Genomic DNA, 55776 nt, shown 5'->3' on the forward strand with positions numbered 1-55776 from the left:
GCCAGGTTCGAGAAGTCGCGCGTGCGCGTCTTCCAAAGAAAGCCCGCAAGGCCAATGCCGGAGATCAGCTCAAGCGGAATCTCGGTCCAAAGGATCGACATCCAATATGTCTGGAACTCCGGCGCAAACGAGTCCAGGCCAGCGCGCCAGCCATAAATCTGCTCGTAAATGCGAACGACCAGATAGAACCCGTTCAGAACGGCCAAGCCGATCCACATGCCCTTCAGGTCTACTACAGCTTCCGTGCCAGCAGCAGCGCGGGCTGCTGTGTCAGTCGTTGAGCTCATACCCTTCTCCTCCAATGTGCTCCCAGGGAATTGCGCGTGACCGGTATCGCTCCGCCTCCCACAACGGAGCCGCTTCGTCCTCGTTTCGTAAAGCAAAGCGAAAGCGCGTCTTCTTCAAAAACACGCAAAACCGCCCTTGTCTGCCGCAGCCTTCCCGATCATTCGGAAAAAATCCCCGCCCAAAGGCGAGCACATCATCCAAAACCCCGGAACCCGGCTGCTTGTTGTTATCGGACGAAAACCGACGTCGCCGCCTAAGCCAAAATCCCCAATCCGCCCCCTTGAAAGAGCAGACCGTAGACCCAGCTCAGCGTGCCGCAACATTCCAATAACCCCCAATAATCACAATACCCGTTAGTATAGAGGAAAACAATCTATCGAATAGCTAATGCAACCCTAGTGGATAGCGTCATAACCACTCTTATAGGTTGGGTAGGACTACGAACGCGCCTGTGGTCCGATGAGTAATATCGCTTTTTATCAGCTGCTTAAGCAGCATGGCGCCATCAGCAGCAATTTTTTGGCATTACCGTGGCTGTTTGTGGCGGCCTCCTCGCCAGTTGGACAGACTCTCTGGCGGAAATCGACCGGAACTCATGGCGCGACCAGGGCATTGCGCAGATCCGTCGCCCTCGCGTCGCGCTCCGAAAGCGGCGCAACGCCGAAACGGAGCTCGATCGTGCGCAACACCGAGAGCGTGTCATAAACCGTCTTGTCGACGAAGCCCTTCTTGGCGAAGGGTGAGATGATGAGCGTCGGCACGCGGGCTCCCGGGCCGAACCGATCGCGGCGCGGCGGGGCGACGTGATCCCAGAACCCGCCATTTTCGTCGGCCGTGACGACGATCAGCATGTCGGCCCAGTTCGGGCTCTTGCGCAGCCGCGCGACGACGTCTCCGACATGGGCGTCGCCGGCCGCGAGATCGGAATAGTCCGGGTGCCCGTTGAAGACGCCCAGCGGCTTGTAGAAGCTGACCTGCGGCAGTTCGCCCTTGTCGATCGCCCGGAAGAACTCGTCGGCGTCCTTGAGATGGGCGCGGCCTTCTCGACCTTCGGCGTAATTGGCGAAATAAGCGAATGGCTGATGGTGGGTTTGAAAGGCGTCCGGCTTGTCCTCGTACGGCTTGAGGCGCCCTTCGCTGACATCGCGCCACCCGCCAGCGTACCAAACCCAAGTGACGTTCTTCTCCGTCAGCCGGTCGCCAATCGTCGGCGCGTGCGCCGGCGGAAGCCGCTCCTGCGCGTCCGTCTTGTCATGCTTGGAAATGGCGTTCCCTGGCTGCAGCGTGCCGATCGCCTCCAAGTCCATCGTCAGTCGGCCAAACCGTTTATGCCGCGGCGGACCATCAAGCACGCTTGGCGGAGAATCCTCTTCACGCTCGCGAATCGTGAGGTCGGCGCCGCGCGAATCCTTGATCGTCGCGAGCTTTGGCAGAAATTTCTTTCTGGTCGCCTCCACCGGATTGTCGAAGACCGGCGCGCAACCGCAGATCAGGAAGAAATGATTGAGCATCGAGCCGCCGAACGCCGCATGGAAGAAATGGTCGGCGAGGGTGAATTCCTTGGCGAGCGCCCACTGCTTGAGCTCTGAACCGTCGTAATAGCCCATGACGAGCGCGCCAGCGTTCGACGCTTCGACGAAGCGGTCCATTTTGCCGCCGTCGATCTGCTCCTGCTCGAGATAGAAATCATGGACCGGGTCCATGGTGCGTCCATCGATGTCGACGAAGGGCTCGAGGCGAAACGGCGCATTCGGCAAGCGCCGCGGAAAGCGATCGTCGGCGCGCGGACGCGGCAGCGCGGTCGGCCGTCCATCAAAATCCACTTGTGGCGGGTGCTGCGCCGAGTTGACGCCCTCGGCGCCGGGAAACAGCCCGAACACATGATCGAAGCTGCGATTCTCGGTGAAAATGACGACGATATGGCCGATTCGCGCGAAAGGATTTTCTTGTTCCTGCGCCCCGGCGTGCGCGCAGGTCGCGGTCGCACAAATGGCGAGCGAAATTACGAATCGTCCGAGGGCTTTCATTGACAGGCGACCTCCGCGCGGCGCGGCGCCGCGCGGAGACTCTAACTGGCGACACATCACAATTTGTGACGGCGCCGTCCTCTATTTTAAGAGTTTGAGCGGCCCAATCGCTCAAACCCGATCACTGCGGAAGCGGCGTGTCCTTGGTGCGTGGCGGCAGCACCGGATAGACCGCCCTAGGCTGGTCGCCATTCAGAGTCCCGAGGAATGCGACGATCGCCTTGACGTCCGGATCGGAGAGAGTCTCGCCGAGCTGGTCTTTGGCCATCAGGTCGACCGCCTCTTCCAGCGTCCAGACCGAGCCGGTGTGGAAGTAAGGCGCGCGCAACGCGACGTTGCGCAGCGGCGCAGAGCGGAAGACGAAGTCGTCCGCTACGTCATGGGTGACCTTGGAGCGGCCCTTGTCGGCGACGGGCATGATCTCGACGCCCGGCTTTTGAGCGACCCCAAATGGGAAATAACCGTTGCCGCCGATGTTGACGCCGCCGTGACAAGCGGCGCAGCCCTTGTCGATGAAAAGACGCAGGCCTTTTTTCTCAACATCATTGAGCGCGTTGACGTCGCCCTTCAGGAACTTGTCGAATGGCGCATTCGGCGTCGTCAGCGTCGCCTCAAAAGCCTCGATGGCTTTCGCCATGTTGTCGAAGCTCACCGGTTTCGGGTCGGCCGGAAAGGCGGCCTTGAACTCCGCGACATAGGCCGGAATGCTGTTCAGCATCTTTTCGACCTGCGCCGGCGTGTTGTTCATTTCGACGTCGGCCTGGACCGGGCCTTTCGCTTGCGCCTTAAGGTCGACGGCGCGCCCGTCCCAAAATTGCGCAACGTTGAACACGGCGTTAAGAACTGTCGGCGCGCGGCGCGGTCCTTTCGCCCATCCGTGGCCGATCGACGTCGGGCCGGCGTCAACGCCGCCGGTTCCGAGATTGTGACAGCTGTTGCAGCTGATGATCTGACTCTTCGAAAGTCGCGGATCGAAAAAGAGCTTGCCGCCGAGGTCGATCTTGGCGGGCGTGATCTCGTTATTCTTGACGACGCTCGCGACGCTCGCGGCGTCGATCGGCTTGAAGACCGCATTGGCGTCGGCGCGCAAATCGCCCGCGACGGCCATGGCCGGCGCCAGCAGAGTCGCTGCGAGCGCGGCGAACCTGGTCAAATACATCCCTTACTCCTGCAGTTGATTTGCGGAGGCGCTGTTTCGCGCCGCGAGGAAGGCCTCTCTGCGGACGTCAGCTACCACAGCCACGCTGGCGGCGGAAGGGCGCCTGGGGAGTGAGCTGTTTAAAAACAATCCAGTGTAGCATGAACACAACATGAAGACCGTAGCACTGGAACGGAACGGCAAGCACAGGCCAAGCAGGAGATCGTGCGGTTTATTGCGCCACTCTAATGCAATGCACAATAATTACTCGCCATGACGGAATATTTGTCCGGCGAGTTCTTTGACGGCTGCGCCGAGCGTCACAGCCATGACTTGCCCTGCCGCTAAAAGCAGAGCAAACTTAACGTGAAAACAAAAGCCGGCGAGAAGCCGAGCGGTCGCGGAGGGGCTCATGGCGCGCGTTGCTAAGTTTCGCAAATCCGTTGAGACGGCGCTTATGGCGCTTCCGCTTGCGGCGCTGCTCGCCGCCGGCGGCTGGGCGATGGCTGAGCCGCTCGGCCTGCCAAAAGTCCCCGTCCCGGCGGATAATCCGCAGTCGCCGGAAAAGGTCGCGCTCGGCGACAAGCTGTTCCATGACGCCCGCTTCTCGATCGACGGCACGGTGAGCTGCTCGACCTGTCACAACGACAAAAAAGCTTTCACAGACAGTCCGTTGCGGGTTTCCGAGGGTCACCACAAGCTGACCGGCACGCGCAACGCACCGTCGGTCATCAACGCGGCCTATTACACCTCGCAGTTCTGGGACGGGCGCTCGATCTCGCTGGAGGATCAGTCGCAGCACCCGATGGTCAACCCCGTCGAAATGGGGCTGCCCGATCACGAGCCGGTGCTCAAGATCGTTCGTGAAGACCCGGCCTATGTCGAGGGCTTCAAGAAGGCGTTCGGCAAGAGCGGCCGAGACGTGACGATGGATGACGTCAAGAAGGCGATCGCGAGCTTCGAGCGCACGGTCATCTCGGGCGATTCGCCTTTCGACAAATGGTATTTCGGCGGCGACCGCAACGCCATCAGCGATCAGGCCAAGCGCGGCTTCGACCTTTATGTCGGCCAGGGACGCTGCGTCTCCTGCCATGTGATCGAACAGACGCAGGCGCTCTTCACCGACAATCGATTCCACAATATCGGCGTCGGCATCAACCGCATCCAAAACGACGTGCCGCGCCTCGCCGCCGAATTCCTCAAGGCCAAAGCAGCTGGCGCCTCCGTCGACAAGACGGTGCTCGCCGATCCGAAGGTCTCCGAACTCGGCCGCTTCGCCGTCACAAATTCCTTCGACGAAATCGGCGCCTTCAAGACCACGACGCTGCGCAATATCGCAATGACCGCACCTTATATGCATGACGGCTCGCTCAAAACGCTCAAAGACGTGGTCAAGCATTACAACGAGGGCGGGAAGAGCCCCGGCGATCCGGCGCCGGTCAACCCCTATCTCTCCGGCGGCATTCGGCCGCTGGATTTGAAGGATCAGCAGATCGACGATCTCGTCGCCTTCCTGGAGACGCTGACGAGTCCTGCCTATGTGACGGCGCAGACAAAATAACAGCGAGAAAAGCGCAGGCGAAAACAAGCGGCGTCGTCACGAAAGCGCGAAGCCGCGAGGGAGGATAGAAATGACCAGACTCATCACCCGCCGCAGCGTGATCGCCGCCGGCGCCGCCGCCGGAACGCTCACGACCCTGCCGATCTCCATGGTGCGCCTCGCCTTCGGCGGAACGCGCGAGGATTTCAGTTTCACTTATATTTCCGATTCGCACATTCAGCAGATCAAAGGCGCGAGCTTCGTGCGCAACTGGGACATGGGCCTGAAGCGCGCCGTCGCCGAGGCCAATCTCATCCTCCCTGAAGCCGATTTCGTCATGTTCGGCGGCGATCTCGCGCAGCTCGGCAAGAAGGAGGAGCTCGACCACGGCGGCGAGATGCTTTCGCATGTGAAGGGCAAGCTCCACTGCGTCATGGGCGAGCACGACTATTATCTCGACCTCGGCGAATATTGGTCGAAGCTCTATGGTCCGCAGTGGTACAGCTTCGATCACAAGGGCGTGCATTTCGTCGTGTTGAATTCGATTCTCACGACAGATGAATGGACTTTTCATCGGTGGCCGACGGCCGAGCAGCGCATGCTCGAGATGGCCGGCCTCGACAATCCGAACGGTTCGCCGTTCATGGTCGGCGAAAAGCAGCGCGCCTGGCTCAAGGATGATCTCAGCAAAGTGTCCAAGGACACGCCGCTCATCGTCTTCTCGCATTCGCCGCTGCAGAAGATCTACAAGGGCTGGAATTTCTGGACCGACGACGCCGAGCAGGTGCAGGAGCTGTTGCAGCCGTTCAAGACCGTCAATGTGATCTACGGCCATGTGCACCAGATCCAGTACAATCAGATCGGCAACATCGCCTTCAATGCGGTGATGGCGACGTCCTGGCCCTGGCCATATCCCGACACCTATGCGCAAGCCGGCGCGCATGTTCCCGTGCTGACGGTTCCGATGAACCGCGCTGACCCCTTCTTCGAACGCGACGCCACAGGCTGGCAGATGATCGACGTCAACTCCGGCCGCGTCACCGCGCGCTATCAGCTGTGGGACAACCAGGAGCGCGTCGTCGGCTACGATCCGCGGCTCGGGAAGCCCGTCGACAAGAAATATCAAGAGGCGATCGTCCGTAAGGCGCCGCAGCTGCATTACTAGAGCGCTTCCCGATCACATCGAATCATGATCGATAAGGAATCGCTCAAAATCGAAATGTTGGCGCAGGTTCCGAAAAAGTCTGTCAACTTTTTCGGAACCTGCTCTAGGCCGAGGAGAATGACGATGCGCCGCTACACGATTGCGCTTGTTTTGAGCGCTGTGCTGCTTTCGCCGGCAACGCTCGCCGACGAATTTACGACGACGGACGTCGACCGCTGGCAGGGCGAATTTGATTCCGTCGCGAAGAAAGGCCGCGAGCTTTGGACCAGCGGAGCCGTCGGCACGAACGGCGTCGCCTGCGCGCAGTGCCATCCCAACGCCGCCAACACCCATCCGGAGACTTACCCGAAATTCCAAAAGCAGCTCGGCAAGGTCGCGCAGCTGTTCGAAATGGTGAACTGGTGCATCAGAAATCCGCTGCAGGGGGCCGCGCTTCCGGCCGACGATCCGAAGATGACGGCGCTCGTCGCTTATATTCATAAGGAGCGCAAGGGAGTCGCGATCGACGCCGGCAAGCACTGACCCAAATTCGCGGCCAAGTGGGGGAACCATCTCGCCGGCCGCACGTTTGCATACGGTTTATTTCAAAGCGCACGCGCCTTTAGCGCGACCGCCAACTAGAGATATTGAATATGGTTCAGGAACTCATCGATCGTATTTACGAATGCTCCTTCGCGCCGGACATGTGGCCCGACGTGCTCGACGAACTGTCGCATCTTGCCGAAGCGCAGGGCGGCGTGCTGTTCGCGGCGCGCGAAAAAGTCTCCCGCTGGACGGCGTCTCCGGCGATTTGCGAACATGTCGAGAACTTCATGCGCGGCGACTGGCTGAGCAACTGCACGCGCGGCGGCAGGCTGTTCAGTCGCCGCCATCCCGGATTCCTCACCGACGACGACGTCTATACGGCGGAGGAGCTTGAGCGCGACACCAACTATAGCGACTTCCTGCGGCCACGCGGGCTGGGGTTCAGCGCGGCGACGGCGATCTCGCTGCCCACCGGCGACACCGGCATCATTTGCCTCGAACGCTCGCATAACCGCGGACCGGTCGAGCCGTCCGTCATCCGCAAGCTCGACGAATTGCGGCCGCACCTTGCGCGCGCCGCCTTCCTCGCCACGCGTCTGCAACTCGAGCGCGCTCGCGTCGCCGGCAAAACCTTCGCGCTCATCGGCCTTCCGGCGCTCGTGCTTGACGAGGACGGACGCGTCATTTCCGCCAATGATCCGAGCAATGCGCTGAACAAATACGTCCGCTGGCGCGCCCACGACCGCGTGTCGCTCGTCGACGCCTCCGCCGACGGGCTGCTGCGTCAGGCGATGGACTCGCTCGACGACGATCTCGTCGGCGCGCCGAAATCCTTCGCCGCCCGGGCTGGCGAAGACGAAAGCCCGATGATCGCCAATCTGGTGCCCATCCGCGGCGCGGCGCGCGACATTTTCGTGCGTTGCGCTGCGGTTCTGGTGATGACCCCGGTGGGTTCGCCGCAGGCGCCGGCGATCGAATTGGTTCAGTCCCTCTACAACCTCACGCCGGCCGAGGCGCGCGTCGCGCGCGGCCTCGTGGCGGGCAAAACGCTCGAGGAAATCGCCACCGAGCAGTCCGTGTCGCGCAACACCGTGCGCACGCATCTGCGCGGCGTGATGGAGAAAACCGGATGCAACCGCCAGGCGGAAGTGGTCGCGCTCCTGGGCGGACTCGCCCCGCTCAACCCGCCAAAGGGCGAATAAGCGTATACATTTGATTGCAAGGAATTGAGGGCCGGCCTCATCCGTTTGGATGATGCCGGCCCTTTTCTTTCGTCTTAACGTTTTCTCGAACGTCGGGGGGGCGGACGAAATTGCCGCGGACGCTTCAGTAACTCGAGGTTCGATACTACGCGCTCAATTTTCAGCCTGCCTTTTGAGCCCGACTCTTTCAGCAGCCCTTTTGAGCTTAAATTTTGGGGGCCTTCGCGAGGCCCTCTGTTCACCCACGTCAGCTTAAGGGCGCGCCATCAGAGCGCTTCCTTCCCGATCACATGGACTCATGTGATCGGGAAGGAAGCGGAAATCAAAATATTGGAGCAGGTTCTCATCGAAAAAGTCTGTCAACTTTTTCGGAACCTGCTCTCGGCGAATGCTTGAGCCACGCTTCAAAAAAACTGCCGTCATCATCAATTCGCATGACGCGGAGAAGCGATTTTGGTCGTAGTTTTTTTATGAACAGTGAGAGGCACAAGGAGTTAGACGAGCGCAAATGCTCTCATTGTTCGCTTATCTGGCGCTCACTTCTCAGGTGATACTTTTACCCCGATGTTTCCTCCTCGACTTTTCTTCCATCTCTTAGGGGCCGTTGCGCGGCCCCATTTTTTTGCCCAGCGTATTAGACGCCCGTCGGATAGTTCGGGCTCTCGCGGGTGATCGCGACGTCATGCACATGGCTCTCGCGCAATCCGGCGTTGGTGATGCGCACGAATTGCGCGCGCTCCTGGAACTCCTTGACCGTCGGCGCGCCCACATAGCCCATCGCCGCGCGCAGGCCGCCCGCGAGCTGGTATAGAATCGGCGCGATCGGGCCACGATAGGGCACCTGTCCTTCGATGCCCTCTGGAACAAGTTTGAGCTGTTCCTTCACGTCGCCCTGGAAATAGCGCGTCGCCGACCCTGCGGTCATCGCGCCCACTGAACCCATGCCGCGATAGGCCTTGAACGAGCGGCCCTGATACAAAAACACCTCGCCGGGCGACTCCTCGGTTCCAGCGAACAGCGAGCCGATCATGACAACGTCGGCGCCCGCCGCGATCGCCTTGGCGAGGTCGCCGGAATATTTGACGCCGCCGTCGCCGATCACCGGCACGTCGGCTTTGCGCGCTTCGTCCGCAGCCTCCATGATCGCGGTGAGCTGCGGCACGCCGACGCCCGCAACGATGCGCGTCGTGCAGATCGAGCCGGGGCCGATGCCGACCTTGATCGCGTCGGCGCCGGCGCCGATCAGCGCCTTGGCCGCTTCGGCGGTGGCGATGTTGCCGGCGATGATCGAGACCTTGTTCGACGCCTTCTTGACCCGCATCACTTGGTCGATCACTGACTGCGAATGACCATGCGCGGTGTCGATCACCACGCAGTCGACGCCGGCGTCGATGAGCTGAAGCGCGCGCTCGAAGCCGTGGTCGCCGACGGTCGAGGCGGCGGCGACGCGCAGCCGCCCCTCGTGATCCTTACAGGCATAGGGATGCTGCGTCGCCTTCTCGATGTCCTTGACGGTGACCAGACCGACGCAGCGGTAATCCTCGTCGACGACGAGCAGTTTCTCGATGCGATGTTCGTGAAGCAGCCTCTGCGCCTCCGCCTGCCCCACGCCTTCTTGGACAGTGATGAGCTTTTTCGTCATCAGTTCGGCCACCGATTGGCTGCGATCCTGGGCGAAGCGCACGTCGCGATTGGTGAGAATGCCCACGAGCTTGCCCCTACCGCCATCGCTGGCGCGCTCGACGACCGGAATTCCCGAAATGCCGTGGCCCGCCATCAGAGCGAGCGCGTCGGCGAGGGTTTCGTCGGGGAAAATGGTGATCGGGTCGATCACCATGCCGCTTTCGTAGCGCTTGACCTTGCGCACCTCGGCGGCTTGCGCGGCGGGCGACAGGTTCTGGTGGATGACGCCGATGCCGCCCGCCTGCGCCATGGCGATCGCGAGACGCGCCTCGGTGACGGTGTCCATCGCGGCCGAAACGATCGGCAGATTGAGCGTGATCTCGCGCGTCAGCCGGGTCGTGACATCGACGGCGGAAGGCATTACCCGCGAATGGCCGGGCCGCAGCAACACGTCGTCGAAGGTCAATGCTTCGGTCAACGTGACGGGCGATATGGCCATTGGCGCCAACTCCTCTGAGCGGCGAAGCAAACGCGTCAGCCGCGGGATGGAAATTTGACGGCCTGCGCCGTCTGGGGTTGGCGCGTGCTCATAGCATTATTCAGGACGAAGGCAAATGACAGGAAAACTCGCCTTGAACAGCCGACGGACAGAGCCTTCGAGAATCGCTCCGTTTGGAGAGTCCCCAGGCTGCACACCGCTTCCTTGGGCGCGTTGGGCGTATACGCGGCCGGCAGCCGAGAAAATTTGCTATGCTTTCAAGGAATGATCCGAACGCGAGCAGATTATGCGCCTTATTCAACTTAGCTTTGCTTCGCGCCTGGTTGCATTGGTCGCTGCGCTAAGCGTCGGCGCGACGCTGATGTCCTCGATACTGCTCTCCTGGTCCAACTACCGCGCCATGCTCGCCGAAGCCGAAGTTGAAGGCGAAAGCGTCGCGCGGCTTCTGGCGCGAAGCGCAAGCCTCGCGCGTGAACTTCCGCTCGAAGTCGAGCAGATGCTTTCGCAGCACATGATCGTCTCGGCCGAGCTTCTGGCGCAGTTTGTCGACGCCGCGGAAAAGGCTGGCATGACGTCGGCCGAGATCAAGAACCGGCTCAGCGCAATCACCGAGAAAACCGTTCTCGACGAGTTCTGGGTGACCGACGAAAAGGGCTACGCCTACATTCACCGCGACAACAACGCGGATTTCCAATTCAGCGCGTCCGCCGAGGCGCAGCCCCAGGCGCATGAATTTTGGAACCTATTGAGCGGCAAGACGGACAAGGTCGTCCAGGACGCCAGGAAGCGGGAGATCGACAATGAGCGATACAAATATGTCGGCGTGCGCGGCATAGACAAGCCGCGGATCGTGCAGGTCGGCTACGATGCGCGCATTCTTGAGAAAGTTGACGAGCAGATCGGCCTTCCGCGCGCCATCGACAACCTTCTGGGCAGCGGCGAAATCGACGCGATCTTCGTTTTCAATAAGGATTCGAAGCTGATCGCCAGTCCCAAGGCTGCACGGCTCAACAATGGCCGCGATCGGCTGACGGACGAGGAGCTGGCGCCTGTCCGGTCCGTTATCGCAAGCGGCAAGCCACGGTCGGTGAATAGCGCCGGCAAGCTCAGCGTCATCTCCCCGATCGATGCGGAAGACGGCGGCGGCGCGATCGGCGCCGCTTTGATCAGAATGCCGACGGCGCGACTGAACAGCGTGCTCGCCTCGCAGATCGAAACGGCGCTCGGGATCGCTTTGGCCGCAACCTTGCTCGGCGGCGGCATGGCGGTCTGGATCGCGCGAAAACAGACAGCCCCTGTCGTGGCGATCACTAAGGCCGCGCATAATGTCGAGCGCAGAGCGTTTTCGGCCGGCGAATTGTCGGATGTCGAGGAGCGCACCGATGAAGTGGGACAATTGGCGCGCGTCTTCAAGAAAATGGCGCTCGACTTTCTCGATCGCGAACGGACGCTCGACGCGCTCGTGACGCAACGAACCCAGGCGCTCCAAGAGAGAAATACGGAACTCGAGAGACTGTCGGCGCGCCTCTCAAAATATCTTTCGCCCCAGCTCTACGGCACGCTTTTCAAGAACAAAACCGTCGCGTCCATTTCAGCGAAGCGGAAGAAACTGACCATCTTTTTTTCCGATGTCGTCGGCTTCAGCGAAATGGCCGAGCGGCTGGAATCCGAAGACATCACGCGCATGCTCAACGATTTCCTCAATGAGATGGCGAACTTCGCGCTGGCCTATGGCGCCACCATCGACAAGTATATCGGCGACGCGGTCATGATTTTTTTTGGCGACCCGGAGACGCGCGGCGTCAAGGAAGACGCCGTGGCGTGCATTCTCATGGCCCTCGACATGCAGGCGATGACTCGACAATTGGAGCGCCGATGGCGCGAACAAGGCTTGGACCAGAGGTTCCAGATCCGCATCGGCGTCAACACGGGCTATTGCACCGTCGGCGATTTCGGCAGCCAGGAGCGGATGGATTACACCATCGTCGGTCATCAGGTGAATGTGGCGGCGCGACTTGAGCAGTCGGCCGCGCCGGGCGCGATCCTCATCTCTCATGAGACGATGACGCTTGTGAGCGACGCGATCGAAGTCGAAGAACTATCTCCGCTGCATGTGAAGGGCGTCAGCGGCCCGATCCGCACATATAAGGCGATTAGCAAAAAGGCGCCGTCCATGACCGAGGTCATTCACGAGGAGCGTGAGGGTCTACGCGTCGACGTCGACCTCCTGAAAGCCAATAAGGACGAGGCGATCCGTCTGCTGAAAGCCACGATCGAGCGCATCCGTTCAAGCGAATAAGCGACATCCGCGCTCTCAGGCGGCGGCGCCGGCGCGGTCCGTGTCGAACTGCAGTTTCGCAAGCCGCGCATAAAGGCCGCCGGCGGCGGTCAGGCTCGAGTGGGTGCCCTGCTCGACGATGCGGCCTTCGTCGATCACAATGATTCGATCGGCTTCCAACACCGTCGCCAGACGATGGGCGATGACCAGGCTCGTGCGCCCCTGCATGACGTCATGCAGCGCCGCCTGCACCAAAGCCTCGTTCTCGGCGTCGAGCGCCGAGGTGGCTTCGTCCAGGAGCAGCACCGGCGCGTCGGCGAGGATTGCGCGCGCGATGGCGAGGCGCTGGCGCTGCCCGCCCGAGAGCGTGACGCCGCGCTCGCCGAGCAGCGTGTCGTAGCCCATCGGCAGCGCCATGATGAAGTCGTGCGCCTGGGCGCGCTTCGCCGCGGCGACGATCTTCCCGCTCGACGCGTCGTCACGGCCGTAGGCGATATTTTCAGCCACGGAGAGTCCGAAGATCACCGGATCCTGCGGAGCGAGCGCGATCGCCCTACGCAGCGCCACAGGATCAAGATCGCGCAGGTCGACCCCGTCCAGAGTAATGGAGCCGGAGTCGACGTCATAGAAGCGAAGGAGCAACGCAAAGGTTGTCGATTTGCCCGCGCCGGACGGGCCGACCAGCGCGACGCGCTCGCCGGGCGCAACGACGAGCGAGAAATCCTGCAAGGCAGGCTTCTCCGGCGCCGTCGCATAGGCGAAGCGCACATGATCGAAGGCGATGCGTCCCTGCCAGCGCGCGGGCGGCGGCATCGGCCGCGCCGGGGCCACGATGCGCGGTTGAATGGCAAGAATTTCGGCGATGCGGCCCGCCGCGCCGGCGGCCGCGGAGAGTTCGCTCCAGGTCTGAGTGAGTTCGCCGAGCGAGCTTGCGCCAAGCACCGCGTAGAGAACGAACTGGGACAGAACGCCCGACGTCATGTGTCCAGCGAGCACGTCCTGCGCTCCCAACCAAAGCACGCCGACAACGCTCGTGAAGACGACGAGAATGGCTCCGGCGGTCACGAAGGCGCGAAGCAGCGTCGCGGCCTGCGCCGCGTCATAAGCGGCCACCACCGCGCGCGTGAATCGCGCCGTCGTCGACGCCTGCGCGCCGTTCGCCTGCATGGCGCGCACGGCCGAGAGATTTTCCCCGGCATAGGCGGAAGCCTGCGCGAGCGTGTCCTGAGCGGAGCGGGAGCGCTGGCGCACCGCCCGGCCTGACGCGATGAGCGGCAGAACGATGATCGGGATGGCCGCGAGCGTCATACCGGCAAGCTTGGGGCTGGTCGCCACCATCATGACGATTGCGCCGAAGAACATGAAGAGATTGCGCAGCGCGACCGACGCCGATGAGCCAAAGGCGGATTTCAGCTGCGTCGTGTCGGCGGTCAGCCGGGAGAGAAGCTCGCCTGTCTTCGCCGTGTCGTAGAAGGCGGCGTCGAGAACTGTGAGATGTTTGAAGAGATCGGCGCGCAGGTCGGCGACCACATGCTCGCCGAGCGTCATGACGAAATAGTAGCGTGTGCCGGACGCGATCGCGAGCGTCGCGGCGACCGCGATCATCGCGCCGAAATAGGCGTTCACCGCGCCGGCGCTGTCGGCCGAAAAGCCGTGGTCGATCATCCCGCGCACGGCGAGCGGCAAGGTGAGTGTCGCGCCCGCCGCCATGAGGAGCGCGACGAAGGCGAAAACGATCGTTCGCTTGTAGCGCAGCGCATAGGGCAGCAAGGGCCGAAGCGGAGAGAGAGTGGCTTTCAAACCGCGATCCGGTTTGCGCGCCACGGGATCGACGGAATCGACGTCAGCGTTCTTTTTTGTCATCGGCAGGGGGTATAACGTCCGTGTTCGACGAAAACGAATTGAAGCGGGCGCTCCGCGACCGAATCCGACGCAGAAGCGGGTCGAAATCGAATTTTCTTTTCCCTATTGAGCGACGAAAATCGTATCAAACACCGAACCATTATATCTATCATTCGGTTACATGCGCGACATCCTGTCGCACGGGCAATTGACTCAGCGCCAACTTGTGCTAACCTCCCGCCTGCGTCGAAATGACGCGCCCATGGGATGAGAATGCGCCGGCGGACAAGGCGCAACTCAGGGAACGAAAATAAGAGGAGTGAAGAACGATGGCTCAGAAAGAACTCGAAATCACCACGAACACCTACATCTTCGCTGGCATCGGCGCCGTGATCCTCGGCGGTCTCGCCTCTGTCGCGCTTGGCGGCATTCCGAACACGATCGCGGCGGCTGTCGTCGGCGCTCTGGCTGGCGGCTGCCTCGGACTCTTCTTCTAGATTCAAGCGACATAGCGGGGCGCGGAAAGTTTCGGCCTTCCGCCCCCGACGCGAAGCCGGCAGTCGTAAAGACTGCTGGCTTCTCTTTTTGGGCCGTTCCTTCGGCATCTTTTAAAGTGACGCCGTCGTCGCGCTCGCCGGCCAGATTTCTCGAGCGCGTTCGCGCAGAACATATTTGCGAATCTTCCCTGTCGAGGTCTTCGGCAACTCGCAAAAGACGACGTGGCGCGGGCATTTGAAATGGGCCAGGTGCTGGCGCGTCCAGTCGATCAGCTCCTCCGCGCTCGCCTGTTCGCCATCCTTCAACTCGACGAAGGCGCAAGGCGTTTCGCCCCATTTGTCGTCAGGGGCGGCGACCACCGCGGCGGCGCGAACCTTGGGATGGCGAAACAGCGCGTCCTCGACCTCGATCGAGGAAATATTTTCGCCGCCCGAAATGATGATGTCCTTCGAACGGTCTTTCAGCTGGATGTATCCGTCGGGATGGCGCACGCCCAGATCGCCTGAATGAAACCAGCCGCCGTGGAAGGCTTTCTCCGAGGCGCTCTTGTTCTTCAGATAGCCCTTCATGACGACGTTGCCGCGGAACATGACCTCGCCCATCGTCGCGCCGTCGCGCGGCACCGGCTGCATCGTGTCCGGGTCGATCACATCGAGATTTTCGAGAACCAGATAGCGCACGCCTTGACGCGCCTTCATCTGCGCCTGCGCGGCGCCGTCCAGCAAATCCCAGTCGTCGTGCCATTCATTGACGGCGGCAGGGCCGTAGGTTTCGGTCAGTCCGTAAAGATGCGTGACTTCGAATCCGGCGGCCTTCATGCCGGCGAGCACCGCCTGCGGCGGCGGCGCGGCGGCGGTAAAGAATCGCGCGGCCCGCTTCAGCGGCTTCTTTTCCGATTCGGTCGCATTGAGAAGCGTCGACATGACGATGGGCGCGCCGCACAGATGCGTGACGCCGTGCTCCGCCATCAGCTCATAGATATGGCCGGCGCGCACTTGCCTTAGACAGACATGGGTTCCGGCGTTGACCGAAATCGACCAGGGGAAGCACCAGCCGTTGCAATGGAACATCGGCAGCGTCCACAGATAGACCGGATGGCGGCCCATGTCGCCGGTGAGCACATTGCCGAGCGCGGTCAGATAGGCGCCGCGATGATGGTAGACGACGCCTTTCGGATCGCCGGTCGTTCCGGAGGTGTAGTTGAGCGAGATCGCGTCCCATTCGTCGCCGGGCGGCGACCATTGATAATCGGCGTCGCCCGAGCTTAGGAACCCCTCATATTCGACGGAGCCCAACCGCTCCCCGGGTCCGTCATATTCCGGATCGCTGTAGTCGATGATCACGGGCCTCGCCTTCGCGAGCGAAAGCGCCTCGCGAATGACGGCTGAGAACTCCTGATCGACGATCAGCGCCTTCGTTTCGGCATGGTCGAGCGTGAAGGCGAGGATCGAAGCGTCAAGCCGCGTATTCAGCGTGTTGAGCACCGCGCCCATCATCGGAACGGCGTAGTGGCATTCAAGCATCGCCGGCGTGTTCGCGAGCATGACGGAGACGGTGTCGCCGCGACCAAGCCCCGCCTTCTCAAGCGCGCTCGCGAGCCGCAGGCTGCGGGCGTAAAAATCGCGATAATTGCGCCGCAGCTGGCCGTGCGCGATCGCGATGCGTTCGGGAAAGACGGCTGCGGCGCGCTCCAGAAAGGTGATTGGAGTCAGCGGCTGGAAATTGGCGGGATTTCGTTCGAGGTCGCGATCATAAGGCGAGTTGGTCATCCGGAGAGTCCAAAGGTTCGCCAGCGAGAATGCGATCACGGCGAAAGCGACCTCGCCAGCGCGATATGCGTAACGTCCGCGCGGCTAAGCTCTATGTGAAAGATACGCGCGAGCTACCGGTTGATCAATCGGCGCTCGCGCGAAGACCAGCGTCGTTACTCGCCGAAATCGACGTCCTTGAGCCGTCCGAACACGCGATCGGCGTCGAAATTATCTTCGTCGTCCGGCGGCGCCGCTGGCTTGGCCTTGCCGAAGACGTCCTCGGTCGTGGACGGCTCGGGCCGCGGACTGGTGGTGACGCTTGCAGGCACCAGCGTCTGGCCATGATCCTCCACGGTCGCCGGCTTGTCCTTCGCCGCGCGATTGACCTCAAAGTCGAGATCAATCTGCGAGCAAAGCCCGAGCGTCACCGGGTCCATCGGCGTCAGCGCCGCGGAATTCCAGTGGGTGCGCTCGCGGATCGCCTTCAGCGTCGTCTTTGTGGTGCCGACGAGACGCATGACCTGGGCGTCCTTCAGCTCCGGATGATTGCGCACGAGCCACAGAATCGCGTTCGGACGGTCCTGACGGCGCGAGAGGGGCGTATAGCGCGGACCGCGCGCCTTCTTGACCTCCGGCACGACGACCTTGGAGACGGAGAGATGGAGGCGATGGGCCGAGTTTTTCTCGGCCTTTTCGATCTCCTCGCGCGTCAGCTGCCCGGAGGTGATCGGATCATGGCCACGAATTCCAGCCGCGACCTCGCCGTCGGCGATGCCCTTCACCTCGAGCGGATGCAGTTTGCAGAAATCGGCGATCTGATCGAACGTCAGTGATGTATTTTCGACGAGCCAAACGGCCGTGGCCTTCGGCATCAGCGGGGCGTTGCCCATCTGCAAACTCCTTGATCAGGCATGGGGGCGACGTCTGGCGCCGCGCCGCCCGGCGCCAGCGACCCACAGAACGACCGTCCATGTTGGGATTTTGCCTATATAATCCGCCGCCGCCTAAAGCGCAATCAACGGAAACTCCCGCTAAAGCGCCGCCAACTGGCAGGCGCTCATGCGGAGTCCTGCTCGCGGGCGTGCGCCGGGCGCAATCCGCGCAAATGCGCCGGCAACAATTCGCCGATCGTTTCGCCGATGGCGGCGCCGTAGCGGTGAAACAAGAGGCCGAAGACGATGAGCAGAACGCCGATGCCCGACAGCGCGAAGGGGAAAAGGATCGAATCCTTGAAAACGCTGCCGGCGAGATAGCTCAGATAAGTCGTAACGCCGACGGCGCCGAATACCGCATAGACGCGGCGCATCAGGAAGAGCGACAGAAAAATCAGCCCCACGTTGACGCCGCAGTAGAGCGCCTTACCCAATTCGTTGCCGCTGTGCTGGGCCGTCAGCCCACCCCAAAAGGCCAGCAGCCCGAAGAGATGCAGCCAGAAAGCGAAATCGCCGTTCCGCCACCGCTTGAGATCGACGAGCCAGGCCACGGCGAGAACGACGAGTCCAAAATACATGCTCACCGTCGCCCGCTGATCCCATGAAAATTCTGCGACGCCCATCAGCCAGGGCGTCAGATCCATCGACATGAACCAAAGCGCGAAGGCGATGATCATGACGAGGAACGGAAAGGGAAAGGCGAGCAGCGCGACAGACGCCGCGCCGATCGTTCCAAGCTCCATGGGAAGCCAGCTGGATTGAATCCAAATGTAGAAGTCCCGGTAGGGGCGCGCCTCCCCCGCCGGACTGACGTCGTACATCGACTGCAGCGCGAAGATCGCGAGCGGCGCCATGCCGACCGCGCAAGCGATGAGCAGCCCGCCGGGCGTATGCAGGTCGCGCTTACGCCAGAGATAAGCGCCGGCGAAGGCGAACATGGCGGCGTAGACGATCGCGGTGACCAGCAGCGCCTTATCGCCCCAAAGGCCAAAGGCCGTCGTCGAAAACATGCCCATGGCGCCGAGCACGATCAGCGCGCCGGCGTACCAAAGCAGGTTGACGACGTCATAGCGCGGCGCTTGGGACGTCGCCTCCGCGAGGGCCGCGCGCCGCGACGCAAGAAACTGTGACAGCCGCTCGAAGGACGCGGCGTCAATCGCGCCGGCGTCGCGGGCGGCCGCGATATCGTCAATGGTGAACCGAATCTTCATGGCGCTGCTCCTTTGCGGCGACATTCATATGCCGCGCTACGGAAAAAACTTTGTGCAAACGCACAAGAGCGTAGCCGTTCCGAGCGGATTTGACAGCCGCCGCCGCTTGCGCCCATCTAACGCCGGCGCCCACGACGCGAAGGATGAAATGCAACAGAGAAATTCGGGCCTTACCTACGCTGGCGCCGGCGTCGACATCGACGCAGGCAATCGGTTCGTCGACATGATCCGTCCCGCCGTGCGTTCGACGCGGCGCTCCGGCGCCGACGGCGAGATCGGCGGCTTTGGCGGCGTGTTCGATCTCAAGGCGGCCGGATTTTCCGATCCTGTCCTCGTCGCGGCGAACGACGGCGTCGGCACCAAGGTGAAGATCGCAATCGAATCCGGCCTGCATGAGACGATCGGAATCGATCTCGTCGCCATGTGCGTCAACGACTTGATCGTTCAGGGCGCCGAGCCGCTTTTCTTTCTGGACTATTACGCGGCGGCCAAACTCGACCCGAACGTCGCGACGTCGGTGGTGAAGGGCATCGCCGCCGGTTGCGTCGAGGCGGGCTGCGCCCTGCTTGGCGGCGAAACCGCCGAAATGCCCGGCCTCTATGCGCGCGGCGACTATGACCTCGCCGGCTTCGCGGTCGGGGCCGCGGAGCGCAATCGCCTTCTACCCCGCGATGTCCATGCCGGCGACGTCCTTTTCGGACTCCCCTCCTCCGGCGTCCATTCCAATGGCTATTCGCTCGTACGCAGCGTTGTGAAGCGCGCCGGACTTGCGTGGAGCGCCACCGCGCCTTTCGCGCGAGACCTCAATCTGGCGAAGGCGCTGTTGACGCCGACCCGCATCTACGTGAAGCCCCTGCTCGCGGCCTTGAAGGCGACGCCGCATATCGTCGCCCTCGCCCATATCACCGGCGGCGGCTTTCCCGACAATCTCCCGCGCGTACTGCCAGGCGGGCTAGGCGTCGCGCTCGATCTGTCGACGTTCGCGCCTCCGCCGGTTTTCCGTTGGCTCGCCGAGACGGGAGGCATCGCGGCAAACGAGATGCTGCGCACGTTCAACTGCGGAATCGGCATGGTGGTGGTGGCCTCCGAGCCCGCCGCCGGCGAGGTGGAATCGGCATTGCGCGCTGTCGGCGAGAAGCCCGTGCGCATTGGCAAAGTCATCGAGACCGACGGCGAGCGGGTCGTTACGCACGGGACTCTGACGTTGTGACGCGGCTGCGCACCGCGATTCTCATCTCGGGTCGCGGCTCAAACATGGACGCTCTGATCGCTGCGGCCAGGGACCCCAGCTTTCCGGCCGAGATCGCCCTTGTGCTTTCCAATCGCCCCGATGCGCCGGGCCTCGCCAAGGCGAAGGCCGCTGGCGTCGCGACGGCGGCGGTCGACCACAAGATTTATGCGGGGCGCGAGGAATTCGAGCGTTCGCTGCAATTGGTGTTGGAAACCTATCGCATCGAATTCATTTGCCTCGCAGGCTTTCTACGCATGTTCACGCCCTGGTTCGTCGGCCTCTGGCGCGGGCGCATGCTCAACATTCACCCTGCCCTGTTGCCCTCCTATCGCGGACTCGACACGCATGAGCGCGCGCTGGCCGACGGCGTGAAGATTCACGGCGCCACCGTGCATTTCGTCGTGCCGGAAATGGACGAAGGTCCGATCGTCGCGCAGGCCGCCGTGCCCGTGTTCGACGATGACACGCCGCAGACGCTCGCCGCCCGTGTGCTTGCGCAGGAACATGTCATCTATCCGATGGCGCTGCGGCTGGTCGCGTCGGGCGCCGTACGGATCGAAGGCAATCGCGTGCTCGCGGCGCCGGCGCCCCGCGAGGCAGCGCTTATCGTTCCCGACGCCCTCACGCCAAGCAAGGGAATTTCATGACGATCACGCTTTACTGCTTCCGCCCTGTCGCCGGACTGCCGGACGCATCGCCTTTTGTGACGAAAGCGATGGTGCTTTTGAAGATGGCGGGCCTCGACTATGTCGAAGACCGCAGCGGCTTTTCGAAAGCGCCGAAAGGCAAGCAGCCCTACATCAACGACGACGGCGAAATCGTCGCCGATTCAACCTTCATCCGTTTCCATATCGAAAAGAAATACGGCAAGGACTTCGACGCGCAGTTGAGCGACGCGCAAAAGGCCATCGGCTGGTGCGTCGAGAAGATGTGCGAAGAACATCTCTATTGGATCATCGTCCATACGCGCTGGATGGATGACGCTAATTTCAACCGCGGTCCGGCGCGTTTCTTCGAAAGCGTGCCCGCCGTGGCGCGCCCGCTGGCCAAATGGTTCATTCGTCGCAAGATCGCCAAATCGCTTTGGGCGCAGGGCATGGGCCGTCACAGCCCATCGGAAATCGATGCGCTCGGCGTGCGCGACTTCGAAGCGCTCGCGACGCTGATCGGCGACAAGCCCTATCTGTTCGGCGATGCGCCCTGCGGCGCCGACGCTACGGTCTTCGCTTTCGTCGCGTCCGTCCTATCGCCGATGTCGGAGAGCGCCATTCGAGACGCAGCGCTCGCGAACGCCAACCTTGTCGCCTATCGCGACAGGATGATGCAGGCGTATTTCCCTGAGAACGCGGCGGCCTAATTTCCGCGCCGCGAGCCGTGATGGCCGGGCTTGGCCCGGCGATCACGGCGTCACATCTCATGCCCGTAATAAGCGCGGGCATGACGCCTTGATTAGCCGACGATCTCGTTGCCGGAAAAGAACTGCGCGATTTCCACCGCCGCCGTCTCTGGCGCGTCTGAGCCGTGCACCGAATTCTCGCCGACGCTCAGCGCATGTTCCTTGCGAATTGTGCCCGGCGCGGCGTTCGCGGGATTGGTCGCGCCCATGACTTCGCGGTAGCGCGCAATGGCGTTCTCGCCTTCAAGCACCTGCACGACGACGGGCTCGGAAATCATGAAGTCGACGAGCTCGCCGAAAAACGGCCGCTCCTTATGCACAGCGTAAAAAGCTTCCGCCTGTTCACGCGACATGCGGATGCGCTTCTGAGCGACGATGCGCAGGCCCGCATCTTCGATCAGCGCGTTGATCTTACCTGTGAGATTGCGCTTCGTCGCGTCGGGCTTGAGAATGGAAAAAGTGCGTTCGATCGCCATAGGAGCGCGTCGCCTCGTCGTTGGAGCATGGTGTAGGCGTCGCGCTTATATCGGTCGCATGGCGAGGCGGCAAGCCTACATCGCCTCGGCCTTTTCGGCTTCGCCGCCCGTCGGCGAGGGCCGGAACCTGGTCGCCGGATCGTTGCGATCGATGCGCCAGTTCGGATGGTGGAAATGCAAGACGTGATCGCCGTTGTAGGAAACGACGGCGTTGTCGAACGTCAGCGCGCCGATCCGCCGCCAATTGCGAAACGTTCCCTTCTTAAATCCGGTGCGGCCGGTCACTTCGCCATCCTCAGTGACCTCGATGGTGAAAACGATCTCGCGCCTCGGCGTCGGATCGCCCTTGTCGAACATCATCGCCAGCAATTCGTCGCGTGAATCGAGGTCATCTCCTTCAATTCGCGGATGGCCCGGCGCAAGCTTTAAGCGCATGAAGCGCGGCGCTCGGGTAGGAATGTCGCGAGGCTTGCCGAGCTCGGCGACTTCGTGGAGCTGCCGCTCGGTCGGATCCTTATCGGTGATCGCGAACACGACACCCGCCGTCATGACGATGGGCGACGTCGCCCAATCGTTTGAGAGCGTGACGTTCGGCGCATTGACGAAATCAACATCGTTGATGTTGCGCGTCGATGCGCCGACGATATCGTCGATCGTGAAGAAGTTCGCCGTCTGCAACGGCTCTTTATGGTCTGGGTCTGTCGTCGGAAAGAGCTTGCCGGCGATGCCCTGCCCGCGCGGTTTGCCGCGTTTCACCGCCCCGCCGTTGGAATAGCGCGCGACGACAAGCGCCTTGCTGCCCTTCTGGAAATAACCGGTGTAGCCGCTGTCCTCGGTAATTTCCCAGACCCCCGTCAGAACGACGCCCCAGGGATGCACGATGCGTCTGAAACCTTTTTTGTCAGGTCCCCACCTGAGGTCGCTGCGCGCGTCGACCGATCGCTCGGCGGCCTGCGTCAGGAAGTGCCTGCCCCGCCAAAACGCGCGCAACATGTCGAAAAAGGTCGGCATCACGAAGGGGAGCGGCTCTTCTCCTGGCGCGCCCCAGACCTTTTGATAGGGATTGGCGAACACCGCGTCGCGCACTTCGCTGAATCGCGAACCGGGATAGACACGGTCTTCATCGACCAATTCAATGACGCCGAAATCGTTCGGGCTCATGGCATGCCCCTCTTTCAATCGATTGATGAAAACAAACCCTTCTGAACGGATGACTTTATTCGAGCCCATCCGATTGTCCAGCTTCGCCTGATCAGCGATAGGCGCTCGCGACGCCGATAAAATCCTTGGCCGTCAAACTCGCGCCGCCAACCAGCGCGCCGTCGACATTGGCGACATACATCAATTCGCGGGCGTTCGACGGCTTGACCGAGCCGCCGTAAAGAATGCGCACTTCGCCGCTCTTGCCGCCGCCGAGCCTGGCTTCGATCCGCTCGCGCGCGAAGGCATGCATTTCGGCGACGTCATCGACGGTCGGCGTCAAGCCTGTGCCGATCGCCCAGACCGGCTCATAGGCGACGACGATATGCGCAGGCGCATCAGCGGGGAGAGAGCCCTCGATCTGCGCGCCGACGATGCTCAACGCATCGCCTGCCTCTCGCTCGGCGCGCGTTTCGCCGACGCAAATGATCGGCGTGAGTCCGGCGCGCAGGGCGGCGGCGGCTTTTGCCTGCACGTCGGCGTCGGTCTCGCCATGGTCCGAACGACGTTCACTGTGACCGACGATGACGTAGGACGCGCCGGCGTCCTTGAGCATTTCGGCGGAAATGTCGCCCGTGTGAGCTCCGCTGGCCTCGGCATGGCAATCCTGCCCGCCAAGGCCCAAGCCGCCCCGCGTCGCAATCTCGCGCGCGAGGGCGATCAGCGTGGCCGGCGGGCAGACGATCAGTTCGGCGCGCGCGCGCAGCGCATCGTCATAGACGGCGCTCATCGCCTCGATCTCGGCCAGCGAGGCGCGCAGCCCGTTCATTTTCCAATTTCCGGCGACGAGCGGACGACGGATCATGCGAAATGCTCCTGACAATACGCTTCGGTAACAGAGCTAAGGGCACGCAACAATGCGGGCGCGCGCCCCATAGGAATGTCATTGCGCCGTCATTTATTTCGATATATCTGGATTTATGGAAATAGAAGCGGCTCTCGCCTGTCTTTCCGCGCTTTCGCAGCCGACGCGGCTCGAGACCTTCCGTTTGCTCGTCCGGCACGAGCCCGAGGGTCTGCCGGCCGGCGACGTCGCGCGGGCGCTCTGCGTTCCGCAAAACACGCTCTCCGCCCATCTCAACGTCCTTTCGCAGGCGAAGCTGGTCATCAGCGCCCGCACTGGCCGCAGCATCGTCTATCGGGCGGATCTTTCGCGGCTGAATGCGCTGGCGCGCTTCCTCGCCGAAGATTGTTGCGGCGGCGCGCCATGCGCGCCCGCCGACTCTCTTGCACGCATCAAATGTGAGTCTCGCCAATGACAGACAGGATCTACAACGTGCTGTTCCTCTGCACCGGCAATAGCGCGCGTTCGATCATGGCCGAAGCGCTGCTGCGCGAGCGTGGCGCCGGCCGGTTCAACGTTTTTTCCGCCGGCAGCCATCCCAAGGGCGAGGTGAACCCTTACGCGCTCAAAACGCTGGAGACGATGGGCCTTCCTTCCGAAGGCTATCGTTCCAAAAGCTGGGACGAGTTCGCCCGCCCTGACGCGCCCCGCATGGATTTCGTCTTCACCGTCTGTGACAGCGCAGCGGGCGAAGCTTGCCCGGCATGGCCCGGTCAGCCGATGACCGCGCATTGGGGCATTGAAGACCCTGCGGCGGTCGAAGGAAGCGACATAGAAAAGCAGCGCGCCTTCGCCACCGCCTTCCGCTATCTGCGCAACCGCGTCGATCAGTTCTGCGCGATACCGCTGCATCGCCTCGACAAACTCGCGCTCAGCCAGCGCCTGCGCGAGATCGGCGAGATGGAAGGCGCAACATCGCCGAACGCGACCGCGGAGTAAGTCATGACCATTTTCGAACGCTATCTCTCGCTCTGGGTGGCGCTCTGCATCGTCGCCGGCGTCGCGCTGGGCCATTTTCTGCCGGGCGTCTTTCACGCCATTGGCGCGATGGAGGTCGCGAAGGTCAATTTGCCCGTCGCGGCGCTCATCTGGCTCATGATCACGCCGATGCTGATGAAGATCGACTTCGCCGCGCTCGCCGAAGTCGGGCGTCACTGGCGCGGGATTGGCGTCACACTCGCCGTCAACTGGGCGGTAAAGCCCTTTTCAATGGCGCTGCTCGGATGGATTTTCATTGGCTATCTGTTTCGACCCTATTTGCCGGCGGACCAGATCGACTCCTACATCGCCGGCCTGATCCTGCTTGCGGCGGCCCCTTGCACCGCCATGGTGTTCGTCTGGTCGAATCTCACCAAGGGCGAGCCGCATTTCACGCTGAGCCAGGTCGCGCTCAACGACGCAATCATGATCGTCGCTTTCGCGCCCATCGTCGGGTTGCTGCTTGGATTGTCCTCGATCGTCGTGCCCTGGGACACGCTGTTTCTCTCGGTGGTCCTCTACATCCTCGTTCCGGTGATCATCGCCCAGCTCGCCCGCAAACGGCTGCTCGCGGCAAGCGGCGAAAAGGGTCTCGCCAGGACGCTCGCGCATATCGGCCCGGCGTCGCTCATCGCGCTGCTCGCGACGCTCGTTCTGCTCTTTGGTTTTCAGGGGGAACAGATCATCCGGCAACCCGCGATCATCGCCATGCTTGCGGCGCCGATACTGATCCAGGTCTATTTCAACGCCGGGCTCGCCTATCTGCTCAATCGCGCGGCGGGAGAAGCGCATTGCGTCGCCGGCCCTTCGGCGCTGATCGGGGCGAGCAATTTCTTCGAACTGGCGGTCGCGGCGGCCATAAGCCTGTTCGGCTTTGACTCTGGCGCTGCGCTCGCCACCGTTGTTGGCGTCTTGATCGAAGTTCCAGTGATGCTGAGCGTCGTCTGGATCGTCAATCGCAGCAAGGGTTGGTATGAGCGCGGAGCGCTTCGATCGGCTGATCGAATCTCCGCGCCCATCGATCTACCCTAAAGATCAGCAGAGGCGATAGCCATACGCCACAAGCTGGCGGCCGGTAATACGCAGCATGGGCGCCGGAGCTTGATTGCCGTGGCGTCGCACGTGAGCCATGAAGGCCTGGCGCAACCGGGGCTTATAATGCGCGGCGAAGACCGCGGTCATGCGCGGATCGACGACGCCCCCCTCGGGCCCGCCAAACCAGGGCGCATGGAAGCCGAAAACCGCGCCCTCGGAAACGCAGGACTGTGGATTCGCCAGATAAAGCGTGCATGAGGAATCGCATTCAGTCGGGCCAATCCGGATCGGCTCGCCCCGAGCTCGCGCCCTCGCAAGCCTAGCTTCATATTGCTCCACGCGTCCGCCATAATCCGGGGACATGACATCGAAAGCATTCGCGGGCGCAGTCAAAAGTACAAGCGTCATCGTTCCTGCAAGACCAAGAGATCGCAGCATAGGATTTCCTTTTGGGGCGCTCGTAAGGGGCGGCCGCGCCGCCCACAGCTGTCAGGGCTCAGTCGACCGAGCGCATGTCTCGGGCCCTTCGGGAAGGGGAAGGGCAGCAACTCGCGCCTCTTCCAGCTTCAGCGTTCCTTTTCTAAACAAGCGATATCTGCAGTGCAAGCAGGGCCTTAACTTTATGGTTAAATTTTTTTGAAGATAGCGCTTGGCGAGACGGCAATGCGCCCTAGCGCCTTCAGCCCAACGATACGTCGAAGATGCAGGGCGCGCGGGACGTTCGGCGCCTAACAGACACAGCGGATCCATCTCCAGATCTGCTAAATTTATTTTCCCGCATTTGCAAAGGAGCGAAGGTTGAAACTCCCTCCATTTCGCGTCGCGCTCATCGTTCTTCTTGGAGTCGCTTTCGCGTGGCTGCAGTTTGCGGAGCCGGCCAGCCCGCCGCCCGCGCAGATCGACTGGCGCGAGGACGGCCAGCTGCATGTATTTTTCTCGCCCGACTGTCCGCATTGCCATGAAGCCATCGAGTTTCTCAAACAGCGGCGCAAAATCGCTTACGTGCTACATGACATTTCAAAGCCGTCGAGCGAGGCGCTCTTTCGTAGAGTGGTGAAGCACTACGGCATAGAAGACCCAGCCGTTCCCCTCTTCGTGCGCGGCTCGCGCTATGTCATCGGCTTTGACTCAGCGCAAACCACTGGGCGCGAAATTCTCGCGCTGCTTTCCGGCCAGGAAACTGGCGCGCGACGCGCCGCCGAATCGAAAATCATCATTCCTCTCATCGGCGAAGTCGATCCGACGCATCATTCCCTTCTCGCGCTGACAGCGCTCATGGGTTTGTCCGACGGGTTCAATCCGTGCGCGATGTGGGTGCTGATCTACCTGATATCTCTCATCGTGAATATTCAGGATCGACGAAAAATCTGGTGGTTGGTAGGCACGTTCGTGCTCGCTTCAGGAGTCCTGTACTTCCTGTTCATGACCGCATGGCTCAACACTTTTCTTTTCATTGGATATATTCGTCCGCTCACGCAACTCATCGCGCTGACGGCCATCGGTTTCGGCCTCGACCATCTCATCGGCGTCGCAAGGGCGCGCGGAGAGGTCGTCTGCGAAGTGGGCGACCTGGAGCAGCGCCAGCGCACGATGCAATGGGGACACAAGATCGTCGCCGCGCCCGTAGGGATCGCCAGCCTCGTCATGGTGATTGCGCTGGCCTTCGCGGTGAACGCGATCGAATTCATCTGCTCTGCAGCATTGCCGGCGATCTACACGCACCTGCTTGCGTTGACCGATCTGCCGATCGCCCTGCACTATGCCTACATCGGGCTCTATGTCGCCTTTTTCATGCTGGACGATCTCATCATCTTCGGATTAGCGGCCTTCGCCGTGCAGAAAATTGTCAATACCCGCTACGCCGCCATCAGCCGCCTGATCGGCGGAGTCGTTCTCATTGGCCTCGGCGGTTGGATGCTGGCGCGTTGACGAGGGACCGCTGTCGCTCTCAACGATCATGTTCAACGCGAGCCAATGATCCAGGCGAGGCCGTGGCGATAGCGGCAAGACCCCGTGCAACCGCACTGCAAGGAAGAGAGCGCTCATACACCGGATCGACGCTCCGCACAGCGACGGAACGCCGGGAGGTGGCGCTGTTGCGAAGCCTGTTGAAGCCGCGTCAAGACGTCGCGAACTCTCGCGTCGCTCACTTGCGCCAAAAGCCGCGCATACATCGCGGCGTTCTCGATCTCCGCCTCGACTCCCGCTTTGCACGCTTCGGCAAGACTCGAGGGCGCCGGGACCTGACCCGCCCATCTGTCCTTCGGCGGCTCGATGCCGAAGCGTTCAAAAAGACGGAGAAGCGCGTTCGCGTGGCGCTCTTCGGCTTCGATGATATTCACAAAAGGTCTGACCGGCCCGAATCTGTCAATCACGCCTTGATAGGTCGCGCGAGCCTTGTACTCGTCGTCGAGCGCCTCACGCAGCGCTCCGATCGTCTTTTCGTCAACGGACATGCTGTCTTCTCCAACTTAGTGGTTTCAATTCAAATGGCGGCCATGAGTTTCAAATGGCGGCCATGAGCTCAAGACCAAGAAGGCGTGACAACAAGTAGCGACGACCGCACCAGCAGTGAGGCGTCGATTCGCCACGGCGGCGTTCGCCGTATTCGGCCAGCCGCGCGCTTGAAGTTCCGCGATCCGGGCCCTTATCCATCAGATACGGCGCGGTTTGCGCTCGCCGGACAGCCCTTTTTCAAGGAGACGCATTAATGACAATCGAAGAAGAACTGAGTCAGACGCGCGAGGTCGTTGGCGTCTTCAACGACGCTGGCGCGCTCCAAGAGGCCATCGACGATCTGATGTCGTCGGGGTTCGATCGCGCTGAGATCAGTCTGCTCGCAAGCGAGGAGGCCGTCGATGAGAAGCTCGGTCATAAATACAAGAAGGTCACCGAGCTTGAAGACGTGGAGGCCGCGCCGCGGACGCATTACGTGTCGGTGGAATCGATCGGCGATGCGCAAGGCGGCGTGATCGGCGGGCTGGTGTATGTCGGCGCCGGCGCGGCGATCAGCGCCATATTCGCGTCGGGCGGCGCCCTGGCCACCGTGATCGCGGGCGCGCTGCTCGCGGGAGGAAGCGCCGGCGTGCTCGGCGCGGCCTTGGCCAGGCTGATCGGCGAACATCACGCGAAACACCTCGAAGAACAGCTGCGCCACGGCGGCTTGCTCCTCTGGGTGCGGACCTGGGACGCCGAGCGCGAACGTAAGGCAAAGGAGATTTTGGCGCGCCATTCCGGGCGCGATGTCCACGCCCATACCGTGAAGCCCTAGCGCGAACGCTTGCGCTTCTTCTCGATATCCATCGCAAGCGACTTGCCCAGAATGTGCTCGTCGCGGCCGATGACGTGTGCGCTGGCGCCGACGATGAGCGGATCGGGTCCGTGCACGACGCTATGATCTTTATTCGGATAATCGAGACTCGATAAAAAGTGCTGCATGCAATTAAGGCGCGCGCGCTTCTTGTCGTCCGATTTGATGACGATCCACGGCGCGTCGGCCGTGTCGGAGAAGAAGAACATCGCCTCCTTCGCCTCGGTGTAATCGTCCCATTTGTCCATCGACGCGCGATCGATCGGCGAGAGTTTCCACTGCTTCAAGGGATCGTTCATGCGCGAGCGGAAGCGGCGCTGCTGTTCCTCGCGCGTCACCGAGAACCAATATTTGTAGAGGCGAACGCCGGAATTGACGAACATGCGCTCAAGATCGGGACATTGGCGCATGAAGTCGAGATATTCGTTCGGCGTGCAGAAATTCATCACGCGCTCGACGCCGGCGCGATTGTACCAAGAGCGGTCGAAAAAAACGATCTCGCCGGCCGCCGGCAGGTGCTGGATGTAGCGCTGGAAATACCACTGGCTGCGCTCGCGCTCGGATGGCTTTTCCAAGGCGACGACCCGCGCGCCGCGCGGATTGAGATGTTCCATAAAGCGCTTGATGGTGCCGCCCTTGCCGGCGGCGTCGCGCCCCTCGAACAGCAAGACGATGCGTTGACCGGTCTCCTTCACCCAGTTTTGCGCTTTGAGGAGTTCCACCTGCAGGAGCTCCATGTGCCGCAGGTAGACCTTCTCGCTCAGGCGCGTCTTGTAGGGAAATTCTCCTGACTCAAACGCCTTCCGGACCGCCTCGGCATCAGCCCGCAGGCGGCGCACGTCCTGATATGGCGCGTGGGGATGCGCCGCGCGCTCGGCCGCTTGAACGTCCCCGGGCTCAGCCTCGACTTTGCGACCTGGAGCCTCCACGCCGGTCTCGGCGGCGGCGTTGACGGTTTCATCCATTATCGGCTCCGGTTTTCGGCGCGCGCTCCGATCTGGAACTGCTCAGGCGGGAATTCTGATCGGGGGGAGACTGCAGGCATTCGAAACACAGGGCAATAGCGCATTTCGACGCTTCGGCAGTTCCGTGCGGAGCGCATTGCCACGCGCCCGCCCCCTCCCTATAGTCCGCCGCCAAAACCGGGAAGCCGGATCCAACGCACCCAAGGAAGCAATACCCATGCTAGAAGGCCTGCGCGTCGCCTCGCAGAACTGGATCGGCCGCACCATCATGGCGCTTGTCATGGGCGTCATCGTCATCAGTTTCTCGATCTGGGGCGTCGGAGACGTGTTTCGCGGCATGACGGCCCAGCGGCTCGCCCGCGTCGGCAGCGGCGAAGTCACGGTCGAAACCTATCGCAGCGCCTATCAAAACGAGCTCCGCCGCATTCAGCAGCGGATGCGGCGCGCGATCACCAATGAGGAAGCCCATCAGTCAGGACTGGATCTGCAGATCCTGGAGCGCCTGATCACCGAGATCGCGCTCGACCAAAAGGCGCAGCAGCTCGGACTGGCCGCAAGCGACGAGACCACCCAGCGACTGCTCGCGTCTGAAAAGGTGTTTCAGGGCCCCGACGGCAAATTCGACGCCGTGCGGTTCAAGCAGATCGCCAATGACTCCGGCTTCACCGAGCGCGGCTTCGTCGCGGATCAGAAGAACGTTTACCTGCGCAAGATGATTACCGACATCGCCGTCGCCGGAGTGGAGCCGCCGAAGTTGATGGTCGAGGCGATTTATCGCTTCCGCAATGAATCGCGAACGATCGACTACATCATTCTGCCGCCGTCGCTGGTCGGCGCCGCGGCGACGCCATCCGACGAAGAGCTGAAAAAATACTTCGACGAGCGCGAGCAGACCTTCCGCGCCAAAGAGTACCGCAAGCTGACGGCGCTGGTCGTCAGCCCTTCCACGGTCGGGAAGCCGGAGAGCGTGCCTGCCGAGCAGGTGCGCAAGCTTTACGACGAGGTCAAATCTAAGCGCTACGGAACGCCGGAAAAGCGTGATGTGCGGCAGATCGTGTTCAAGACCGACACCGAAGCTGAAGCCGCGCTCGCCAAGCTCAAAGCCGGCGCGGATATCGACGCAATGGCGGCCGAACTCAAACTCAATCCCAAGGACGTCAACCTCGGCCTCGTCGAGCAGCGCGACTTCGGCGACCCCAAGGTCGGAGCGGCCGTTTTTGCGCTTCCCGAGCCGGGGCTGACCGAACCGGTTCATACCGCCTTCGGCGCCGTCGTGTCCCAGGTCAGGAGCATTGCCCCGGCAGTCTACAACAAGACTTTCGAGCAGGCCGAGCCGGAACTGCGCGCGGAAATCGCCGCCCAGGGCGCCATGCCTGAAGTGCGCCGGCTCCATGAGGCCATCGAGGATCAGCGCGCCTCCGGCAAGACGCTCGCCGAATCCGCAAATGCGGTCGGGCTGGAGACGCAGGTCTATGACGGCGTCGACGATGCAGGCAATGATCGCAGCGGCAAGCCGATCGCTGGCCTTCCTGCCGGTCCAGACCTCGTGAAGGCCGCCTTCGCATCGGACATCGGCGTCGACAACGATACTGTGGCGACGCGTGACGGCGGCTACGTTTGGTACGAGGTTAACGGCATCGAGCCCGCGCGGCAGAAGACATTTGAAGAGGTGAAGCAGGCGGTCGCCGACGCCATGCGCAGCGACGCGGCGCAAAAGGCGCTCTCTGCTAAAGCCGACGAAATCGTCGCCAAGCTGAACGCGGGCCGGCCGATCGAAGACGTCGCCAAGGAAGTGGGCGTTCAGACTCAGCGCGCCAATGACGTGAAGCGCGAGGCGCGTCCCGACTTCAACACCAACGTCATCGTTCGATTCTTCGATGTGGCGCCGCGCAACGCCGGCTCCGCCGTCGTCGACAATGGGCGGCTGGTGTTTTTCGTGCGCGACTCGACGACTCCCGTATTCGACCCGAACTCGATCGAAGCGAAGACGATCGCCGAACAACTGAAGCCTGCATTTCACAATGACCTGCTGGAGCAATATGTCGGCGGCCTCGAGAAGGCGCTCGGCGTCGATATCAACCAGAAGGCCTTGGAAGCCGCGACCGGAGCGGAACCCGACAAGTGAGCGGCGCGCTGTTTGAGCCCGACTTCGACGCCTTCCGCGCCGAATACGACGCTGATCGGCCACAGCTGGTCGTGACGCGGCTGGTCGCCGATCTCGAAACGCCGGTCTCCGCCTATCTCAAGCTCACGCGCGATCGGCGCGGCGCTGCTTTTCTGCTCGAATCCGTCGAAGGCGGCGCCGCTCGCGGCCGCTACTCGATGATCGGCCTCGACCCAGACGTGATCTTTCGCGTTGTCGGCGAGAGGGCGGACATCAATCGCGCCGCGCTCGACGACGCGAGCGTCTTTACGCCTTGCGAGGCGGCGCCGCTCGTCGCCTTGCGTCAGCTCATCGCCGAATCCGCCGTGCCGCAGGCCGTGCGGCTGCCGCCGATGGCGGCGGGTGTCTTCGGCTATCTCGGCTATGACATGGTGCGCCAGATGGAGCGCCTCGCGCCGGCCAAGGAAGACAGGATCGGCGCGCCTGACGCGCTTTTCGTGCGTCCGACGGTCATGATCGTCTTTGACACGGTTCGCGACGAAATCTCCATTGTCACGCCCGCTCGGCCAAAAGCCGGCGTTGCGGCGAAGGCGGCCTATGAAGCGGCGCTCGCGCGCCTCGACAAGGTCGTCGCGACGCTGGAGGCGCCGCTGGAGCATCGCGACGGCGGGGCCGACGTACAGCTTCTCGCTCAGGAGCCGGTTTCCAATACGCCGCCATCGCGTTTTCTGGAGATGGTCGAGCGCGCGAAAGAATACATTCGCGCCGGCGACATCTTCCAGGTCGTGCTGTCGCAGCGGTTCACCGCGCCTTTCGCTTTGCCCGCCTTTGCGCTCTATCGCGCGTTGCGCCGCGTGAACCCGGCGCCCTTTTTATGCTTTCTCGATTTCGGCGAATTCCAGATCGTCTGTTCGAGTCCCGAGATCCTCGTGCGCGTCGCCGAAGCCAAGGTGACGATTCGCCCGATCGCCGGCACGCGCTGGCGCAGCGAGGTGACGGCGGAGGACGAGCGTCTGGCGGCGGATCTCCTCGCCGACGAAAAGGAGCGCGCCGAACATCTGATGCTGCTCGATCTCGGCCGCAACGACGTTGGCCGCGTCGCAAAGACGGGCACGGTGCGCGTCACCGACAGTTTCACCATCGAGCGCTACAGTCACGTGATGCACATCGTCTCCAATGTTGAAGGCGAGCTCGATTCGCGCCACGATTGCATCGATGCGCTCGCCGCGGGGTTTCCTGCCGGCACTGTGTCCGGCGCGCCGAAAGTGCGCGCCATGGAGATTATCGACGAGCTCGAGACCGACAAGCGCGGAATCTACGGCGGCTGCATCGGCTATTTCGGCGCCGGCGGTCAAATGGACACCTGCATCGTGCTGCGCACGGCGATCGTGAAGGACGGCAAGATGCATGTGCAGGCAGGCGCTGGCGTCGTCTACGACAGCGAACCGGAATATGAACACCGCGAATGCGTCAACAAGGCGAAGGCGCTTTTCCGCGCCGCCGAGGAAGCAGTTCGCTTCGCAACGCGCGCGCGGCGGGGGCAGTAGCCATTTCCGCCAAAGCGCACGGACAGCGAAACAAACGGCGGCGCATCTGATGGACGGCCCAACGATCTACGACGACGGCGACGATCCCTACCGCGCAATTCGCGTCGGCGAACCGAATGGCGGCGACGCCGCCAAATGGGGCGTGCTGCTCTCGCGCTTCATGCGCATCGTCGCGTTATTTTGGCTTGTGCAAGGCTTGATGCAGTGGCGGATCATTCTCGCTGCGGAGCGCTCGATCTTTGAAACCATGCCGCAGAGCGCAGCCTCCGCCGTTATTTTCTTCGCGGTGCTCGATCTCATCGCCGGCGTCGGCCTGTGGCTGGCGACGCCCTGGGGCGGCGTGTTGTGGCTGCTCGTTGCAAGCGCGCAGATTTTTCTTACGCTCAGCATGCCCGGATTCTTCACCGGCGGCTATTGGCTGATCGGCGTCAACGCCGTGCTGATCGCCATGTATTTCGGGCTGACCTTCGAGGCCGGACGCGACGTCGAGGCGCAGCACATGCGCGAACGCCGCCGTCGCCGCAGATTTGACAGGAAAACGCCAAAAAATTCCTGATCCGCAAGGTTTGTTTGAAGAATCATTAGCGTAAATCGAACCTTTAAATTCATCCATCATTCACCGCAAACAGCCCTATCGCGGTAAACGCGGGATTCAGGCTGTTGTTTAAACCGCCTTTCATCTGCGTCGATCTAATTTGGTTTCATCGAAGGCCGATCAAGAGATGCGCGACGCATCCGCTGTGATGGAGAAGACGATGAGCGCCATGATGAAGACCGCCCCGCAGGCTCGCGAGGATCGCGCCAGCGAGATCCGACCGGTTTATCTCGAAGCGCTCACGCTCGTCGAACGCCTTCACCGCCGTCTGCTAGACGTCATCAAGGACGAATTCGACCGCCGGGATCTTGGCGACGTCAATTCCGTGCAGGCGCTGCTCCTTTACAACATCGGCGACAAGGAGTTGACCGCGAGCGAATTGCGCACGCGCGGCTATTACCTCGGCTCCAATGTTTCATACAACGTCAAGAAGCTCGTCGACATGGGCTATATGCATCATGCGCGCTCGCGCCTTGATCGGCGTTCGGTGCGCATCAGCCTGACTCCGAAGGGCAAGCAAATTCACGATATCGTTGCGCAGCTTTATGAGAAGCACGCGCTGACGGTCGAGCAGATCGGCGGCGTCACCTGCGACGAGTTTCGCACCCTCAATACGTCGCTTTCACGGCTGGAGCGCTTCTGGACCGACCAGGTCCGCTATCGTCTCTGACGCGATCTCGCTTTCTTCTCGTCTCTCAACTGTTGTCTCTATCGCCGGCAAGCGCCCCAGGGCCGCTTCGCCGGCGTTTTTCGTTTGCGTCCCCGCGCTTAGAGCAGGTTGCGAAAAAGTTGACAGACTTTTTCGATGAGAACCTGCTCCAACATTTTGATTTTGAGCGCTGCCTTATCGATCACATGATCCATGTGAGCATCCATGTGAGCGGGAAGCGCTCTAGCGCAAACCGTCGCTCAGTCCTATCTTACCGGCTGTTAACCACGACGGCAGGAGCTCAAATGCGATGGTCCCTCACGATCGGCTCCTTCATGGGAACCGCCGTGCGCATTCACGTCACGTTCCTGCTGCTGTTGGGCTGGATCGGCTTTGCGGCCTACCAGCGCGGCGGCGCCGTCGCAGCGCGCGACAGCGTCCTGTTCATCGTCGCGATCTTTGTCTGCGTCGTGTTGCACGAGTTCGGCCACATTTTGACCGCGCGGCGCTATGGCATCGTCTCGCCGGTGATCACGCTGTTGCCGATCGGCGGCGTCGCCGACATGGAAAAGATGCCCGATAAGCCCCGCCAGGAGCTGCTGATCGCGCTGGCGGGTCCGGCGGTCAATCTCGTCATTGCAGCTTTGCTGATCCTGTTTCTTGGGGCCGTCGATTTGTCCGAGGGGATCCAGATCAGCGACCCATCCGTCAATCTTCTGAAACGTCTGGCGGCCGTGAACGTCTTTCTTGCGGCGTTCAACTTGATCCCGGCCTTTCCGATGGACGGCGGCCGCGTGCTGCGGGCGGCGCTGTCGATCTGGATTGGCAAGGGCCGTGCGACGCGCATCGCCGCGCAGATCGGTCAAGGCTTCGCTTTCCTCCTCGGCTTTCTCGGGCTGTTCGGAAATCCGCTGCTGCTGTTCATCGCGATTTTCGTCTATATCGCGGCCGCGGGCGAAGCGCAGATGACGACGATGGCCGAGGCGGCGCGGGGTCTAAAGGCCGCCGACGCCATGGAGACGCGCATCGCCGTGATCGAGCGCAGCGCAAGCGTGCGCGAAGCGGTGGATATTCTTCTGGCCACGTCTCAGGACGAATTCCCGGTCGTGGACGCCTCGCGCCGGCTCAGCGGCTTCCTGTCCCGCGCCAACATCATCGAGGCCTTGCGGGGTTCCGAACCCGGCGCGCCGATCGCGCCTTTCGTTCGCCAGGAGCCGGAGACGATCGATGGCCGCGAGAGCATCGACGCCGTCCTGCCCAGGCTCACGGGCGGAGAGGCGGTCGGCGTGACCGACGAGGAGGGGCGGTTCTTGGGTCTCCTGACCCGTCAGTCGCTGGCCGAGATCATGATGATCAAAGATGTTCGGCCGGACTGGCGCTTCTCGCCGCGGGACGACAGCCGTCCGACGGTTGCTTAAGCCCGCCGCCCGGCCTATTGCACTGTCAAACCCGCGCCAGGAGGCTGGACAGCAGCCCAATGTCCAACGTCACGCTTATCGACAACTACGACAGCTTCACCTTCAACCTGGTTCACTATTTTGGCCAGTTGGGCGCGAACGTCACCGTGCACCGAAACGACGCCGTTTCGGTCGCTCAAGTGCTGGCCGGCGGACCCGACGCGATCGTGCTGTCGCCCGGCCCCTGCACGCCGCATGAAGCAGGCATCTGCATGGAGCTGATCTCAGCCGCCGCCGAGACCGTGCCGATTTTCGGCGTCTGCCTCGGCCATCAGTCGATCGGCGAGGTGTTTGGCGGCGACGTTATTCGGGCGCCGCTGCCGATCCACGGCAAGATGGCCACCATTCTCCACCACGGCGACGCCGTGTTTCGCGGCATCGAAGGGCCATTCCAGGCGACGCGCTACCACTCGCTGATCGTCAGCCGCGACACCCTTCCCGACTGCCTGCGGGTGACCGCCGAGACGCCTGACGGCCTCATCATGGCGCTGTCGCATAAGACGCTCCCAACCCATGGCGTGCAGTTCCATCCCGAGAGCATCACCTCGCAGCACGGCCACAAAATTTTACAAAATTTCCTCGATCTCGCGCGGGAATGGAACGAAGGCCCGCGGCGGCGTGAGAAGGCGGCGTGAGGGCCGCTTCGAAGGTCGCCTGCAGCGGTCGGCCGGCGGCCCTGGCCTTGCGCAACGGCGCTGAACGACAGTGAGCGAAGATTTCAAATCCTACATCGCCGCGCTGGTCTCCGGCGCGCCCCTTGCCCGCGACGAGGCGAGAGCGGCGTTTTCTCTGATTTTTCGTGGCGACGCCACCCCGGCGCAGCTTGGGGCCTTTCTCATGGGTCTGCGGCTGCGCGGCGAAACGATTGACGAGATCATCGGGGCCGCGGAGGCGATGCGCGCCGCGATGACGCCGGTCGAAGCGCCGGCCGGCGCAATCGACATCGTCGGGACCGGCGGCGACGGCGCCGGCACTTACAATATTTCCACTCTTGCCGCGATCATCGCCGCAGCCGCCGGCGCGATCGTCGCCAAACATGGCGGCAAGGCGGCGACGTCGCTGTCGGGGGCGTCCGACGTGCTCGGCGAACTCGGCGTCAAGGTCGGCATTTCGCCAGCCGCCGCCGCCGCATCGCTCCAAGAGGCCGGAATCTGCTTCATGGCCGCGACGACGCACCATCCGGCCATGCGCCACGCCGCGCCGGTGAGAAGCGAGCTGGGCGTGCGCACGATATTCAATTTGCTCGGGCCCTTGTGCAACCCGGCGCGTGTCGAGCGGCAGACGATCGGAGTTTTCTCCCGCGACTGGCTCGAACCTTTGGCCCGCGCGCTTCGAGAACTCGGCGCAAAGCGCGTCTGGTTGCTGCATGGCGGCGACGGCCTCGATGAAGCGACGACGACGGACGTGACCCATGTGGTTGCGCTCGAAGACGGCGAAATCCGCAGCTTTGACCTCTCGCCGGAGGAGGCCGGATTGCCCCGCACGACGACGCAGGCGCTTGTCGGCGGCGACGCGGCGCATAACGCAAGAGCCCTGCGCGCCGTTCTGGAGGGCGCGAAGAACCCCTACCGCGACGTCGCCGTCCTCAACGCCGGCGTGGCGCTGGTCGTCGCCGGACGCGCCGCTAATGTGCGCGAAGGCGCGGCGCTCGCTGAGGCGGCGATCGATTCCGGCGCGGCGCGGGATAAGCTCGACGCTCTGATCCGCTGCTCCAATCGAGACGCCTGATCGGCCTTCTCTCTTCGATCGGGATAGGATTGCGCCCGTTTATCGGCTATTCATGAGCAGCCGGCAGTCGGCGGAACGAATTCGAGCGAGGGCGGTCGCGGCCCGTCTTCGCCGCAGGCGAGAAGATGACCGACATCCTAAGAAAGATCGAAGCTTATAAGCGCACCGAGATTTCCGAGGCCAAGGTGCGCATGCCCTTCGCGACGCTCGAGCGCAGCGTGCGCGATCATGATCCGCCGCGCGGCTTTGTCCATGCGATCGAGCAGAAACTGAACGAGCGTCGCATCGCGCTCATCGCCGAGATCAAGAAGGCGAGCCCGTCCAAGGGAATCATTCGCCCAGACTTCGATCCGCCGAAATTGGCGCGCGCCTATGAAGCCGGCGGCGCGGCCTGTCTTTCAGTGCTGACCGACACGCCCTCGTTCAAGGGCAGGCTCGAAGATCTCGAAGCCGCGCGAAAGGCGACGCATCTGCCGGCGCTCCGCAAGGATTTCATGTTTGATCCCTATCAGGTCTATGAGGCGCGGGCTTACGGCGCCGATTGCATCCTCATCATCATGGCCGCCGTCGACGACGACGAAGCGAAGGCGCTGAACACGGCCGCGCATGATCTGCGCATGGATGTGCTCGTCGAAGTGCATGACGAGCAGGAGCTCGATCGCGCCCTGGCGCTGGAGACGCGTCTGATCGGCGTAAACAATCGCGATCTCCGCGACTTCAAAGTGTCGCTCGAAGTCAGCGAGAGGCTCGCCGAGAAGATTCCGCGCGACAAGATTATCGTCGCCGAAAGCGGCATCACGACGCATGACGACTGCGTGCGCCTGGAAAAATCGCACATCTTCACCTTCCTCGTCGGCGAAAGCCTGATGCGCAAACATGACGTCGAAGCAGCCGCGCGCGAACTCCTGCAAGGCGCAACGGCCAATCACAACTCGGGCGCGCACAAGTCCCCCGCCGGCGCATGACATGAGCGCGCTGACTCACATCGGCGCGACGGGCGAAGCGCATATGGTTGACGTGTCGGCGAAGGCCGAGACGTCTCGCGTGGCGCTCGCCCGTGGCCATGTGGTGATGGCGCGTGAAACTCTGCGGCTCGCCATCGAAGGTCAGGCCAAGAAAGGCGATGTGTTCGGCGTCGCCCGCGTTGCGGGCATCATGGCGGCCAAGAAGACGAGCGAACTCATCCCGCTGTGCCATCCTCTGCCCCTGTCGAGCATCTCGGTCGAGATCACGCCCGATGACGCGCTGCCCGGCCTGCGCGTTCTTGCCGAAGCATCGGTCACCGGCAAGACCGGCGTCGAGATGGAGGCGCTGACGGCCGTCTCGGTCGCCTGTCTGACGATTTATGACATGCTGAAGGCCGCCGATCGCGGCATGCGCGTCGAAGGCGTCGAACTCGTCGAAAAACGCGGCGGCAAGTCCGGCGACTGGCGACGCGGCGAATAGTTCGATTGCGGCCGCAAGCCTCGCTATCGTAGCAGCCGACATATTTCATGATTGGTGGAGGCGCCCGCCGAAATGAAATTGTCCCTCTCTCGGATCGTCGCCTTTTTTTGCTGGCGATCGCTCTTGGCGTAACGTTCTCCTTCGCTTATCCCGGCGTCGATATTGACGTGGCCCTCGCGACAGTCATCGTGCTCGTCGCGCTCTCAGTCGAAAGCCTCGCGGCGTTCATCTTTCGCCGCGTCGCGAACCGGGGATAAGTTTCGCGTGGATAAGCTTCTTTCCGTTCCCGACGCCCTAGCGCGGGTGCTCGCTGGGGCTTCACGGCTTGGCGAAGAATTGACGCCGCTGGCGCGGGCGCGCGGCCGCACGCTGGCCGCCGACCTTGTCGCCCGCCGCAGCCAGCCGCCCCTCGCCGTCTCGGCCATGGACGGCTTTGCGCTGCGCGCCGCTGACCTCGCCGCCGGGCCGCTGCGCATCGTCGGCGAAAGCGCCGCAGGCCGCGGCTATGGAGCGGCGCTCCGGGCGGGTGAAGCCGTGCGCATCTTCACCGGCGCGCCAGTTCCCGAGGGCGCGGATGCGATATTGCTTCAAGAAGACGCTGTCGTGGCCGACGGCGCGTTGACGGCAGGCGCGCCGCCCGGCCCGCATATTCGCGGAGCTGGCCTCGACTTTCGCGAAGGCGCGATCGCGCTCTTCGCCGGCGTGCGCCTTGGCCCCGCCGAACTCGCGCTCGCCGCGGCGATGAACCACGCTGCAATTCCTGTCGCGCGGCGCCCGCGCGTGGCGATCATCGCTTCGGGCGACGAACTTGTCCCGCCGGGCGCCGAGCCCGGCCCGTCGCAGATCATCTCCTGCAACAATCTGGCGGTCGCCGCCATCGCCGAAGACGCCGGCGCCGAAGTCATCGACCTCGGCATCTTCCGCGACGATCTCGCGGAACTCGAACGCGGCATTGGCCTTGCCCGCGAGGCGCGCGCCGACGTTCTGGTGACGCTCGGCGGCGCGTCGGTCGGCGACCGCGATCTGCTGCGTCCGGCGCTGGCGCGCCAGGGCATGTCGCTCGACTTCTGGAAGATCGCGATGCGGCCGGGCAAGCCCTTGATCCATGGCGCTCTGGGCGACTCCCGCATCCTCGGCCTTCCCGGCAATCCGGTCGCGTCCTTCATCTGCGCGCTGGTCTTTCTCGCGCCGCTCCTGCGCGCACTGCAGGGCGATCCGGCGGCCGGCGCCGACCGAACCGAGACGGCGATCGCTGGCGCCGATCTTCCCGCCAACAAGGGGCGGCGCGACTATATGCGCGCGCGGCTCGCCGTAGACGAAAATGGCCGCCTCGTCGCGACGCCGCAGCCGCTGCAGGATTCGTCGCTGCTCACCGAGCTGGCGCAATCGCAAGCGCTGCTGATCCGCGAGCCAGGCGCGCCGCCCCTGACGAACGGCGACCCGTGCCGCATCCTTCGGCTGCCATGAACCATGCCGCGCGTCCGTGACTTTGGCGCCGCAACATGGCAAAGGAAACGCGCGCGCTGATCAGCGCGCCACGAAAGCAGGCCCGCATGTCGATCATCGATTCCGTCCGTAAGTCGCTCGTCCCGATCCATCCGGAAGGCTACGTCTTCATCGCTGGTTTCGCCGCCGTCTCCTTCCTGCTTGACTGGCTGTCGCCGACGCTCGGCTGGATGGGCTTCATCGCCACCGCCTGGTGCGCGTATTTCTTCCGCAATCCGCCGCGGGTGACGCCGCTGCGCGAAGGGCTCGTCATCTCGCCCGCGGACGGCGTGGTCAGCGCAGTTGGCTTCTTTCTCCCGCCGGCCGAACTCGGTCTGGGAGCTGAGCCGATGCAGCGCATCTCCGTGTTCATGAGTGTCTTTGACGTGCATGTGAACCGTGCGCCGATCACCGGCCGCATTTCGAGAATTGCTTATAAGCCGGGCCTGTTCCTCAACGCCGACCTCGACAAGGCCAGCGACGACAATGAACGCAGCGGCATGGTCATCGAAGCGCCGTCGGGGCGCTTTGGGGTGGTGCAGATCGCAGGTCTCGTCGCGCGGCGCATCGTCGGATTCGTCAAGGAAGGCGAGCAAATCGGCGTCGGCGACCGTTTTGGTCTGATTCGCTTTGGGTCGCGCGTCGACGTCTATATGCCGTCATCGGCACGGCCCATGGTGGCTATCGGGTCCCGGGCCATCGCCGGCGAGACCATACTCGCCGACATGACCGCCGGCGCCCCTACGCTGTCATTCAAGGCGGGTTGAATAAGCCATGGCCGATCCGTTCTTCTCCGGCCGTGATTCGCAAGAGGGCGTGCTGACGCCCTCCGAACAGCGTCGGCTGCGATTTCGCAACATTCCGTTGCGCATCGTTCTTCCCAATCTCGTGACGCTGCTCGCCCTGTGTATGGGGCTGACGGCGATCCGCTATGGAATCGAAGGACGATTTGAAACGGCCGTGACGGCGGTGATGGCCGCGGCGGTGCTCGACGGGCTGGACGGCCGCTTGGCGCGCGCCATCAAGGGCACGTCGCGCTTCGGGGCGGAGCTCGACTCGCTTTCGGATTTCGTCGATTTCGGCGTCGCGCCCGGCCTGCTGCTGTATCTGTGGACGCTGCACGAGATCAAAGGCCTCGGCTGGTTCGCCGTGCTCGTCTTCGCCATCGCCGGCGCACTACGGCTCGCCCGCTTCAATGTGACGATGGACGATCCGACGAAGCCCGCCTGGCACGCCGAATTCTTTGTCGGCATGCCGGCGCCCGCCGGCGCCGTGACGGTGTTGCTGCCGCTCTATCTGCATTTCTCCGTCTTGGAGCTGCCGGCATCGAAGGCGATGACGCCGTTTTACATCGTCTACGTGCTCGGCATCGCCTTCCTGATGGCGAGCCGCATTCCGCATTTCTCAGGAAAACGCATCGGGCGCATACCGCGCGACCTCGTCATTCCGGTGCTTTTCGGCGTGGGCGTGACGGCGCTGCTGCTTGCGATCTACCCGATGGAGCTGCTCGCCGTGCTCAGCGTCGCGTTCCTCGCCGCTATTCCGTTCAGCGTGAGGCGATACAACCGTCTCGCGAAGGCCGAGGCGGAAAAAGCGGCGGCGCCGAAAGAGGCGTGACAGTAAGCAGTAAGCGCTGACGTCAAAAGCGATCTGCACGGTCGCGGTAGTTTTCCCGCCCAGCTCCTTGCGCGATTCCTGCCAGTTGATCGCGCTCAGGCACGGGAACGAGCAGCACGCCAGATCCTTTGGGGATGAAGGCGAACTCCTAGCCGGGCTGCCATTTGTTCGCCTCGCAAACCGCTTTTGGGATCGAGATCTGAAATTTTGCGGAGAGAGTGACGGCGTCGGAGTTTTTCATAAGCAACCATCGTCGATAGTCATCAAGTCAGAAATTGACATAGGCCGTTCGAAATCAAGCTCACCGAGCGGCGGCGAGCGGCGCCAGCGGCTGGCTCTCGACCTTTTGATTGACGGGCGGCAAGGCGCGTTCCGGCTCCGCGTCGCTCCCACGCGCGTCAATCACCGCCTGCGTCTCGGCCTCGCCGGGACGCGGCGCCGTCAGTTGCGCGCCGATCTTTCGCACCACGTCGGGCGCTTCGGCGAAGGCGCCGTGGCCGACGAAGTCCGTCGAGAACGACGAGATGTCGTGCACGGCGACGCCCAATCGATCGAGCTCAGACTTGTCTTCAGGATTGGTGGGATTCATCGCGCCGAGACGGGGACGGTCGCCGGCGATGCGCGACGCGAGAGACAGCGCGCGATCATTGTTGGCGACGAAGATCGACACATGCCGAGGATCGACGCGCGCGACCTGTTGGCGGAAAACATTGAGATCGATGTCGGGCGCGGCCAGCATGACCTCGCCAAGTTTGCCGTCGAGATCCGGATGACCGGACTGCGCGACGCCGCGCAGCGTCTCCATCGTCAACCACGCGCCCATCGAATGGGCGAGCACATGAATCCGTCCGACGCCCGGCGTGCGCGACAGTTCGACGACGAACTTCTCAAGCGCATCGCGCGAGACTGTCGCCGCCTCCTTGTCGGACTCATAATTGAACAGCCCGCCTCGGGAATTCCAGGTAAAGAGCGCGGGAACGCCGGAGAAGCGTCCATCGGCGACAATCTGCGCCAGACGATATCGCGCCTCCTCGACTCCCGTGTTGAAGCCGTGCACGTAAAGCAACACGTCACGCGAATTGCCGATGCGCCCCGAGACATGCGAGGCGACTTCGCCGTAGAACTCCTGCTCATCCATGTTGCGCTTCGACAGCACCGTGAAATGCCGGCGCCGATCGGCGCCGCCGAAGCTTGGACGTTCGAGGCTTCCAGCACGATGGTTGAGCGGGACGCCAATCGAGGTCAGTGAAAAATGCGCGCGGCCGTCGTCTGTCGCGCCCTCGGAACGCCGCGTCGAAGCGATGAAAATGGCGACATTTGACGGCTCCCCCTGGGCTCCAGAGACAAGAGAAACGGCGTTGCCGACGTGGCCGTCGACCATGCGCATGCCGTCCGACACGCAGCCGCCAAGCGACGCCGCGATCAAGAGCGCGCATAGGCGCGTCAGCGTTTCTTTTCCATGAGTGCGCAAATTGGTTGGCTCGATCCAGCGCCTGCTCGGAAGTGAATCCTGAGCGGCGCGCTTCGACTGAGGCGCTTCGCCTCTCCCCCATCGTTTCTGACGAAAGAAAGCGACCAAAGCGGGGCGAGACGCCCGCCACAACAGGGAAAAAATCTCGACATTTCATGGATGCTGCGCAAATCGGTCGCACTTGCGCGAATGCGGGCCGCCTGCGCATAGTGCCAGGAAAATAACACTCAGGGAGATCCGACGTGGCGGCGCGCCCGCTATGTCGAAAAGCCAATGCGGATCAAAATCTTGGGGTCGGGCGCCGGCGGCGGCTTCCCGCAATGGAATTGCAACTGCGCCAATTGCCGGGCGGTCCGCGCCGGAGCGCCTGGTTTTTTGCCGCGCACACAGTCGTCATTGGCGGTGAGCGTCAATGGCGTCGAATGGCTGCTCCTCAACGCCTCGCCTGATCTGCGCCAGCAAATCGCCGCCGCGCCCCAGCTTGCTCCGGGCCCCGACGACGGTTTGCGCGCGAGCCCGATCAAGGCGGTGGCGCTGACAAATGGCGACGTGGACCACGTCGCCGGCCTTCTCAACATGCGAGAAGCGCAGCCGTTCAGCCTCTACGCCGCAGGACGCGTTCTTGATGCGCTCGGGGCCAATCCTATTTTCACGATCCTGCAGACGCAGCTCGTGCCCCGCATTGAGCTGCACACAGAGAAAGCGACGCCTGTCACCGGAGCGGGCATTGATCTTGGGATCGCGATCCGCGCCTTTCCCGTTCCGGGCAAGATCGCGCTCTATCTCGAGAACGCCAACGCGCCGAATTTCGGCACAAGCGCCGGCGACACGCTGGGGCTTGAGATCATCGAAACCGCGACGGGCGACTCGTTCTTTTATATTCCCGGATGCGCCAAGGTTGACGCGGACCTCGCCGAGCGGCTTCGCGGCGCCAAGCTGGTGTTCTTCGACGGCACGCTTTTCCACGAAAACGAGATGATCGAGCAAGGCCTGCTCGGCAAGACCGGTTCGCGCATGGGCCATGTCAATGTCAGCGGCGCCGACGGCTCCATCGCCGCGTTCGAGCCGCTCGACGTGAAGCGCAAAATCTACGTGCATATCAACAATTCCAATCCTCTGCTCAACGAATTCTCGGACGAATATGCGATCGCCCAAGCCGCCGGCTGGGAAATCGGCGAGGATGGCATGGAGGTCGACCTGTGAACGAGATCGTAGCCATTGATTGGCGCGGCGCCGCGCCGCTTGCCCGCGACGAATTCGAAGCTGCGATCCGCGCTGTTGGCGCCGAGCGCTATCACGACAAGCATGAGTTTCATAAGCTGCTGCACGGCGGCAAGCTCCAGAAGGAGCAGGTCGCCGCCTGGGCGCTGAACCGCTACTGCTACCAGGAGGCGGTGCCGCGCAAGGACGCCGCCTTTATGAGCCGCGTCCATGATCGCGAGCTGCGCCGCGAGTGGATACATCGCATTCATGATCATGACGGCCTCGGCGAAGAAGGCGGCGGCATCGAGCGCTGGCTCGTGCTGACGGACGCGCTCGGCTTCTCGCGCGATTACGTGACCTCTCGGCGCGGCGCCCTGCCCGCGACAAAATTCGCCGTCGAAGCCTATGTGCGCTTCGTCGTCGAGCAGCCGCTCGTCGTTGCGGTCGCGTCTTCGCTGACCGAACTCTTCGCGCCGTCGATCCATCGCGAACGCATCGTCGGAATGCTGGAAAATTACGATTTCGTCGACGACCAGGTGATGGCCTATTTCAAGCGCCGACTGACGCAGGCGCCGCGCGATTCCGAGTTTGCGCTCGGCTATGTGCTCGATAACGCCAGGACGCGCGCCGAACAGGAAGCCTGCGTCGGCGCCGTGCGGTTCAAATGCGACGTCTTGTGGGCGCAGCTTGACGCATTACATCACGCCTACGTCACGCCCGGGCTGATCCCGCCCGGCGCATGGCGGCCAGGAGAAGCCAATGTCTGAGGCGCAGGCCGCGCGGTTCGTGATCGGCCCGGACTCGCGTCCGGCCTTCACGCGCTACGCGCGGCTGCATGAAGACCGCGCGAGGTCTCGAACGGTTATTCTGGCGCCCGAGCGCGCCTATGAACTCGATCCGATTGGGCTCATCGTGCTGCGCGCGATTGATGGCGCAACGCGCCTCGCCGCTCTTTGCGCGCGCCTCGCGCAGCAATATTCCGCGCCCCTCGACGTTATCACGCGCGACGTCACGGCGCTGCTGCAAGGCCTCGCCGACAAGCGGCTGCTGCGCGACGGAACCGACGAATTTGCGGCGCCGCCGCCGTCTGCCTTCGCCGCGTCAATCGCGCCATTCGCGGGCGGACCTGCGGGGCTGCTCGCCGAGCTCACCCATCGCTGCCCGCTGCAATGTCCCTATTGCTCCAACCCGCTCGAACTCGAGCGCTCGAACGTGGAGCTCACGGCCGACGAATGGGGCAAGACCTTCCGTCAGGCGGCGGCGATCGGCGCGCTGCAGCTGCATCTTTCCGGCGGCGAACCGACGGTGCGACGCGATCTTGAAGAGATACTCGCACACGCGGTCGACGCGGGACTCTACACCAATCTCGTCACCTCCGCCGTTCTGCTTACGCGGGAGCGGTTGCAGCGTCTCGCCGAGATCGGCCTCGATCATGTGCAGGTCTCCATTCAGGATGTCGTTCCTGACAGCGCCGACCGAATCTCGGGCTTTCAGGGCGGCGTCGCCAAGAAGCGCGACGTCGCGCGATGGACGCGCGAATTCGGAATGGGACTGACGATCAACGCGCCGATGCACCGGCAGAACATCGCGCATCTGCCGCAGATCATCGACTTCGCCATCGAGGTCGACGCGCAGCGCATCGAGATCGCGCATATTCAATATTACGCCTGGGCGCAGATGAACCGCGCCGCGCTCATCCCGACGCGCGAAGCTTTTATGGAAACGGTCGGCATCGTCGACGAGGCGAAGAAGCGTCTCGCCGGCGTTCTCAATTTCGATTTTGTCATCCACGATCATTACGCGACGCGGCCGAAGGCCTGCACCGGCGGCTGGGGCCGATCAATCATGGCGGTGACGCCATCCGGCAAGGCCCTGCCCTGCCACGCCGCGCAGACCTTGCCGGGACTCACCTTCGACAATGTGCGCGAGAGGCCGCTCGGCGACATCTGGCGACATGGCGCGGCCTTCAACACCTTCCGCGGCACGGATTGGATGAAGGAGCCCTGCCGTTCTTGCGAGCGCCGCGAAATCGATTTCGGCGGTTGCCGCTGTCAGGCGTTCGCGATCGCCGGCGACGCCGCGGCGACGGACCCAGCCTGCCACCTCTCGCCGGACCATGCGCGCTTCGCCGCTTACGCGGAAGTCGAATCGCACATCACGGCGCCCGACTTTATCTACCGCCGCTATGGCGGCGCCGCGGCGTCGACGGCGCGCGCCAAGGAGCCCGCCTAACCTTAGCGCTGAGCCGCGCGAGGATCGTCGCGCGGATCAAGATAGGTAATGTTCCAGGACCCGACGCCGGTGACTTGCATCACCGCGTCGTCTTCGAAATTGACCCAATGGCCCGCTTCCGCGGGCGTCGCCGCAAAGCCGCCGGCGGAAAGCGTCTTCTCGGCGCTTGGATCGAGCTTAGCTCCCTGGCCGTAACGGACTGCGCCGGACAGCACCGTCATCGTTTCCATGCCGCTGTGCTTATGCGCGATCCTTTGGGCGCGCGCATGCGCAGGATGTAAGGTCCGCCCTGCGTCGGATCGCCGAAGAGCATCGCGACTTCCGCGCCCCTCGGCAGTTCTGGCGGACCGGCCTTCCATTCGAGTTTATCTTGCGAGAACACGAAGCCTGGAGCTTCCGCCATTACGGCGATGGGAGCTGCGAGGCTTATGGCCGCGCCCGCAAGAACTGCAGCAAGATTTCGCATAGCTTGGGCCTCCAAAGCGCCCCTCGCTTGAGATAGTGCGCCGAAGACACACAGACGCGAAGAATTCAAAAATTCGATTTCGGTAACAAAGGAGCAACTTCCACAGGGCATATTAAGCCTTGTCTCGCGGAGTTAAGGATTTGTTTCGCATAAGTTGCGTAATGGAGCTTGTCGCATGAAGTCGCGGGATACGCTTGTCCGTCTCAAACGGTTCCAGGCCGAGGAAAAACGTCGGCGCGTCATCCAATTGAATGCAATGCTCGGCGAATTCACGCGCATGGCCAATGAGCTCGAGCGTGAAATCGGTCAGGAAGAGCGGCGCGCCAACATCGACGATCCCAATCATTTCGCTTATCCGACCTATGCGCGGGCGGCGCGTACGCGACGCGACAATATCCTTGCTTCGATCGCGGAACTGCGCGGCCAACTCGAAGAAGCCGAAGCGCAGTTCAAAGAGGCCAGCGAAGACTTCGCCAAGGCGCAAAACCAGGAAGCGCGGGATCGCGGCGCCGAGCGCATGGTTGATGTCGTCGCCGAGCGGCGCCACGCCGAAATGCCCGAAGTTTTACGCAGGGCTTAAGGCTGAAATAGCCGCCAGCGCAGCCTGCCTCGTGGCGCGCGCGCCCAAACGCCAAATGTTCTTCGGCGAACGGCGCTGATCTCTTCGCCCCTGGCGAGAGCCTGTGCGAGCGATGCGACATCGAAGTCAAACGCTCGGAGAAAAAGAGTCGTGCCGGAACGCCCGGCATCGATAAAGGCCAATTCGAAACGCGCGAGGTCGGCGACCCAGGGCGGCTCCGATTCGCACTTTGCGACACGCCTATCGAGAAATGCAGTGAGCGCCGCAGCGTCCGAGCGATTTGTTGCATCTCGCGAAGCGCCGCGGATCGCCTGGCGGAAAAGCGCATCGAAACGATCGCCCAACGTGCCCGCCGTGAGCGGCAGCGCCCTGCGCGCATAAAGCGCGCGTTTGCCGATCAGGCTCTGCGCAAAGACTTCCGTTTCGCGCCTGTCGATTCCGGCGAGGCGCTCCGTGTCATGCATACTCAAGCCGAAACGCATCGCCACCGCGATCGGCGCTTCGAAGAATTCCCGCCGCAGATCATCGTCGGTGAACAGGCGCGCGAGCAGCGCCTGCGTCTGCGCTAACGCCATCGTCCGTTCTCCACGAGCGTTCGTCGCGCGCGCGCCACTTCATCGATGAGTTCGCCGAACGGCGGGATCTTTTCGTCGCGCTCGAGAATGACGGCCTTGACCGGCGCACGGGCGACAACGCGATCATAGAGCCGCCAAACCGCATCGCTCGTCGCGGCGTCATGGCTGTCGATCAGCAGGCCGTCGCGCTGGCGGCCGCCGGCGTAGTGGATTTGCACGAGCCTGTCCCATGGCCACCGCTCGAAGTCGCGTTCGAGATCGACGCCGAAATTCGTCGCATTCACATGCATGTTGGCGACGTCGCACAGCCAACCGCATCCGGTCGCTTCGAGCGTACGCCACAAAAATTCAGCTTCGTCCATTTCGCCGCCAGGAATGCGCACCACGCAAGTGATGTTTTCCAAGATCAGCGGCGTCTTGATGCGCCTGCGCACAATTTCGACATTGCGCGCGACGACGTCGATGGCTTCCTGCGTAAATGGCAGCGACGCAAGATGGCCGATGCTGATTCCGCCCGCGCGCGTGAAGCAAAGATGTTCGCTCCACCAAGGGGGATCAATGCGTTCGATCAGCGCGGCGATTTTATCGAGATAGCAAGAGTCGACGCCGTCTGCGCTTCCGATGGAAAGATCGAGACCATGCGCGACGAGCGGAAAATGCGCTCTTAAAAGCTCGAGTTCAGCGAGCTTTTCTTTTGATGCGTCGAGATAATGATCGGCGATGATCTCGATGAAATCGACATCGTCCCGATGGGCGAAGAGATCGGCGCGACATTGCGGGCGATAGCCGAGTCCGGACCCGAGCGCCGGCGCGTCAATCGCCGGCGCCACAATCACTCGCTCCGCCGTCGCCGCAACTGCCGCCGCAGCTTGATCCGCAATCGGAGCCATCGCTTCCCGAGCCGCGACTGAAGGCTTCGGCGAACATCGCCTCCGTCGTGCCCTTGAGCGGCGCGAATCCATAAAGGCCGATGAGAAACAGAGCGGCGCCATGGAAGGCGCGCGCTTCGGGTCCGGGCGATCCGATGTGACCGACGGCCTCCTTCAGACGGCCGCCATAGGCAAGCCGCATCGCGTCGAGATAGGCGTGGCCGCGACGGCTCGCATGGGTTCTGGTCAGCACATAGGCGAGCGCGAAAAGCGACGCGACCGACGCAGCTGCGAGAAAGACCAGATAGGCGACATTCACGACGCCAGCTGTCCATTCCACATAGATTTTCGCAAGCGCCAGGCCGACGATGATCAGCGTTCCGCCGATCTGCACGCGCCGGCGCCAGATCTTCACGGACTTGGGCTTGATCAGATCCTCCGCCGCGAGCTTGGCGCGCAGCGGCGCGAGCCGCTCCAGCAGCCAGCGCCGCAAGTTCCGATCTTCGAACAGCGCATGCGCCTTCGGCTTCGCCTGCACGGCTTCGAGCAGACGCGTCTCCATGGCGTTGAGTTCGCCCGGCTCCGGCTGCTTCTCCGTGGGAATGACGTGATCCTCCGCGGCGAGGACGACGAAGCCGCGCTGCGCGAGATCGTAGATCAGCGTTCGGATGACCTGATTGACGCCGCCCTGCAGGAAGGCGACCTCCATCGCGTCGGGGTTCTGCGGCACGGGCGGCGGCGGGCGACGATCGGTGCGATCCGCGAGCCGAATGCAAAGGTAAGTGGTCGCCAGCACAAGGATGACGACGAGGCCGAAGACATTGAGAAATTCTGGCCCGGGAAGATTAAGGATCGCAATATTCTGCACGCCAACCGCCTCAGTTCATGATCACGTCTTGCACAAGCCGTCGCGCCTGTAGCGTCGCGACCGCCAGCACCGCCATGCCGATCGCCTGATGCGCGAGCGCCAGCGCCAGATGCGGGTCGCCGGCGAAGGGCGGCTCGACGAGCACCAACGTCGCCACGCCAAGCCCGATCTGCATGAGCACATGGCCGAACAGAATCGCTGCGCCGCGGCGCGCGCGCCCTTCCGCGTTCATCCACGCGTCCAGAAGATGCCCAAGCGCCAGAGCGAAGATCAGATAGGCGATCATGCGGTGGAAGAATTGGACGGTGACCGGATTGTCGACGAGATTGGTCCAGAAAGACTCCAATCGCCACAAAACGTCGGCCGGAGGAATGAAGACGCCGTCCATCAGCGGCCAAGTGTTGTTGACGAGGCCCGCCCGCAGTCCGGCGACGAGGCCGCCGACGAAAATCTGCAGAAACACAAAAGCCAGGATCGTCAGCGCGACCGCCTTCAGCCGACCTGCCCCCTCATGCACGAGAGAGACGGCGCGCGGCCCGAGGCCTCCAGCCACCCATAAACAGGCGGAGAAGATCAGCGCGGCGAGCAGCAGGTGAATCGCGAGGCGCTCCTGCGCCACCTCGATGCGATTGACGAGGCCGGACGCGACCATCCACCAGCCGACGCCGCCCTGGAGCGCCCCGAGCGCGAGAATGCCGACAAGCTTCGGCTTCGCCGAACGCGGCAGGCGGCCGGTCACCCAAAACCATATGAGCGGAACGGCGAAAACCACGCCGATCACCCGCCCGAGAAGACGATGCGCCCATTCCCAGGCGTAAATATATTTGAACCCGGCGACATCCATGTCCGGGAACAGTTCCCTATATTGCGGAATCTGCTTGTATGCCTCGAACGCCTCCTGCCACTCTTGCTGGGACAGCGGCGGCAGCACGCCGGTGACGGGCTTCCATTGCACGATGGAGAGGCCCGATTCGGTCAACCGGGTCGCGCCGCCGACGATGACCATCAGAAAGACCAGCCCCGCGACGAGCCACAGCCAGTTGCGCACCGTCCGGGCGTTCGCCTCCGTCGCGTGGTGTCTGATCGCTGGGACCGGTTGGGGAAAATGCAGCCAATCTTCCATGAGACGCCAAGGGTTTGGAGGCGGATGACGGCGGCCAGTTAAGGGATGCGGCCCTCGCTTGTCCACACCCGGCGGCCGTCTCTGGCAGGTCGGGCCAATTTGGCTGAAAACTGCGCCGCTTCGGATGTTAGAATAGCACGGCTTGAGTCGAGGGATCAGGTGTCGGGCAAAAGCGATGAAGCGATGCGCACGATCGGCGAGGTCGCGGCGAGCCTCGACCTTCCCGCGCATGTGCTGCGCTTCTGGGAAACCCGTTTCAAGCAGATCAATCCTCTTAAGCGCGCAGGCGGACGGCGCTTCTACCGGGAGCGCGACATTGAACTCGTGATCGCGATCCGCCGCCTGCTCTACGACGAAGGCTATACGATCAGGGGCGTGCAGCGCATCCTCAAGGAGGCTGGCGTCGAGGCGGTCCTGGCGGGCGCGGGGCGCCGCCAGGCGGACCTGCCCGGGACTCCCTCCCCTTTCCGTCCAGGCGCGGGCGAGGGACGAATCGGGTCAGCGCGAGACGAAGATGAGACGGACGCCGCCCTCTCGGTCGACGAACGCGCCATTCTGCGCGCGCAAAATCCAGATTTTGCGGGAATCGAGGCCCAGGACGCGGCTCCCATCGTCGAAGTTGACGAGCCTTTTGCGCCGCCTTCGGCCCGCAGCGAACCGCGCTCTCTTGCCACGCCGCAAACGCGCATCCTGCGCGAGGTTCTGGCAGAGATCGAGGAATGCAAGCGCCTGCTCAGACTGACGAGGCGATAGCGAGCCGGGCGTTGCCAGCGCCGCGCGGCCTCACTATAACGGCGCCAGTCGGAGTGTAGCGCAGCCCGGTTAGCGCACTTGTCTGGGGGACAAGGGGTCGTGGGTTCGAATCCCGCCACTCCGACCATGCGTGCCGGAACCGAAGCGAGATCATGCTGAAGTGGATCGTCGAGCCGCCCACGCCGCGACCGGAGTTGTTGCCTCACAATGCGATCGGGTCTTCTCCGCCGGTGATGCGGTCGTCCGTCCAGTAGAGCGTCTGCTGCGCCAATTCATCAGAGGCGAAATCGTCGAGAGGCCGCCAGAACGGTCCGGCGTCGAGCACGACAACAGAGAAGTCTTTTTCAGCGAGCTTGCACGCGAGCGTCGCGCCGCCTGCGCCGGCCCCGACGATAAGAAAATCGACCGGCTCGCTTTCGGCGTATTGCCGCATCGGCGTCCAGCCGCCCGGCGTGAAGACGTCTGGCGCGCGTCCATCCTTCGCGCGCGGCTGCTCGAAGTTCATCGAAATTCTTTCGCTTCCCATGGATCGCGTTGGTTGAAGCCAAGACGCACATAGCCGCGCGGACTGGCCGGACCTCCAAAGCCGATGTCGCTCCAAGCCGACGGCTGCGCGTAAGCAAGCCCTGCGATGGTTTTCAGCAGCGTATGGGAGAAGAACAGAGATGGGCGTAGACCGCGCCAGAGGGCGGCGTCGACAGCACCCTTTTGAATGGCGCGCAATGTCGCGTCCTCTCGCGAGACGTCGAGCATGGTGAAGCTCACTGCGAACAAGCGGCGCGCCTCCCCGTCCATCGCCGCGAGGCCTTTGCGCCAACTCTCGCGCATCGGCGGCTCGCCCGCATATCGAAAACCTTCGCCAAGGTTGTGGAACAGGCGATCGTCGATCCAGTGCGCAATCGCCCGGCGTGCGCTCTCGCAAAAGACGGGCGCCAGACGCTCGACAATCGCGGTGAGAAGTTCGAACTCCTCTTTTGTCAGGAAGCGCCGCTGGGGAACGTCTCGCAGTCGCCGGGTCAGCTCCTCGCGCGTTCGATCGTCGAACGATACCGTGTCCCATTTGGCGAGGACGTCATAACCTCGATACGGCGTATCCATGCTTCGGCCTCTGCGGCGCTTGCCTCAGACGCCGCTCTCTTCCAAAAGCGATAACGCTGTGAGCGCGGAAAAGGCGGGCGGCGCCGGCAAGGGCGGTCCGTCGATGACGTTCTGGCTCCAGTTGCGCCAGCCGCCCATCGCGCGCGAAACGCCATAGGCGTGGAACCCGACGCCAACGAAGCCGGCGATCGCGGTGACCCACAGCCAGGCGCGCGTCAGCGGATGGCGCGGTTGGGGCGGCCGTTGAATTGCAGCCTTGGCCATCAGCCCTGACGCCACCGGCGGCAGCGTCACCGGAATCCACATGAAGGGACTATGGAAGGCGCCCCTGAAATGCAGGAACGCCGCCTCCGCCACTGTTCCCGCAAGCGCGAAGCTGCTGAGCGCCGCCAGCGCGCGCCCCGCGGGAAGGCCAAAGAGCCGCGTCGCGCCAGCGCCGAGGCGCTCCGCGCATAGGCCGAGGACGCCCGCGACGGAAAGTGCCGCCGGCGCGCCGAGCGGCGCGCCATAGAAGAGATTCAACCAGCTCATCCCTCCCGGTCGGCGAAAGACGTCATAAACGTGAAAAGAGGCGCCAATCGCGCCAACCGCAACGGCCATGGCGAAGGAGCTCATTCGAAAGACGCGCGCCCGCGCCGCGCCGAACGTGGTGCCTTCGCCGCAGGCAAGTAGCGTCAGCGCCGAGCTGATCAGAGGCGCGAACATTCCCGGATTTTTGAACGACCCACGATAGTGCTCGACGGCGCTGTCAGCGAGGATCGAGGCGGCGAGCAGCGCGGCCGAGCCCTCCAGCGCGCGCGCTGCTCGGCAATTCATGCGCTCGCGAAGGCCCAGCTGCCAGCGCGCGCTGCCGTGCGCGCTGCCGTGGAAGCACGCCGGCGAGGCGCGCCGCTTCGGCGCAAACGACCCCCAAAACGAATGCGCCGGCAAGTTTCGGCGCCGCCCTGCGCAGCTGCGGAATCATTCTTCCCGGCCAGGAAGAACGGACGCGAAAACCTGCCTCGCCGTTCCCTTTATGAGGCGGCTCTGCTCGGGATCTCCCTTGAAAAGCGTCGTCGCAAAATTTCGCGCCTGTTCGAGCGAGATATGAGCTGGCAGCGGCGGCACTTCAGGATCTGTCTTGACCTCCAGCACGGCGGGACGGTCGCAGGACAGCGCTTCGTCCCCCGCCGCCGCAAGCCGGTCCGGATTGTCGACGAAAATGCCCTTCAACCCGATCATTTCCGCGAAGCGGTGGTATGGGACGTCAGGGATATTCTGGGTCGCCTCGAACTTGGGGTTGCCCTCCATGACGCGCTGTTCCCACGTGACCTGATTGAGATCCTCGTTATTGAATACGCAGCAGATCCAGTTCGGGCTGCTCCACTCCCGCCAATATTTGGCGACGGTGATCAACTCGGCCATGTTGTTCATCTGCATCGCGCCGTCGCCGACGAGCGCAATCACAGGGCGCCCCGGATGCGCGAATTTTGCGGCGATCGCGTAAGGCACGGCCGCGCCCATAGACGCGAGCCCGCCCGAAAGCGAGCACATCATGCCGGGCCTGATCTTGAGATCGCGCGCATACCAATTGGCGCAAGAGCCCGAGTCGGACGTGATGATGGCGCCGTCTGGAAGCCGCGGCGACAAATCCCAAGCGACGAGCTGCGGATTGATCGGATGCGCAGGCGCCATCGCCCGCTGCTCCATCGATTCCCACCAGTCGCGCACGCCCTTCTCGATGCGGTCGCGCCAACCGAAATGGCTCTTTTCTTCGATGAGCGGCAGAAGCGCGTCGAGCGTCGCCGCGGCGTCCCCATGCAGATTGACCTCCATCGGGAAGCGAATGCTGAGCATGGATGGATCAATGTCGATCTGTACGCCTCGCGCCTGTCCCTCGTGCGGAAGAAACTCCGAATAGGGAAAGCCGGAGCCGATTATGAGCAATGTGTCGCACTCCATCATCAGATCGTAGCT

Annotated in this window: 55 protein-coding genes, 1 tRNA gene and 3 pseudogenes (1 of these 59 only partly in view); 33 read left to right on the forward strand and 26 right to left on the reverse strand. The window is 62.8% G+C overall.

The features are described from left to right. The 3 genes from HUN39_RS13780 to HUN39_RS13790 all read right to left on the reverse strand — a co-directional run. Positions 1 to 218: methane monooxygenase/ammonia monooxygenase subunit C (locus tag HUN39_RS13780; RefSeq protein WP_456299339.1), on the reverse strand; the 218-nt coding region annotated here is incomplete at its 3' end. Positions 219 to 881: 663 nt separating this feature from the next. After that, positions 882 to 2315, reverse strand: a complete 1434-nt coding sequence (acpA, locus tag HUN39_RS13785) for an acid phosphatase (protein ID WP_232366093.1) — start codon at positions 2313 to 2315, stop codon at positions 882 to 884. 121 nt (positions 2316 to 2436) lie between these two features. Next, the gene (locus HUN39_RS13790; protein ID WP_175095078.1) at positions 2437 to 3474 is read right to left on the reverse strand and encodes a cytochrome-c peroxidase; all 1038 of its coding nucleotides are present in this window, start codon (positions 3472 to 3474) and stop codon (positions 2437 to 2439) included. A 391-nt stretch (positions 3475 to 3865) separates the two neighbouring features. Here HUN39_RS13790 and HUN39_RS13795 point away from each other — a divergent pair, with 391 nt between their 5' ends. From HUN39_RS13795 to HUN39_RS13810, 4 genes are all read left to right on the forward strand, one after another. After that, the gene (locus HUN39_RS13795) at positions 3866 to 5014 is read left to right on the forward strand and encodes a cytochrome-c peroxidase (RefSeq protein WP_175095079.1); all 1149 of its coding nucleotides are present in this window, start codon (positions 3866 to 3868) and stop codon (positions 5012 to 5014) included. Between the two features lie 70 nt (positions 5015 to 5084). Then, the gene (locus HUN39_RS13800) at positions 5085 to 6158 is read left to right on the forward strand and encodes a metallophosphoesterase family protein (protein ID WP_175095080.1); all 1074 of its coding nucleotides are present in this window, start codon (positions 5085 to 5087) and stop codon (positions 6156 to 6158) included. 123 nt (positions 6159 to 6281) lie between these two features. Next, positions 6282 to 6680: a c-type cytochrome gene (locus HUN39_RS13805; RefSeq protein WP_175095081.1), complete on the forward strand. Its 399-nt coding sequence runs from the start codon at positions 6282 to 6284 to the stop codon at positions 6678 to 6680. Positions 6681 to 6790: 110 nt separating this feature from the next. Next, the gene (locus HUN39_RS13810) at positions 6791 to 7885 is read left to right on the forward strand and encodes a helix-turn-helix transcriptional regulator (RefSeq protein WP_175095082.1); all 1095 of its coding nucleotides are present in this window, start codon (positions 6791 to 6793) and stop codon (positions 7883 to 7885) included. 634 nt (positions 7886 to 8519) lie between these two features. On the opposite strand, the gene guaB is transcribed toward HUN39_RS13810, so the two are convergent. Next, complete coding sequence (gene guaB / locus HUN39_RS13815; RefSeq protein WP_175095083.1) at positions 8520 to 10007, reverse strand: IMP dehydrogenase; 1488 nt, start codon at positions 10005 to 10007, stop codon at positions 8520 to 8522. A gap of 361 nt (positions 10008 to 10368) precedes the next feature. Between guaB and HUN39_RS13820 the strand changes: the two genes are divergently transcribed. Next, on the forward strand, positions 10369 to 12306 hold the full coding sequence (locus HUN39_RS13820; protein WP_232366094.1) for an adenylate/guanylate cyclase domain-containing protein: 1938 nt from the start codon (positions 10369 to 10371) through the stop codon (positions 12304 to 12306). A 15-nt stretch (positions 12307 to 12321) separates the two neighbouring features. Here the strand turns inward: HUN39_RS13820 and HUN39_RS13825 are convergent, their stop codons facing one another. Then, complete coding sequence (locus HUN39_RS13825; RefSeq protein ID WP_175095085.1) at positions 12322 to 14148, reverse strand: ABC transporter transmembrane domain-containing protein; 1827 nt, start codon at positions 14146 to 14148, stop codon at positions 12322 to 12324. A 308-nt stretch (positions 14149 to 14456) separates the two neighbouring features. Between HUN39_RS13825 and HUN39_RS13830 the strand changes: the two genes are divergently transcribed. Next, a complete protein-coding gene (locus HUN39_RS13830; protein ID WP_018408675.1) occupies positions 14457 to 14624 on the forward strand; it encodes a hypothetical protein in 168 nt (55 codons plus the stop codon). Between the two features lie 111 nt (positions 14625 to 14735). Here the strand turns inward: HUN39_RS13830 and HUN39_RS13835 are convergent, their stop codons facing one another. The 3 genes from HUN39_RS13835 to HUN39_RS13845 all read right to left on the reverse strand — a co-directional run bounded on the left by HUN39_RS13835 (position 14736) and on the right by HUN39_RS13845 (position 18519). Continuing rightward, the gene (locus HUN39_RS13835) at positions 14736 to 16394 is read right to left on the reverse strand and encodes an acyl-CoA synthetase (RefSeq protein ID WP_175095086.1); all 1659 of its coding nucleotides are present in this window, start codon (positions 16392 to 16394) and stop codon (positions 14736 to 14738) included. A gap of 155 nt (positions 16395 to 16549) precedes the next feature. Beyond that, positions 16550 to 17266: a DUF1013 domain-containing protein gene (locus tag HUN39_RS13840; protein WP_123176458.1), complete on the reverse strand. Its 717-nt coding sequence runs from the start codon at positions 17264 to 17266 to the stop codon at positions 16550 to 16552. 167 nt (positions 17267 to 17433) lie between these two features. Then, positions 17434 to 18519 (reverse strand): hypothetical protein, encoded by a 1086-nt coding sequence (locus HUN39_RS13845; RefSeq protein WP_175095087.1) that lies wholly within the window; start codon positions 18517 to 18519, stop codon positions 17434 to 17436. Between the two features lie 148 nt (positions 18520 to 18667). Between HUN39_RS13845 and purM the strand changes: the two genes are divergently transcribed. The 3 genes from purM to HUN39_RS13860 are packed head-to-tail and all read left to right on the forward strand — an operon-like array spanning position 18668 to position 21107. Further along, positions 18668 to 19729, forward strand: a complete 1062-nt coding sequence (gene purM, locus HUN39_RS13850; protein WP_232366095.1) for a phosphoribosylformylglycinamidine cyclo-ligase — start codon at positions 18668 to 18670, stop codon at positions 19727 to 19729. Further along, positions 19726 to 20397 carry a phosphoribosylglycinamide formyltransferase gene (purN, locus tag HUN39_RS13855; RefSeq protein WP_175095088.1) on the forward strand — a complete coding sequence of 224 codons (672 nt, stop codon included), beginning with the start codon at positions 19726 to 19728 and terminating at the stop codon, positions 20395 to 20397. Before purM ends, purN begins: the two co-directional genes overlap by 4 nt. After that, entirely contained in the window at positions 20394 to 21107 is a 714-nt protein-coding gene (locus HUN39_RS13860) for a glutathione S-transferase family protein (protein ID WP_175095089.1), read from the forward strand. Before purN ends, HUN39_RS13860 begins: the two co-directional genes overlap by 4 nt. Positions 21108 to 21199: 92 nt before the next feature. Here the strand turns inward: HUN39_RS13860 and ndk are convergent, their stop codons facing one another. The 3 genes from ndk to tpiA form a co-directional block, all read right to left on the reverse strand. Then, positions 21200 to 21622: a nucleoside-diphosphate kinase gene (ndk, locus tag HUN39_RS13865; RefSeq protein WP_175095090.1), complete on the reverse strand. Its 423-nt coding sequence runs from the start codon at positions 21620 to 21622 to the stop codon at positions 21200 to 21202. A 75-nt stretch (positions 21623 to 21697) separates the two neighbouring features. Further along, entirely contained in the window at positions 21698 to 22783 is a 1086-nt protein-coding gene (locus tag HUN39_RS13870) for a hypothetical protein (RefSeq protein WP_175095091.1), read from the reverse strand. A 91-nt stretch (positions 22784 to 22874) separates the two neighbouring features. Continuing rightward, positions 22875 to 23627 (reverse strand): triose-phosphate isomerase, encoded by a 753-nt coding sequence (gene tpiA / locus HUN39_RS13875; RefSeq protein WP_175095092.1) that lies wholly within the window; start codon positions 23625 to 23627, stop codon positions 22875 to 22877. A 115-nt stretch (positions 23628 to 23742) separates the two neighbouring features. On the opposite strand from tpiA, the gene HUN39_RS13880 reads away from it, so the two are divergent. From HUN39_RS13880 to arsB, 3 genes are read left to right on the forward strand one after another with little or no spacing between them, the layout of a single operon-like run. Then, positions 23743 to 24081 (forward strand): ArsR/SmtB family transcription factor, encoded by a 339-nt coding sequence (locus HUN39_RS13880; protein ID WP_175095093.1) that lies wholly within the window; start codon positions 23743 to 23745, stop codon positions 24079 to 24081. Further along, positions 24078 to 24605, forward strand: coding sequence for an arsenate reductase ArsC (locus HUN39_RS13885; protein ID WP_175095094.1), 528 nt, complete (start codon positions 24078 to 24080; stop codon positions 24603 to 24605). The genes HUN39_RS13880 and HUN39_RS13885 overlap by 4 nt, the downstream gene beginning before the upstream one ends. 3 nt (positions 24606 to 24608) lie before the next feature. Next, a complete protein-coding gene (gene arsB / locus HUN39_RS13890; protein ID WP_175095095.1) occupies positions 24609 to 25676 on the forward strand; it encodes an ACR3 family arsenite efflux transporter in 1068 nt (355 codons plus the stop codon). A 3-nt stretch (positions 25677 to 25679) separates the two neighbouring features. On the opposite strand, the gene HUN39_RS13895 is transcribed toward arsB, so the two are convergent. Beyond that, complete coding sequence (locus HUN39_RS13895; RefSeq protein ID WP_175095096.1) at positions 25680 to 26117, reverse strand: hypothetical protein; 438 nt, start codon at positions 26115 to 26117, stop codon at positions 25680 to 25682. Between the two features lie 360 nt (positions 26118 to 26477). On the opposite strand from HUN39_RS13895, the gene HUN39_RS13900 reads away from it, so the two are divergent. Beyond that, entirely contained in the window at positions 26478 to 27608 is a 1131-nt protein-coding gene (locus HUN39_RS13900; protein WP_175095097.1) for a glutaredoxin family protein, read from the forward strand. Between the two features lie 113 nt (positions 27609 to 27721). Here the strand turns inward: HUN39_RS13900 and HUN39_RS13905 are convergent, their stop codons facing one another. Next, entirely contained in the window at positions 27722 to 28135 is a 414-nt protein-coding gene (locus HUN39_RS13905) for a ferritin-like domain-containing protein (RefSeq protein WP_175095098.1), read from the reverse strand. A 254-nt stretch (positions 28136 to 28389) separates the two neighbouring features. On the opposite strand from HUN39_RS13905, the gene HUN39_RS13910 reads away from it, so the two are divergent. Continuing rightward, a complete protein-coding gene (locus HUN39_RS13910) occupies positions 28390 to 28950 on the forward strand; it encodes a hypothetical protein (RefSeq protein WP_175095099.1) in 561 nt (186 codons plus the stop codon). Here the strand turns inward: HUN39_RS13910 and ppk2 are convergent. Then, positions 28947 to 29954: a polyphosphate kinase 2 gene (ppk2, locus tag HUN39_RS13915; RefSeq protein ID WP_175095100.1), complete on the reverse strand. Its 1008-nt coding sequence runs from the start codon at positions 29952 to 29954 to the stop codon at positions 28947 to 28949. The genes HUN39_RS13910 and ppk2 overlap by 4 nt on opposite strands. Before the next feature lie 217 nt (positions 29955 to 30171). On the opposite strand from ppk2, the gene HUN39_RS13920 reads away from it, so the two are divergent. The 13 genes from HUN39_RS13920 to pssA all read left to right on the forward strand — a co-directional run bounded on the left by HUN39_RS13920 (position 30172) and on the right by pssA (position 42582). Next, on the forward strand, positions 30172 to 32079 hold the full coding sequence (locus tag HUN39_RS13920; protein WP_175095101.1) for a peptidylprolyl isomerase: 1908 nt from the start codon (positions 30172 to 30174) through the stop codon (positions 32077 to 32079). Next, positions 32076 to 33605: an anthranilate synthase component I gene (trpE, locus tag HUN39_RS13925; protein WP_175095102.1), complete on the forward strand. Its 1530-nt coding sequence runs from the start codon at positions 32076 to 32078 to the stop codon at positions 33603 to 33605. Before HUN39_RS13920 ends, trpE begins: the two co-directional genes overlap by 4 nt. 49 nt (positions 33606 to 33654) lie before the next feature. Then, entirely contained in the window at positions 33655 to 34161 is a 507-nt protein-coding gene (locus tag HUN39_RS13930) for a DUF6163 family protein (RefSeq protein WP_175095103.1), read from the forward strand. Positions 34162 to 34360: 199 nt separating this feature from the next. Next, positions 34361 to 34870 (forward strand): transcriptional regulator LdtR, encoded by a 510-nt coding sequence (ldtR, locus tag HUN39_RS13935; protein ID WP_232366096.1) that lies wholly within the window; start codon positions 34361 to 34363, stop codon positions 34868 to 34870. Between the two features lie 284 nt (positions 34871 to 35154). After that, entirely contained in the window at positions 35155 to 36267 is a 1113-nt protein-coding gene (locus HUN39_RS13940; protein WP_175095104.1) for a site-2 protease family protein, read from the forward strand. A gap of 59 nt (positions 36268 to 36326) precedes the next feature. Next, on the forward strand, positions 36327 to 36941 hold the full coding sequence (locus tag HUN39_RS13945) for an anthranilate synthase component II (RefSeq protein ID WP_175095105.1): 615 nt from the start codon (positions 36327 to 36329) through the stop codon (positions 36939 to 36941). Between the two features lie 70 nt (positions 36942 to 37011). Further along, positions 37012 to 38034 carry an anthranilate phosphoribosyltransferase gene (trpD, locus tag HUN39_RS13950; protein WP_175095106.1) on the forward strand — a complete coding sequence of 341 codons (1023 nt, stop codon included), beginning with the start codon at positions 37012 to 37014 and terminating at the stop codon, positions 38032 to 38034. Between the two features lie 125 nt (positions 38035 to 38159). After that, positions 38160 to 38999 (forward strand): indole-3-glycerol phosphate synthase TrpC, encoded by an 840-nt coding sequence (gene trpC / locus HUN39_RS13955; RefSeq protein ID WP_175095107.1) that lies wholly within the window; start codon positions 38160 to 38162, stop codon positions 38997 to 38999. Between the two features lies 1 nt (position 39000). Beyond that, positions 39001 to 39480, forward strand: a complete 480-nt coding sequence (moaC, locus tag HUN39_RS13960) for a cyclic pyranopterin monophosphate synthase MoaC (RefSeq protein ID WP_175095108.1) — start codon at positions 39001 to 39003, stop codon at positions 39478 to 39480. A 107-nt stretch (positions 39481 to 39587) separates the two neighbouring features. Then, a complete protein-coding gene (locus tag HUN39_RS13965) occupies positions 39588 to 39737 on the forward strand; it encodes a hypothetical protein (RefSeq protein ID WP_175095109.1) in 150 nt (49 codons plus the stop codon). A gap of 7 nt (positions 39738 to 39744) precedes the next feature. Beyond that, positions 39745 to 40947 carry a molybdopterin molybdotransferase MoeA gene (locus HUN39_RS13970; RefSeq protein WP_175095110.1) on the forward strand — a complete coding sequence of 401 codons (1203 nt, stop codon included), beginning with the start codon at positions 39745 to 39747 and terminating at the stop codon, positions 40945 to 40947. Positions 40948 to 40982: 35 nt separating this feature from the next. Further along, positions 40983 to 41732 (forward strand): phosphatidylserine decarboxylase, encoded by a 750-nt coding sequence (locus HUN39_RS13975; RefSeq protein ID WP_175095111.1) that lies wholly within the window; start codon positions 40983 to 40985, stop codon positions 41730 to 41732. 7 nt (positions 41733 to 41739) lie between these two features. Further along, positions 41740 to 42582, forward strand: coding sequence for a CDP-diacylglycerol--serine O-phosphatidyltransferase (gene pssA / locus HUN39_RS13980; protein WP_175095112.1), 843 nt, complete (start codon positions 41740 to 41742; stop codon positions 42580 to 42582). A 22-nt stretch (positions 42583 to 42604) separates the two neighbouring features. On the opposite strand, the pseudogene HUN39_RS19515 reads toward pssA, so the two are convergent. Both HUN39_RS19515 and HUN39_RS13985 read right to left on the reverse strand, forming a co-directional pair. Then, positions 42605 to 42823, reverse strand: a pseudogene (locus HUN39_RS19515) (AbrB/MazE/SpoVT family DNA-binding domain-containing protein). 60 nt (positions 42824 to 42883) lie between these two features. Continuing rightward, positions 42884 to 44053, reverse strand: coding sequence for an alpha/beta hydrolase (locus HUN39_RS13985; RefSeq protein ID WP_232366097.1), 1170 nt, complete (start codon positions 44051 to 44053; stop codon positions 42884 to 42886). 273 nt (positions 44054 to 44326) lie between these two features. Between HUN39_RS13985 and pqqB the strand changes: the two genes are divergently transcribed. The 3 genes from pqqB to pqqE are packed head-to-tail and all read left to right on the forward strand — an operon-like array spanning position 44327 to position 47488. Beyond that, a complete protein-coding gene (gene pqqB, locus HUN39_RS13990; protein WP_175095114.1) occupies positions 44327 to 45256 on the forward strand; it encodes a pyrroloquinoline quinone biosynthesis protein PqqB in 930 nt (309 codons plus the stop codon). Beyond that, positions 45253 to 46023: a pyrroloquinoline-quinone synthase PqqC gene (pqqC, locus tag HUN39_RS13995; protein WP_175095115.1), complete on the forward strand. Its 771-nt coding sequence runs from the start codon at positions 45253 to 45255 to the stop codon at positions 46021 to 46023. The genes pqqB and pqqC overlap by 4 nt, the downstream gene beginning before the upstream one ends. Next, positions 46016 to 47488: a pyrroloquinoline quinone biosynthesis protein PqqE gene (pqqE, locus tag HUN39_RS14000; protein WP_175095116.1), complete on the forward strand. Its 1473-nt coding sequence runs from the start codon at positions 46016 to 46018 to the stop codon at positions 47486 to 47488. Before pqqC ends, pqqE begins: the two co-directional genes overlap by 8 nt. Positions 47489 to 47490: 2 nt before the next feature. On the opposite strand, the gene HUN39_RS19290 is transcribed toward pqqE, so the two are convergent. Both HUN39_RS19290 and HUN39_RS19295 read right to left on the reverse strand, forming a co-directional pair. Then, positions 47491 to 47709, reverse strand: a complete 219-nt coding sequence (locus HUN39_RS19290; RefSeq protein WP_232366098.1) for a cupin domain-containing protein — start codon at positions 47707 to 47709, stop codon at positions 47491 to 47493. Then, positions 47706 to 47954, reverse strand: a complete 249-nt coding sequence (locus HUN39_RS19295; RefSeq protein WP_232366099.1) for a cupin domain-containing protein — start codon at positions 47952 to 47954, stop codon at positions 47706 to 47708. The genes HUN39_RS19290 and HUN39_RS19295 overlap by 4 nt, the downstream gene beginning before the upstream one ends. A 175-nt stretch (positions 47955 to 48129) precedes the next feature. Between HUN39_RS19295 and HUN39_RS14010 the strand changes: the two genes are divergently transcribed. Next, positions 48130 to 48534, forward strand: a complete 405-nt coding sequence (locus HUN39_RS14010) for a flagellar export protein FliJ (RefSeq protein WP_175095117.1) — start codon at positions 48130 to 48132, stop codon at positions 48532 to 48534. Here HUN39_RS14010 and HUN39_RS14015 read toward each other — a convergent pair. From HUN39_RS14015 to HUN39_RS14030, 4 genes are read right to left on the reverse strand one after another with little or no spacing between them, the layout of a single operon-like run. Next, positions 48531 to 49109, reverse strand: coding sequence for a hypothetical protein (locus HUN39_RS14015; RefSeq protein ID WP_175095118.1), 579 nt, complete (start codon positions 49107 to 49109; stop codon positions 48531 to 48533). The two genes, HUN39_RS14010 and HUN39_RS14015, sit on opposite strands and share 4 nt — an antisense overlap. After that, complete coding sequence (locus HUN39_RS14020; protein WP_332310763.1) at positions 49100 to 49939, reverse strand: DUF692 domain-containing protein; 840 nt, start codon at positions 49937 to 49939, stop codon at positions 49100 to 49102. The genes HUN39_RS14015 and HUN39_RS14020 overlap by 10 nt, the downstream gene beginning before the upstream one ends. Then, positions 49923 to 50846, reverse strand: a complete 924-nt coding sequence (locus HUN39_RS14025; protein ID WP_175095119.1) for a TIGR04222 domain-containing membrane protein — start codon at positions 50844 to 50846, stop codon at positions 49923 to 49925. Before HUN39_RS14025 ends, HUN39_RS14020 begins: the two co-directional genes overlap by 17 nt. Before the next feature lie 10 nt (positions 50847 to 50856). Continuing rightward, the gene (locus HUN39_RS14030) at positions 50857 to 51969 is read right to left on the reverse strand and encodes a COX15/CtaA family protein (RefSeq protein ID WP_175095120.1); all 1113 of its coding nucleotides are present in this window, start codon (positions 51967 to 51969) and stop codon (positions 50857 to 50859) included. A 159-nt stretch (positions 51970 to 52128) separates the two neighbouring features. Between HUN39_RS14030 and HUN39_RS14035 the strand changes: the two genes are divergently transcribed. After that, positions 52129 to 52722 carry a MerR family transcriptional regulator gene (locus HUN39_RS14035; RefSeq protein ID WP_175095121.1) on the forward strand — a complete coding sequence of 198 codons (594 nt, stop codon included), beginning with the start codon at positions 52129 to 52131 and terminating at the stop codon, positions 52720 to 52722. Positions 52723 to 52771: 49 nt separating this feature from the next. Next, positions 52772 to 52849 (forward strand) — tRNA-Pro (locus HUN39_RS14040). On the opposite strand, the pseudogene HUN39_RS14045 reads toward HUN39_RS14040, so the two are convergent. The 4 genes and pseudogenes from HUN39_RS14045 to HUN39_RS14060 all read right to left on the reverse strand — a co-directional run. Next, positions 52835 to 53227: pseudogene (locus HUN39_RS14045) on the reverse strand (NAD(P)-binding protein); the annotation flags it as partial. The gene HUN39_RS14040 and the pseudogene HUN39_RS14045 overlap by 15 nt on opposite strands. Beyond that, positions 53224 to 53820: a gluconate 2-dehydrogenase subunit 3 family protein gene (locus HUN39_RS14050; protein ID WP_175095122.1), complete on the reverse strand. Its 597-nt coding sequence runs from the start codon at positions 53818 to 53820 to the stop codon at positions 53224 to 53226. The pseudogene HUN39_RS14045 and the gene HUN39_RS14050, both read right to left, overlap by 4 nt. A 24-nt stretch (positions 53821 to 53844) precedes the next feature. Beyond that, complete coding sequence (locus tag HUN39_RS14055) at positions 53845 to 54636, reverse strand: hypothetical protein (protein ID WP_175095123.1); 792 nt, start codon at positions 54634 to 54636, stop codon at positions 53845 to 53847. Between the two features lie 144 nt (positions 54637 to 54780). Then, positions 54781 to 55776 (reverse strand): annotated as a pseudogene (locus HUN39_RS14060) (thiamine pyrophosphate-requiring protein); it runs 792 nt beyond the window's last position.

The sequence above is a fragment of the Methylocystis silviterrae genome (assembly GCF_013350005.1).
GTDB lineage: Bacteria > Pseudomonadota > Alphaproteobacteria > Rhizobiales > Beijerinckiaceae > Methylocystis > Methylocystis silviterrae.

Excerpts from the sequence above, each read along its gene's own strand:
- HUN39_RS13800 (WP_175095080.1), top strand. The coding sequence starts at position 5,085 with ATGACCAGACTCATCACCCGCCGCAGCGTGATCGCCGCCGGCGCCGCC.
- HUN39_RS14055 (WP_175095123.1), bottom strand. The coding sequence starts at position 54,636 with ATGAATTGCCGAGCAGCGCGCGCGCTGGAGGGCTCGGCCGCGCTGCTC.
- ldtR (WP_232366096.1), top strand. The coding sequence starts at position 34,361 with ATGAGCGCCATGATGAAGACCGCCCCGCAGGCTCGCGAGGATCGCGCC.
- acpA (WP_232366093.1), bottom strand. The coding sequence starts at position 2,315 with ATGAAAGCCCTCGGACGATTCGTAATTTCGCTCGCCATTTGTGCGACC.
- HUN39_RS13885 (WP_175095094.1), top strand. The coding sequence starts at position 24,078 with ATGACAGACAGGATCTACAACGTGCTGTTCCTCTGCACCGGCAATAGC.
- HUN39_RS13795 (WP_175095079.1), top strand. The coding sequence starts at position 3,866 with ATGGCGCGCGTTGCTAAGTTTCGCAAATCCGTTGAGACGGCGCTTATG.
- HUN39_RS19295 (WP_232366099.1), bottom strand. The coding sequence starts at position 47,954 with ATGCGAAATCTTGCTGCAGTTCTTGCGGGCGCGGCCATAAGCCTCGCA.
- HUN39_RS13905 (WP_175095098.1), bottom strand. The coding sequence starts at position 28,135 with ATGTCCGTTGACGAAAAGACGATCGGAGCGCTGCGTGAGGCGCTCGAC.
- HUN39_RS13930 (WP_175095103.1), top strand. The coding sequence starts at position 33,655 with ATGGACGGCCCAACGATCTACGACGACGGCGACGATCCCTACCGCGCA.
- HUN39_RS13835 (WP_175095086.1), bottom strand. The coding sequence starts at position 16,394 with ATGACCAACTCGCCTTATGATCGCGACCTCGAACGAAATCCCGCCAAT.
- tpiA (WP_175095092.1), bottom strand. The coding sequence starts at position 23,627 with ATGATCCGTCGTCCGCTCGTCGCCGGAAATTGGAAAATGAACGGGCTG.
- HUN39_RS13830 (WP_018408675.1), top strand. The coding sequence starts at position 14,457 with ATGGCTCAGAAAGAACTCGAAATCACCACGAACACCTACATCTTCGCT.
- HUN39_RS13920 (WP_175095101.1), top strand. The coding sequence starts at position 30,172 with ATGCTAGAAGGCCTGCGCGTCGCCTCGCAGAACTGGATCGGCCGCACC.
- HUN39_RS19290 (WP_232366098.1), bottom strand. The coding sequence starts at position 47,709 with ATGACGGTGCTGTCCGGCGCAGTCCGTTACGGCCAGGGAGCTAAGCTC.
- HUN39_RS13845 (WP_175095087.1), bottom strand. The coding sequence starts at position 18,519 with ATGAAGATTCGGTTCACCATTGACGATATCGCGGCCGCCCGCGACGCC.
- purM (WP_232366095.1), top strand. The coding sequence starts at position 18,668 with ATGCAACAGAGAAATTCGGGCCTTACCTACGCTGGCGCCGGCGTCGAC.
- arsB (WP_175095095.1), top strand. The coding sequence starts at position 24,609 with ATGACCATTTTCGAACGCTATCTCTCGCTCTGGGTGGCGCTCTGCATC.
- ppk2 (WP_175095100.1), bottom strand. The coding sequence starts at position 29,954 with ATGGATGAAACCGTCAACGCCGCCGCCGAGACCGGCGTGGAGGCTCCA.
- HUN39_RS13895 (WP_175095096.1), bottom strand. The coding sequence starts at position 26,117 with ATGCTGCGATCTCTTGGTCTTGCAGGAACGATGACGCTTGTACTTTTG.
- HUN39_RS13870 (WP_175095091.1), bottom strand. The coding sequence starts at position 22,783 with ATGAGCCCGAACGATTTCGGCGTCATTGAATTGGTCGATGAAGACCGT.
- HUN39_RS14030 (WP_175095120.1), bottom strand. The coding sequence starts at position 51,969 with ATGGAAGATTGGCTGCATTTTCCCCAACCGGTCCCAGCGATCAGACAC.
- moaC (WP_175095108.1), top strand. The coding sequence starts at position 39,001 with ATGAGCGCGCTGACTCACATCGGCGCGACGGGCGAAGCGCATATGGTT.
- trpC (WP_175095107.1), top strand. The coding sequence starts at position 38,160 with ATGACCGACATCCTAAGAAAGATCGAAGCTTATAAGCGCACCGAGATT.
- HUN39_RS13940 (WP_175095104.1), top strand. The coding sequence starts at position 35,155 with ATGCGATGGTCCCTCACGATCGGCTCCTTCATGGGAACCGCCGTGCGC.
- HUN39_RS13825 (WP_175095085.1), bottom strand. The coding sequence starts at position 14,148 with ATGACAAAAAAGAACGCTGACGTCGATTCCGTCGATCCCGTGGCGCGC.
- pqqB (WP_175095114.1), top strand. The coding sequence starts at position 44,327 with ATGCGGATCAAAATCTTGGGGTCGGGCGCCGGCGGCGGCTTCCCGCAA.
- HUN39_RS13945 (WP_175095105.1), top strand. The coding sequence starts at position 36,327 with ATGTCCAACGTCACGCTTATCGACAACTACGACAGCTTCACCTTCAAC.
- HUN39_RS13790 (WP_175095078.1), bottom strand. The coding sequence starts at position 3,474 with ATGTATTTGACCAGGTTCGCCGCGCTCGCAGCGACTCTGCTGGCGCCG.
- ndk (WP_175095090.1), bottom strand. The coding sequence starts at position 21,622 with ATGGCGATCGAACGCACTTTTTCCATTCTCAAGCCCGACGCGACGAAG.
- HUN39_RS13860 (WP_175095089.1), top strand. The coding sequence starts at position 20,394 with ATGACGATCACGCTTTACTGCTTCCGCCCTGTCGCCGGACTGCCGGAC.
- HUN39_RS13840 (WP_123176458.1), bottom strand. The coding sequence starts at position 17,266 with ATGGGCAACGCCCCGCTGATGCCGAAGGCCACGGCCGTTTGGCTCGTC.
- pqqE (WP_175095116.1), top strand. The coding sequence starts at position 46,016 with ATGTCTGAGGCGCAGGCCGCGCGGTTCGTGATCGGCCCGGACTCGCGT.
- pssA (WP_175095112.1), top strand. The coding sequence starts at position 41,740 with ATGGCCGATCCGTTCTTCTCCGGCCGTGATTCGCAAGAGGGCGTGCTG.
- HUN39_RS13805 (WP_175095081.1), top strand. The coding sequence starts at position 6,282 with ATGCGCCGCTACACGATTGCGCTTGTTTTGAGCGCTGTGCTGCTTTCG.
- HUN39_RS13880 (WP_175095093.1), top strand. The coding sequence starts at position 23,743 with ATGGAAATAGAAGCGGCTCTCGCCTGTCTTTCCGCGCTTTCGCAGCCG.
- HUN39_RS14010 (WP_175095117.1), top strand. The coding sequence starts at position 48,130 with ATGAAGTCGCGGGATACGCTTGTCCGTCTCAAACGGTTCCAGGCCGAG.
- HUN39_RS14015 (WP_175095118.1), bottom strand. The coding sequence starts at position 49,109 with ATGGCGTTAGCGCAGACGCAGGCGCTGCTCGCGCGCCTGTTCACCGAC.
- HUN39_RS13910 (WP_175095099.1), top strand. The coding sequence starts at position 28,390 with ATGACAATCGAAGAAGAACTGAGTCAGACGCGCGAGGTCGTTGGCGTC.
- HUN39_RS13810 (WP_175095082.1), top strand. The coding sequence starts at position 6,791 with ATGGTTCAGGAACTCATCGATCGTATTTACGAATGCTCCTTCGCGCCG.
- HUN39_RS14050 (WP_175095122.1), bottom strand. The coding sequence starts at position 53,820 with ATGGATACGCCGTATCGAGGTTATGACGTCCTCGCCAAATGGGACACG.
- HUN39_RS13975 (WP_175095111.1), top strand. The coding sequence starts at position 40,983 with ATGGCAAAGGAAACGCGCGCGCTGATCAGCGCGCCACGAAAGCAGGCC.
- HUN39_RS13820 (WP_232366094.1), top strand. The coding sequence starts at position 10,369 with ATGTCCTCGATACTGCTCTCCTGGTCCAACTACCGCGCCATGCTCGCC.
- guaB (WP_175095083.1), bottom strand. The coding sequence starts at position 10,007 with ATGGCCATATCGCCCGTCACGTTGACCGAAGCATTGACCTTCGACGAC.